This window comes from Paraburkholderia strydomiana (assembly GCF_046030495.1).
GTDB classification, from domain to species: Bacteria; Pseudomonadota; Gammaproteobacteria; order Burkholderiales; family Burkholderiaceae; genus Paraburkholderia; species Paraburkholderia strydomiana_A.
Genome location: NZ_JAQQCJ010000001.1, coordinates 399832 through 456403, shown reverse-complemented (window position 1 = coordinate 456403; position 56572 = coordinate 399832). Strand labels below are relative to the sequence as shown.

The 56572-nt window shown below is 64.7% G+C and carries 53 protein-coding genes (1 of these 53 cut by a window edge); 23 read left to right on the top strand and 30 right to left on the bottom strand.

Annotation, left to right across the window (positions count from 1 at the left end):
• Together PQQ53_RS02095 and PQQ53_RS02090 are read right to left on the bottom strand one after the other, a co-directional pair.
• Positions 1 to 480, bottom strand: the start of a protein-coding gene (locus tag PQQ53_RS02095; protein WP_408139879.1) for a GTP-binding protein. It extends 837 nt beyond the left edge of the window; the window shows 480 of its 1317 coding nt (coding positions 1-480); the start codon lies at positions 478 to 480; its stop codon lies off the left edge, out of view.
• Positions 481 to 833: 353 nt separating this feature from the next.
• The gene (locus PQQ53_RS02090) at positions 834 to 1280 is read right to left on the bottom strand and encodes a lytic transglycosylase domain-containing protein (protein WP_408139878.1); all 447 of its coding nucleotides are present in this window, start codon (positions 1278 to 1280) and stop codon (positions 834 to 836) included.
• A gap of 514 nt (positions 1281 to 1794) precedes the next feature.
• Between PQQ53_RS02090 and gspD the strand changes: the two genes are divergently transcribed.
• The 3 genes from gspD to gspF are packed head-to-tail and all read left to right on the top strand — an operon-like array spanning position 1795 to position 6885.
• Entirely contained in the window at positions 1795 to 4149 is a 2355-nt protein-coding gene (gene gspD / locus PQQ53_RS02085) for a type II secretion system secretin GspD (RefSeq protein ID WP_408323189.1), read from the top strand.
• Positions 4146 to 5663 carry a type II secretion system ATPase GspE gene (gene gspE / locus PQQ53_RS02080; RefSeq protein ID WP_408139874.1) on the top strand — a complete coding sequence of 506 codons (1518 nt, stop codon included), beginning with the start codon at positions 4146 to 4148 and terminating at the stop codon, positions 5661 to 5663. The genes gspD and gspE overlap by 4 nt, the downstream gene beginning before the upstream one ends.
• Before the next feature lie 4 nt (positions 5664 to 5667).
• On the top strand, positions 5668 to 6885 hold the full coding sequence (gene gspF / locus PQQ53_RS02075) for a type II secretion system inner membrane protein GspF (RefSeq protein ID WP_168664858.1): 1218 nt from the start codon (positions 5668 to 5670) through the stop codon (positions 6883 to 6885).
• A gap of 149 nt (positions 6886 to 7034) precedes the next feature.
• On the opposite strand, the gene PQQ53_RS02070 is transcribed toward gspF, so the two are convergent.
• A complete protein-coding gene (locus PQQ53_RS02070) occupies positions 7035 to 7448 on the bottom strand; it encodes a type II secretion system protein N (protein WP_408139871.1) in 414 nt (137 codons plus the stop codon).
• A gap of 158 nt (positions 7449 to 7606) precedes the next feature.
• On the opposite strand from PQQ53_RS02070, the gene gspG reads away from it, so the two are divergent.
• The 8 genes from gspG (at position 7607) to PQQ53_RS02030 (ending at position 13692) form a co-directional block, all read left to right on the top strand.
• The gene (gene gspG / locus PQQ53_RS02065; protein WP_408139869.1) at positions 7607 to 8071 is read left to right on the top strand and encodes a type II secretion system major pseudopilin GspG; all 465 of its coding nucleotides are present in this window, start codon (positions 7607 to 7609) and stop codon (positions 8069 to 8071) included.
• A gap of 127 nt (positions 8072 to 8198) precedes the next feature.
• Complete coding sequence (locus tag PQQ53_RS02060) at positions 8199 to 8750, top strand: GspH/FimT family pseudopilin (RefSeq protein ID WP_408323188.1); 552 nt, start codon at positions 8199 to 8201, stop codon at positions 8748 to 8750.
• A 1-nt stretch (position 8751) separates the two neighbouring features.
• Positions 8752 to 9168: a type II secretion system minor pseudopilin GspI gene (gene gspI / locus PQQ53_RS02055; RefSeq protein WP_408139866.1), complete on the top strand. Its 417-nt coding sequence runs from the start codon at positions 8752 to 8754 to the stop codon at positions 9166 to 9168.
• Positions 9146 to 9823, top strand: coding sequence for a PulJ/GspJ family protein (locus PQQ53_RS02050; RefSeq protein ID WP_408323187.1), 678 nt, complete (start codon positions 9146 to 9148; stop codon positions 9821 to 9823). Before gspI ends, PQQ53_RS02050 begins: the two co-directional genes overlap by 23 nt.
• Position 9824: 1 nt before the next feature.
• The gene (gspK, locus tag PQQ53_RS02045) at positions 9825 to 10952 is read left to right on the top strand and encodes a type II secretion system minor pseudopilin GspK (protein WP_408323186.1); all 1128 of its coding nucleotides are present in this window, start codon (positions 9825 to 9827) and stop codon (positions 10950 to 10952) included.
• Between the two features lie 28 nt (positions 10953 to 10980).
• Positions 10981 to 12390, top strand: coding sequence for a type II secretion system protein GspL (gene gspL / locus PQQ53_RS02040; RefSeq protein WP_408139863.1), 1410 nt, complete (start codon positions 10981 to 10983; stop codon positions 12388 to 12390).
• Complete coding sequence (locus PQQ53_RS02035; protein ID WP_408139861.1) at positions 12387 to 12890, top strand: type II secretion system protein M; 504 nt, start codon at positions 12387 to 12389, stop codon at positions 12888 to 12890. Before gspL ends, PQQ53_RS02035 begins: the two co-directional genes overlap by 4 nt.
• Positions 12891 to 12912: 22 nt before the next feature.
• The gene (locus PQQ53_RS02030; protein ID WP_408139860.1) at positions 12913 to 13692 is read left to right on the top strand and encodes a type II secretion system protein N; all 780 of its coding nucleotides are present in this window, start codon (positions 12913 to 12915) and stop codon (positions 13690 to 13692) included.
• A gap of 136 nt (positions 13693 to 13828) precedes the next feature.
• On the opposite strand, the gene PQQ53_RS02025 is transcribed toward PQQ53_RS02030, so the two are convergent.
• Both PQQ53_RS02025 and PQQ53_RS02020 read right to left on the bottom strand, forming a co-directional pair.
• Positions 13829 to 15400, bottom strand: coding sequence for an efflux transporter outer membrane subunit (locus PQQ53_RS02025; RefSeq protein WP_408323185.1), 1572 nt, complete (start codon positions 15398 to 15400; stop codon positions 13829 to 13831).
• Positions 15401 to 15609: 209 nt separating this feature from the next.
• Positions 15610 to 15981 (bottom strand): hypothetical protein, encoded by a 372-nt coding sequence (locus tag PQQ53_RS02020; RefSeq protein ID WP_408139857.1) that lies wholly within the window; start codon positions 15979 to 15981, stop codon positions 15610 to 15612.
• Positions 15982 to 16223: 242 nt separating this feature from the next.
• Here PQQ53_RS02020 and PQQ53_RS02015 point away from each other — a divergent pair, with 242 nt between their 5' ends.
• Complete coding sequence (locus PQQ53_RS02015; protein ID WP_408139856.1) at positions 16224 to 16766, top strand: MarR family winged helix-turn-helix transcriptional regulator; 543 nt, start codon at positions 16224 to 16226, stop codon at positions 16764 to 16766.
• A gap of 137 nt (positions 16767 to 16903) precedes the next feature.
• Positions 16904 to 18466, top strand: a complete 1563-nt coding sequence (locus PQQ53_RS02010; protein WP_408323184.1) for a DHA2 family efflux MFS transporter permease subunit — start codon at positions 16904 to 16906, stop codon at positions 18464 to 18466.
• Positions 18467 to 18557: 91 nt separating this feature from the next.
• Here the strand turns inward: PQQ53_RS02010 and PQQ53_RS02005 are convergent, their stop codons facing one another.
• The 4 genes from PQQ53_RS02005 to ada form a co-directional block, all read right to left on the bottom strand.
• Positions 18558 to 19067, bottom strand: coding sequence for a hypothetical protein (locus PQQ53_RS02005; protein ID WP_408139853.1), 510 nt, complete (start codon positions 19065 to 19067; stop codon positions 18558 to 18560).
• A 232-nt stretch (positions 19068 to 19299) separates the two neighbouring features.
• Positions 19300 to 20919: a glutamate--cysteine ligase gene (gene gshA / locus PQQ53_RS02000; RefSeq protein WP_408152726.1), complete on the bottom strand. Its 1620-nt coding sequence runs from the start codon at positions 20917 to 20919 to the stop codon at positions 19300 to 19302.
• 253 nt (positions 20920 to 21172) lie between these two features.
• Positions 21173 to 22090 carry a DNA-3-methyladenine glycosylase family protein gene (locus PQQ53_RS01995; RefSeq protein ID WP_408139850.1) on the bottom strand — a complete coding sequence of 306 codons (918 nt, stop codon included), beginning with the start codon at positions 22088 to 22090 and terminating at the stop codon, positions 21173 to 21175.
• Positions 22087 to 23277 carry a bifunctional DNA-binding transcriptional regulator/O6-methylguanine-DNA methyltransferase Ada gene (gene ada, locus PQQ53_RS01990; protein ID WP_408323183.1) on the bottom strand — a complete coding sequence of 397 codons (1191 nt, stop codon included), beginning with the start codon at positions 23275 to 23277 and terminating at the stop codon, positions 22087 to 22089. Before ada ends, PQQ53_RS01995 begins: the two co-directional genes overlap by 4 nt.
• Positions 23278 to 23683: 406 nt before the next feature.
• Here ada and PQQ53_RS01985 point away from each other — a divergent pair, with 406 nt between their 5' ends.
• Positions 23684 to 24109 (top strand): VOC family protein, encoded by a 426-nt coding sequence (locus tag PQQ53_RS01985; RefSeq protein WP_408323182.1) that lies wholly within the window; start codon positions 23684 to 23686, stop codon positions 24107 to 24109.
• Between the two features lie 94 nt (positions 24110 to 24203).
• On the opposite strand, the gene PQQ53_RS01980 is transcribed toward PQQ53_RS01985, so the two are convergent.
• Positions 24204 to 24758, bottom strand: a complete 555-nt coding sequence (locus PQQ53_RS01980) for a YaeQ family protein (protein ID WP_408139846.1) — start codon at positions 24756 to 24758, stop codon at positions 24204 to 24206.
• Positions 24759 to 24898: 140 nt separating this feature from the next.
• Positions 24899 to 25876, bottom strand: coding sequence for a LysR family transcriptional regulator (locus PQQ53_RS01975; protein WP_408139845.1), 978 nt, complete (start codon positions 25874 to 25876; stop codon positions 24899 to 24901).
• Between the two features lie 191 nt (positions 25877 to 26067).
• Here PQQ53_RS01975 and PQQ53_RS01970 point away from each other — a divergent pair, with 191 nt between their 5' ends.
• The 4 genes from PQQ53_RS01970 to araH all read left to right on the top strand — a co-directional run bounded on the left by PQQ53_RS01970 (position 26068) and on the right by araH (position 31460).
• Positions 26068 to 27516 (top strand): aldehyde dehydrogenase family protein, encoded by a 1449-nt coding sequence (locus tag PQQ53_RS01970; protein WP_408323181.1) that lies wholly within the window; start codon positions 26068 to 26070, stop codon positions 27514 to 27516.
• Positions 27517 to 27684: 168 nt separating this feature from the next.
• Positions 27685 to 28689 carry an arabinose ABC transporter substrate-binding protein gene (locus tag PQQ53_RS01965; protein WP_121316137.1) on the top strand — a complete coding sequence of 335 codons (1005 nt, stop codon included), beginning with the start codon at positions 27685 to 27687 and terminating at the stop codon, positions 28687 to 28689.
• 108 nt (positions 28690 to 28797) lie between these two features.
• Complete coding sequence (araG, locus tag PQQ53_RS01960) at positions 28798 to 30381, top strand: L-arabinose ABC transporter ATP-binding protein AraG (RefSeq protein ID WP_408152722.1); 1584 nt, start codon at positions 28798 to 28800, stop codon at positions 30379 to 30381.
• A gap of 74 nt (positions 30382 to 30455) precedes the next feature.
• Positions 30456 to 31460, top strand: a complete 1005-nt coding sequence (gene araH, locus PQQ53_RS01955; RefSeq protein WP_168663879.1) for an L-arabinose ABC transporter permease AraH — start codon at positions 30456 to 30458, stop codon at positions 31458 to 31460.
• Positions 31461 to 31751: 291 nt separating this feature from the next.
• Here the strand turns inward: araH and sap1 are convergent, their stop codons facing one another.
• Both sap1 and speG read right to left on the bottom strand, forming a co-directional pair.
• Complete coding sequence (sap1, locus tag PQQ53_RS01950) at positions 31752 to 32090, bottom strand: surface attachment protein Sap1 (protein WP_408139842.1); 339 nt, start codon at positions 32088 to 32090, stop codon at positions 31752 to 31754.
• 455 nt (positions 32091 to 32545) lie between these two features.
• Complete coding sequence (speG, locus tag PQQ53_RS01945; protein WP_408139840.1) at positions 32546 to 33088, bottom strand: spermidine N1-acetyltransferase; 543 nt, start codon at positions 33086 to 33088, stop codon at positions 32546 to 32548.
• Positions 33089 to 33382: 294 nt separating this feature from the next.
• Between speG and PQQ53_RS01940 the strand changes: the two genes are divergently transcribed.
• Complete coding sequence (locus tag PQQ53_RS01940) at positions 33383 to 33562, top strand: hypothetical protein (protein WP_168663876.1); 180 nt, start codon at positions 33383 to 33385, stop codon at positions 33560 to 33562.
• 394 nt (positions 33563 to 33956) lie between these two features.
• Here PQQ53_RS01940 and PQQ53_RS01935 read toward each other — a convergent pair whose 3' ends face one another.
• Together PQQ53_RS01935 and PQQ53_RS01930 are read right to left on the bottom strand one after the other, a co-directional pair.
• Positions 33957 to 34382, bottom strand: coding sequence for an HIT family protein (locus PQQ53_RS01935; RefSeq protein WP_408152719.1), 426 nt, complete (start codon positions 34380 to 34382; stop codon positions 33957 to 33959).
• A gap of 71 nt (positions 34383 to 34453) precedes the next feature.
• Positions 34454 to 35389 (bottom strand): GlxA family transcriptional regulator, encoded by a 936-nt coding sequence (locus PQQ53_RS01930; RefSeq protein ID WP_408139839.1) that lies wholly within the window; start codon positions 35387 to 35389, stop codon positions 34454 to 34456.
• 177 nt (positions 35390 to 35566) lie between these two features.
• On the opposite strand from PQQ53_RS01930, the gene PQQ53_RS01925 reads away from it, so the two are divergent.
• Positions 35567 to 36388 (top strand): SDR family NAD(P)-dependent oxidoreductase, encoded by an 822-nt coding sequence (locus PQQ53_RS01925; protein WP_408152718.1) that lies wholly within the window; start codon positions 35567 to 35569, stop codon positions 36386 to 36388.
• Positions 36389 to 36481: 93 nt separating this feature from the next.
• Here PQQ53_RS01925 and PQQ53_RS01920 read toward each other — a convergent pair whose 3' ends face one another.
• A complete protein-coding gene (locus PQQ53_RS01920) occupies positions 36482 to 37009 on the bottom strand; it encodes an Lrp/AsnC family transcriptional regulator (RefSeq protein ID WP_408139835.1) in 528 nt (175 codons plus the stop codon).
• Between the two features lie 152 nt (positions 37010 to 37161).
• Here PQQ53_RS01920 and mdeB point away from each other — a divergent pair, with 152 nt between their 5' ends.
• On the top strand, positions 37162 to 39897 hold the full coding sequence (mdeB, locus tag PQQ53_RS01915; RefSeq protein ID WP_408323180.1) for an alpha-ketoglutarate dehydrogenase: 2736 nt from the start codon (positions 37162 to 37164) through the stop codon (positions 39895 to 39897).
• A 9-nt stretch (positions 39898 to 39906) separates the two neighbouring features.
• Here the strand turns inward: mdeB and PQQ53_RS01910 are convergent, their stop codons facing one another.
• Genes PQQ53_RS01910 through PQQ53_RS01880 form a run of 7 tightly spaced genes read right to left on the bottom strand, consistent with a single transcriptional unit; the run spans position 39907 to position 48809 of the window.
• Positions 39907 to 41016 carry a diguanylate cyclase gene (locus PQQ53_RS01910; protein ID WP_408139831.1) on the bottom strand — a complete coding sequence of 370 codons (1110 nt, stop codon included), beginning with the start codon at positions 41014 to 41016 and terminating at the stop codon, positions 39907 to 39909.
• Between the two features lie 56 nt (positions 41017 to 41072).
• Entirely contained in the window at positions 41073 to 42089 is a 1017-nt protein-coding gene (locus PQQ53_RS01905; RefSeq protein ID WP_408139829.1) for a chemotaxis response regulator protein-glutamate methylesterase, read from the bottom strand.
• A gap of 4 nt (positions 42090 to 42093) precedes the next feature.
• Positions 42094 to 44520, bottom strand: a complete 2427-nt coding sequence (locus PQQ53_RS01900) for a hybrid sensor histidine kinase/response regulator (RefSeq protein ID WP_408323179.1) — start codon at positions 44518 to 44520, stop codon at positions 42094 to 42096.
• Positions 44517 to 45212 carry a chemotaxis protein CheW gene (locus tag PQQ53_RS01895; protein ID WP_408139825.1) on the bottom strand — a complete coding sequence of 232 codons (696 nt, stop codon included), beginning with the start codon at positions 45210 to 45212 and terminating at the stop codon, positions 44517 to 44519. The genes PQQ53_RS01900 and PQQ53_RS01895 overlap by 4 nt, the downstream gene beginning before the upstream one ends.
• Entirely contained in the window at positions 45205 to 46668 is a 1464-nt protein-coding gene (locus tag PQQ53_RS01890; protein ID WP_408323178.1) for a CheR family methyltransferase, read from the bottom strand. The genes PQQ53_RS01895 and PQQ53_RS01890 overlap by 8 nt, the downstream gene beginning before the upstream one ends.
• Positions 46665 to 47129 carry a chemotaxis protein CheW gene (locus PQQ53_RS01885; protein WP_408139821.1) on the bottom strand — a complete coding sequence of 155 codons (465 nt, stop codon included), beginning with the start codon at positions 47127 to 47129 and terminating at the stop codon, positions 46665 to 46667. The genes PQQ53_RS01890 and PQQ53_RS01885 overlap by 4 nt, the downstream gene beginning before the upstream one ends.
• 54 nt (positions 47130 to 47183) lie before the next feature.
• Positions 47184 to 48809, bottom strand: coding sequence for a methyl-accepting chemotaxis protein (locus PQQ53_RS01880; RefSeq protein ID WP_408323177.1), 1626 nt, complete (start codon positions 48807 to 48809; stop codon positions 47184 to 47186).
• Positions 48810 to 49108: 299 nt separating this feature from the next.
• Here PQQ53_RS01880 and PQQ53_RS01875 point away from each other — a divergent pair, with 299 nt between their 5' ends.
• A complete protein-coding gene (locus tag PQQ53_RS01875; RefSeq protein ID WP_408139817.1) occupies positions 49109 to 49441 on the top strand; it encodes an ecotin precursor in 333 nt (110 codons plus the stop codon).
• A 94-nt stretch (positions 49442 to 49535) separates the two neighbouring features.
• Here the strand turns inward: PQQ53_RS01875 and PQQ53_RS01870 are convergent, their stop codons facing one another.
• From PQQ53_RS01870 to mnmE, 3 genes are all read right to left on the bottom strand, one after another.
• Positions 49536 to 49721 carry a hypothetical protein gene (locus PQQ53_RS01870; RefSeq protein WP_408152842.1) on the bottom strand — a complete coding sequence of 62 codons (186 nt, stop codon included), beginning with the start codon at positions 49719 to 49721 and terminating at the stop codon, positions 49536 to 49538.
• A 199-nt stretch (positions 49722 to 49920) separates the two neighbouring features.
• Positions 49921 to 51126: a tyrosine-type recombinase/integrase gene (locus tag PQQ53_RS01865; RefSeq protein ID WP_408323176.1), complete on the bottom strand. Its 1206-nt coding sequence runs from the start codon at positions 51124 to 51126 to the stop codon at positions 49921 to 49923.
• A gap of 173 nt (positions 51127 to 51299) precedes the next feature.
• The gene (gene mnmE, locus PQQ53_RS01860; RefSeq protein ID WP_408139811.1) at positions 51300 to 52694 is read right to left on the bottom strand and encodes a tRNA uridine-5-carboxymethylaminomethyl(34) synthesis GTPase MnmE; all 1395 of its coding nucleotides are present in this window, start codon (positions 52692 to 52694) and stop codon (positions 51300 to 51302) included.
• 363 nt (positions 52695 to 53057) lie between these two features.
• Here mnmE and PQQ53_RS01855 point away from each other — a divergent pair, with 363 nt between their 5' ends.
• Positions 53058 to 53462: an XRE family transcriptional regulator gene (locus PQQ53_RS01855; RefSeq protein WP_408139810.1), complete on the top strand. Its 405-nt coding sequence runs from the start codon at positions 53058 to 53060 to the stop codon at positions 53460 to 53462.
• A 162-nt stretch (positions 53463 to 53624) separates the two neighbouring features.
• Here the strand turns inward: PQQ53_RS01855 and yidC are convergent, their stop codons facing one another.
• The 4 genes from yidC to rpmH form a co-directional block, all read right to left on the bottom strand.
• Complete coding sequence (gene yidC / locus PQQ53_RS01850) at positions 53625 to 55283, bottom strand: membrane protein insertase YidC (RefSeq protein WP_408139808.1); 1659 nt, start codon at positions 55281 to 55283, stop codon at positions 53625 to 53627.
• Positions 55284 to 55313: 30 nt separating this feature from the next.
• Positions 55314 to 55544: a membrane protein insertion efficiency factor YidD gene (gene yidD, locus PQQ53_RS01845; RefSeq protein ID WP_007180115.1), complete on the bottom strand. Its 231-nt coding sequence runs from the start codon at positions 55542 to 55544 to the stop codon at positions 55314 to 55316.
• A gap of 115 nt (positions 55545 to 55659) precedes the next feature.
• Positions 55660 to 56139 carry a ribonuclease P protein component gene (locus PQQ53_RS01840; protein WP_408139807.1) on the bottom strand — a complete coding sequence of 160 codons (480 nt, stop codon included), beginning with the start codon at positions 56137 to 56139 and terminating at the stop codon, positions 55660 to 55662.
• 19 nt (positions 56140 to 56158) lie between these two features.
• Entirely contained in the window at positions 56159 to 56293 is a 135-nt protein-coding gene (gene rpmH / locus PQQ53_RS01835; RefSeq protein WP_004198824.1) for a 50S ribosomal protein L34, read from the bottom strand.
• Positions 56294 to 56572: the final 279 nt, after the last annotated feature.

Sequence of the window (56572 nt, the reverse complement as noted above, 5' to 3'; positions counted from 1 at the left end):
GGTCGCGGCGATGCCCCGTTCGGCGAGCGCGTCGGCCGAACCGTAGTCGCGCAGGAAGTTGAAGGCGTCGACCACGGTCACCATCGTGTCGAGCCGTGCGACGTCGGCGAGCGAAGCGCCTTCGTCATCGACGAAGGTGAAGGTTTCGGCGATCGGCATCGGCTCGGCGACGCCGGTCGATTCGATCAGAATCGCATCGAAACGATGTTCGGCGGCAAGACGTTTGATCTCGACGGCCAGATCGTCGCGCAGCGTGCAGCAGATGCAGCCGTTCGACAGTTCGACGAGCCGCTCTTCGACGTGCGACAGCGCTGCGGCGTCGCGCACGAGCGTCGCGTCGATGTTGACGGCGGCCAGGTCGTTGACGATCACGGCCACGCGCAATCCGGCGCGATTCGCGAGAATGTGGTTCAGGAGCGTGGTCTTGCCGGCGCCCAGAAAACCGGAGAGCACGGTGACGGGCAATAGCGGCTGGTTCATCGCAGTACGGAAAAGCAAGAGGATTGGAGGGCGTGCCGGGCCTGGGGCCGCATGACTGCGCGACCGGTCTGACGCTTGGGCTCGACGGCAGCACGAAGCCGCATTGTGCATCAAAACGGGCGGCGTCCGCGTGACTGGCTGGATCGGCGGGGCTTGACCAGCGGGTCTGGAATCAGGCAACAGCACGAACGCCAGGACGACGCGATGTGGAAATGCCGACGCACGCTCACAGGCAGACCGCGAAATGCGTCAACCGGTCAGCCGGGAAGCGGACTCAAAAAAGGGCAAATGAGGGAGGCAATCAACACGCCAACAGCAGGCAGCCCGGACTGGCCGGCCCGAAAAACACACGCTCAACGTGCAGCCGGCATCAAATTCCACTTGCGCAGAATCGCGACGATCTGCTGGGCATATTTGTCGCGCAAAGCCGGTGTTTCGGAGTGGTATGCGCCGACTGCTTGCCACGTGTTGCCGTACTTGTTCATTTGACGGCGCAGATGCCACGCCGCGATATAGACGTTCTTGCAGGGCTCCATCAGCGTGCCTTGGGAGATGCCGTACTGAGCGAGTGTCGGCAGATGGATCGAATTGATCTGCATCACGCCGTAGTCGGTCGAACCGTTGGCGTTCTTGTGTTGCGCGTCAGGCCGGTTGTGCGACTCCTGCCAGGCAATTGCGCGTAGAATCAGCGGGTTAACCTTTTGATACTTCGCCGCTTCATCGAAGCAATCGGCGCGTGCGGACCCTGCTGCTGCTAGCATGGCGAGTCCCGCGGCGATGGTGACGAAGGCATGGTTCATCGGTCAAGACGACTAAGTAAGTCGCAAGCGTAAGGGTTGGTAAGGCGTTTCTTCGGTCATACTCCAGCCGCCGACAGCCGCCAGGGCACGCCGGTCGGGCCTTTGTCGAACACCCGGGAAAACCCGCGTCGGCAAACCCTCAACCGGAGACTCGAACGGCTCGTATCATACCGGCAGTCCCACCCGCGTCAAGTTAGCTAACAGACATAAGCAGACGGAAAACGAAGCTCCGCGCGGCTTCGCCAGACGTCGATTAGCTTTCAATCTGGTAACAGTTGGCGCGGACTTTCAAGGGAATCGCGTATCTCAGGCCTGTTTTGTGACAAATCCGACATGAAAAACTGTTACTGTTCATTTTTTTCGGACGTCGGATGGTCGGAACCCGCAGCGACCTTAGTCCGCGAGACTGACCCACAGACCGGCAGGGCGATGATTTGTCCCCGTGTCCGTACCGCATGACCGTCGGCAGCATCGGCTGCCGGCATCGATATCACAACCCATGAGAAGAAATTGTATGGCTTTGCGTCGCGTTGCAACGGCGCTGCTGGTGGCTGGATTGATCACCGCGCAGACAGCACACGCTCAGGTGACACTCAACTTCGTGAACGCCGATATCGACCAGGTTGCCAAGGCGATCGGCGCCGCAACCGGTAAAACGATTATCGTCGACCCGCGTGTGAAGGGACAGTTGAACCTCGTGTCGGAAAATTCAGTGCCGCAGGACCAGGCGCTCAAAACCCTGCAGTCGGCTTTGCGCATGCAGGGTTTCGCGCTGGTGCAGGACCACGGCGTGCTGAAGGTCGTGCCGGAAGCCGACGCCAAGCTGCAGGGCGTGCCGACCTACGTGGGTAACGCGCCTGTCGCGCGCGGCGACCAGGTGGTCACGCAGGTGTTCGTGCTGAAGAACGAATCGGCCAATAACCTGCTGCCGGTGCTGCGTCCGCTGATCTCGCCGAACAACACCGTGGCTGCTTACCCGGCCAACAATACGATCGTCGTCACCGATTACGCCGACAACGTGCGGCGCATCGCGCAGATCATCGCGGGCGTGGACACCGCGGCGGGCCAGGCGGTCGCCGTCGTGCCGCTGAGGAATGGCAACGCGATCGACATCGCCACGCAGTTGACCAAGATGCTCGACCCCGGCGCGGTCGGCAGCACCGACGCGACCCTGAAGGTCTCGGTCACCGCCGATCCGCGCACCAACTCGCTGATGATCCGCGCGTCGAACGGCGGGCGTCTTGCCGCCGCGAAGGAACTCGCGAAGCAGCTCGACATGCCGACCACGATGCCGGGCAACATGCACGTCGTGCCGCTGCGCAACGCGGACGCGACGCGGCTCGCGAAAACGCTGCGCGGCATGCTCGGCAAGGGCGGCGACAGCGGCTCGTCGAGCGGCTCGGGTGACGCGAATTCGTTCAACCAGGGCGGCGGCGGCGGCGGCTTCTCGGGCGGCAATTCGACGGGCACGTCGGGCACTCCGCCGTTGCCGTCGGGCGGGCTGAACAGCAGCTCGATGTCCTCGCCGCTGACCGGCAGCGGCTCGGGCGGCAACAACGCCTCCGGTTCCAGCGGCCTGCTCGGCGGCGACAAGGACAAGGGCGACGACAACCAGGCCGGCGGCATGATCCAGGCGGACTCCGCCACCAACTCGCTGATCATCACGGCGGCCGAGCCGGTGTACCGCAATCTGCGCGCGGTCATCGACCAGCTTGACGCGCGGCGTCCGCAGGTCTACATCGAGGCGCTGATCGTCGAGTTGAACTCGAACACGAGCGGCAACCTCGGCATTCAGTGGCAGATCGCGAACAACTCGCTGTTCGCCGGCACCAATCTGTCGACCGGTTCGAGCAACAGCATCATCAACCTGACGGCGGCCGCGGCAGCGGCCGGCACCACCGGCGGCCTTGCCACGGCGCTCGGCGGCGGGGCTTTGCAGCAGGGCCTGAACGTCGGCTGGATTCACAACATTTTCGGCGTTCAGGGACTCGGCGCGCTGCTGCAGGCGCTGTCGCAAAACTCCGACGCGAACGTGCTGTCCACGCCTAACCTGATCACGCTCGACAACGAGGAAGCGAAGATCGTCGTCGGGACGAACGTGCCGATTCAGACCGGTTCGTATTCGAACCTCACGAGCGGCGCCACGAGCGCAGCGTTCAATACGTTCGACCGCGTCGACGTGGGTCTGACGCTGCACGTGAAGCCGCAGATCACCGACGGCGGCATTCTGAAGCTGCAGCTGTACACGGAAGACTCGGCGATCGTGAACGGCACGACCAACGCGACGACCAACCCGTCGGGCCCGGAGTTCACCAAGCGCTCGATCCAGTCGACGGTGCTCGCCGACAACGGCGAGATCATCGTGCTGGGCGGTTTGATGCAGGACAACTACCAGGTCAGCAATAGCAAGGTGCCGTTGCTCGGCGACATTCCGTGGCTCGGTCAGCTGTTCCGCTCTGAACAGAAGACGCGCGAGAAGACCAACCTGATGGTGTTCCTGCGCCCGGTGATCATCAACGATCGCGATACGGCGCAGGCCGTGACGTCGAACCGTTACGACTACATCCAGGGCGTGCAGGGTGCATACAGGTCGGACAATAACGTGATGAGGGACAAGGACGATCCGGTGATGCCGCCGATGCCGCTCGGCCCGAGCCAGGGCGTGCCGCCCGCGATGAACCTGTTCGATCTGAACCAGATGCGCCGTCAGCAGGCGGCGCCGCCCCAGCAAGCGCCCCAACAGGGACCCCAACAGGGACCCCAACAGGTGCCGCAGGCCGTACCGCAGTCGAGCCAGCAGCCGGTCACCGCGCCTTATCCGACGACCGGCACGGAGCCGACCACCGCATCACCGGGAGCGCGTCCGTGATTCAGGCGTCCGCTCAAACAGCGCATCGCGCTCAGGGCGGCGACTCCGCCAGCGGCGAGCGCGCCGCGCCCTCGCCGCTCGCGGCGCGCCTCGTGCCGTACGGCTTCGCCCGCAGCGGCCAGATTCTGGTCGCGCATCAGCACGCGGACAGCCTCGAAGTGTGGATCAGCGAACGCACCAGCGAAGCCGCGCTCGCCGAAATCACGCGCAACTTCGGCGTGGTGTCGGTTGTACGTTTGCCTGCCGACGAACTCGCGCAGGCGATCAACCAGGCGTACGCGCGCCAGGACGGCAGCGCCGCGCAGGTGGTCGGTGAAGTGGAAGGCGAAGTCGATCTGTCGCGTTTGATGCAGGACATCCCCGAGGTCGAGGATCTGCTGGAATCCGAAGACGACGCGCCGATCATCCGCATGATCAACGCGCTGCTCACGCAAGCGGCGCGCGAACAGGCGTCGGATATTCACATCGAGCCGTTCGAGAATGCGTCCGTGGTGCGCTTCCGGGTCGACGGCACGCTGCGCGACGTCGTGCGCCCGAAGAAAGCGCTGCACGGCGCGCTGATCTCGCGGATCAAGATCATGGCGCAGCTCGACATCGCGGAGAAACGTTTGCCGCAGGACGGCCGTATCACGTTGCGCGTCGGCGGGCGTCCGGTCGACGTGCGGGTGTCGACGCTGCCGACCGGTCACGGTGAGCGTGCGGTGTTGCGTCTGCTGGAAAAAGACGCGTCGCGCTTGAACCTCGAAGCGCTCGGCATGGCGTCCGACACGCTCGTCAAGTTCGACAAGCTGATCGGCAAGCCGCACGGCATCGTGCTGGTGACCGGCCCGACCGGTTCGGGCAAGACGACCACGCTGTATGCGGCGATGTCGCGGCTCGAAACGGCCACGACCAACATCATGACGGTTGAAGACCCGATCGAATACGACCTCTCCGGGATCGGCCAGACGCAGGTCAACGAGCGGATCGGCATGACCTTTGCGCGCGCGTTGCGCTCGATTCTGCGGCAGGATCCGGACGTCATCATGATCGGTGAAATCCGCGACCTCGAAACCGCGCAGATCGCGGTGCAGGCGTCGCTGACAGGCCACCTCGTGCTGGCGACGCTGCATACGAACGACGCGGCCTCCGCCGTCACGCGTCTCACCGACATGGGCGTCGAGCCATATCTGCTCGCGTCGTCGCTGCTGGGCGTGCTGGCGCAGCGGCTCGTGCGGCGGCTGTGTGCGGTGTGCCGCGAAGAGCGCACCGAGGACGACGGGCGCGTGCGCTGGCATCCGGTGGGCTGCGACAAATGCGGCCAGTCCGGTTATGCGGGACGGCGCGGCGTCTACGAGCTGCTGCTGATTGACGAGTCGATCCGCTCGCTGGTCCATCGCAATGCAGCCGATGCGGAAATTCTCACCGCCGGCCGCGAGCAAGGCATGCGTACCTTGCGTGAGGATGCGGACCGCTGGCTCGAGTCCGGGCTGACGTCGCTGGAAGAAGTGATTCGCGTGACGGGCGGAGCATAAGCGCATGCCGGCATTTCGTTTCGAAGCAATCGACGCGGCGGGCAAGGCGCAAAAAGGCGTGCTCGACGCGGACAGCGCGCGCAGCGCGCGCACCAACCTGCGCTCGCAAGGACTCACGCCGCTTGTCGTCGAGCCCGCCGCATCGCGCATGCGCGGCGAGCGCAATCAACGGCTGTCGCTCGGGCGGCGTTTGTCGCAGCGTGAACAGGCAATCCTTACGCGCCAGCTGGCCAGTCTGCTGATCGCCGGTTTGCCGCTCGACGAAGCGCTCGCGGTGCTCACCGAGCAATCGGAGCGCGACTACATCCGCGAACTGATGGCGTCGATTCGCGCCGAAGTGCTCGGCGGCCATTCGCTCGCCAATGCGCTGACGCAGCATCCGAAAGACTTCCCTGAAATCTACCGGGCGCTCGTCGCTGCCGGCGAACACACCGGCAAGCTCGGCCTGGTGCTCTCACGCCTCGCCGACTACATCGAGCAACGCAACGCGCTCAAGCAGAAGATCGTGCTCGCGTTCACGTACCCGACCATCGTGACGATCATCGCGTTCGGCATCGTCACGTTTCTGTTGAGCTACGTGGTGCCGCAGGTGGTGAACGTGTTCGCCAGCACCAAACAGCAACTGCCCATCCTCACCGTGATGATGATGGCGCTGTCCGGCTTCGTGCGTAGCTGGTGGTGGGCGGTGCTGATCGGCGTGCTGGTGGTGGCGTATCTGGTGCGCTCGGTGCTCAGGCAACCGGGTCCGCGCCTCGCGTTCGACCGCTGGCTGCTGACCGCGCCGCTGCTCGGCAAGCTCGTGCGCGGTTATAACACCGTGCGCTTTGCCAGCACGCTCGGCATTTTGACCGCCGCGGGCGTGCCGATTCTGCGCGCACTGCAAGCCGCCGCCGAAACGCTCAGCAACAACGCGATGCGCGAGAACATCGACGACGCGATCGTGCGCGTGCGCGAAGGCACGTCGTTATCGCGCGCGCTCGGCAATACGAAGACGTTTCCGCCGGTGCTGGTGCACCTGATCCGTTCGGGCGAAGCAACGGGCGACGTGACGACGATGCTCGACCGCGCAGCCGACGGCGAAGCGCGCGAACTGGAGCGCCGCACGATGTTCCTGACGAGCCTGCTGGAGCCGTTGCTGATTCTGGCGATGGGGGGCGTGGTGCTGGTGATCGTGCTGGCGGTGATGCTGCCGATCATCGAGTTGAACAACCTCGTGCAGTGACGCGGGAGGAGACCGGATTGCGCGGCGTGCGCCACGCAATCGGTTGAGGCGGGCTAAAGCGGTTGAAGCTGATTGAAGCGATTAATCCGGCAAAAGCGCACTTCCGAGGCAAAAGCCCGCGCCGCGCGCATTCGCTTCAGCGCCGGTGTTCAGCGCACGTAGATCGTAGGACCGCTGGCGTTGGCGGGCAGGAAGACTTCGGAATGCGCGCCGTTGCGGTCGATGATGATCGAGCGGGGGCGGACTTCGGAAAGTTTGGCGCCTTGCATCAGCGTGCTGCCGAGCGACACCGCATGCGGCGGTTCACCGCCCACGCTGACGATGGCCGCGGCGCCTTCGCGCAAGGCGAGGATGCCGAACAGATGCACGTCCTGATTGACGCTGCGCGTGAGCTGGCCGCCGAACAAGGTGGCGGCCTGCTCGGTCGAGACCTGCGCGTGCGCGGCGGCGGCGGGCAATGGCGCGCCGGACATCGTGGTGAGCGTGATGACCCAGTAGGTCAGCGTCGCGCAGAAAACGGCGAACAGCGCGAGCGACAGAAGGCGGATTTGGATGGCGTTCATGCGCATCATTGTACGGACTATTGTGAAAATTGCGTTGCGTTGGAACCCTTCAACACCATGACATTAAAATGACCGGCCGGGCGTGTTCAATAGCGGCCTGATAGCTGACAAGCGAATCCCGCCCAGTCGAAATTTCACCTGAAAAGAGGTAGTAAGCTATGCAACTGTCGACCACTCGCCGCACTGATATTGCGGGTTCGCGCAGCCGTCGTCAGCGCGGTTTCACGCTGATCGAAATCATGGTCGTGATCGCGATTCTGGGCATTCTCGCCGCGCTGATCGTGCCGAAAATCATGAGCCGTCCAGACGAAGCGCGCCGGGTCGCCGCCAAGCAGGACATCGGCACGGTGATGCAGGCGTTGAAGCTCTATCGTCTCGACAACGGCCGCTATCCGACGCAGGAGCAAGGCCTGCGCTCGCTGACCGAAAAGCCGAGCACCGATCCGGTGCCGAACAACTGGAAGGACGGCGGCTACCTCGAGCGTCTGCCGAACGATCCGTGGGGCAACTCGTATCAGTATCTGAATCCGGGCGTCCACGGTGAGATCGACGTGTTCAGCTACGGCGCGGACGGCAAGGCCGGTGGCGAAGGCAACGATTCCGACGTCGGCTCGTGGCAATAAGCACGCTGCGCAACTTTTGGCTCTCCTGCGCGCGATGCCCGCCCTGCTCTCCGGCGATGCTCGCGCGCTCTATCGATACATCGTCGTTTGATCTTGGGTTGATCGTTTCGTGGCCGGCACTATGCGTATGTCCGCTTGCAAGTCCCCTGTGGACACTCCGTGTACGGTCTCGCCGCCGCGCGCGGCGTGCACCGGCGCGCGCCGTTCGCGCCGCGCCGGCAACCGGCGCCGCGACGCGGGCTTCACGCTGCTCGAAATGATGGTGGTGCTGGTGATCGCGGGCCTCTTGGTGTCGTTGACCGCGCTGACGATGACGCGCAATCCGCGCACCGATCTGAACGAGGAAGCGCAGCGTCTCGCGTTGCTGTTCGAATCGGCCGGCGACGAAGCGCAGGTGCGCGCGCGGCCCATCGCGTGGCAACCGGTCGAGGGCGGCTTCCGTTTCGACCAACGCACCGAAGACGGCTGGCGTCCGCTGCGCGACGATCTGCTCGGGCCCCGTCAGTGGGAAGGCGGCGTGACCGGCGTGACGATCAGCTATCCGGGTTCGGATTCGCAGCCGAGCCGTGTCGTCTTCGGCACTGAAGCGATCGACGTACCGGTGCAGATCACGCTGTTTTCGGCGGCGGGGCGCGCGACGATCGTCGGCACCGGCAATGGCCGCTATGAGGTGCACTGAGATGCGTCGTTGCAGCAGCAGGACCGCTCGGCAGCGTGGCGCGTGCACGCAGCGCGGTTTCACGATGATCGAAGTGCTGGTCGCGCTCGCGATCATCGCGGTGGCGCTATCGGCCTCGTTGCGCGCGGTCGGCAGTCTCGCGAGCGGCGAAGCCGATCTGCACCGCCGCTTGCTGGCCGGCTGGAGCGCGGACAATACGCTCGCGCAGTTGCGCCTGACGCATGGGTGGCCGAACGTCGGCGAAACGAGTTTCGATTGCTCGCAGGGCAATTTGCAATTGATCTGCACCGAGCATGTGACGGCGACGCCGAATCCGGTGTTTCGTCGTGTGGAAGTGATGGTGACGATGCCTGGGCGTTCCGGCAATCTCGCTCAGATGGTGACGGTGGTCGCGAATGAAAACAACCGTTCCCTCTGAGCGCCGCCGCCGATCGGGCGCGCGTGGCTTCACGCTGATCGAATTGCTGGTCGCGATCGCGATCATGGCGGTGATCGCCGTGCTGTCGTGGCGCGGGCTCGACCAGATCATTCGCGGCCGCACCACTATCACGAACGCGATGGAGGAAGAGCGTGTCTTTGCGCAGGTATTCGACCAGATGCGGATCGACGCACGCCAGGCCGCGTCCGACGACGAGTCCGGGCAGGCTGCCATTTCACTGTCCGGCAACACGCTGCAGATCGTGCGGCAGATGAACTTGCCGGGCACGGCGCCGCGTCTGCAGGTGGTGCGCTATCAGGTGTCCAATGGACGCGTGATTCGTTACGCGTCGCCGCCGCTTGCCAATGCCGGCGAATTGCGACGCGCGCTGCGCGGCAGCGAAGGCGAAGGCTGGAGCGCGGTGCCGTTGATGGGCGGCGTCGGTGCGATCTCCGCGCGGCTCTATGTGCCGAAGGTCGGCTGGACCACACAGATGAAAGACGTACAGAGCGCGATCACCGAGGCCGACAACAATCTCAAGGTGCCGCAGCTCGGCAACGCGCCGCTGCCGCGCTCGGTGACGGGGCTCGAAGTGAGCGTCGGCGCGCGCTCGCTGGCGCGGCCTGTGACGCGGGTTTTTCTCGTCGGAGAATGAAATGAAATTCTCTTGCTCATCTCCGCGGCGCTTTCCGTCTTCTTCGCGCCCGGCATCTCGCGCACGACAGCAAGGCGCGGCGATCATCAGCGCGCTGCTGGTCGTCGCGTTATCGGCAATTCTGGTGTCGGGCATGCTGTGGCGCCAGCAGGTGCAGATTCGCCGGATCGAAAACCAGCGGCTGCTTTCGCAGGCGCAATGGGTCGCGCGCGGCGCGTTGGACTGGACGCGTCTGATCCTGCGCTCGGAGGGCGATACGTCGGCCGGCATCACCTATCTGGGTGGACTGTGGGGCGTGCCGATCGCGAAGACGCGCCTGTCCGATTTCCTCGGCCAGATCGGCGAGGTCCGCGCCGAGCAAGGCGCGGCAACCTATCTGTCCGGTTCTATCGAAGACGCGCAGGCGAAATTCAATCTGCGCAATCTGGTGGCGAGCCCCGCGCCCGGCGTGATGCAACTGAGCCTCGAACAGATCGGCGCGTACCAGCGCCTGCTGGTGTCGCTCGGCGTGAACAGCCAGCTCGCGAAAGCCACCGCCGTGCAGGTGCGCAACAGCCTCTCGCAGTCGGCGACCCGCTTCCAGGCCGTCACGTCCACCAGCGGCACGACGACATCCGCGACGCCGACCATTCAGGGCGGCGGCACCGGCGGCAGCTTCACCGACAAACCCGGCATCGAAGACGGCGACGACAACGCGGCGGTCGCGCCGCTGCAAATGACCGGTGTCGATTCGCTGCTCGACATTCCGGGCTACACGCCGGAGATGGTCGCGCGCTTGCGCCCCTTCGTCACGGTGTTGCCGACCGTCACGGCGCTCAACATGAACACGGCGTCGGCCGAAGTGATCGCGGCGGTCGTGCCGGGCATGAGCCAGTCGGCCGCGCAAAGTTTCGTGGCGAGCCGCACGACGGTGTTCTTCCACAACGTCAGCGACGTGCAGCTTGCGTTGCGCGGCGCCGGCGTGCAATCGGTCGCGATCGATCCGGCCGAAATGGACGTCAACTCGAACTACTTTTTGATCCACGGCCGCGTGCAGCACGAACGCGCCGAAGTGGACCGCACGACCCTCGTCTATCGCGACGCGATGACTCACACTACGCGTATCGTGCGGGTACAAGACCAACTATGAATAACGCAATTCCCAGAGAGAGTGGCCTTTGAGCACGCTGATCGTCCTACTGCCGCCGCGTGATCCGGCGGTGCCATCGCAGGAATGGCAATTGCCGGAGCTGCCGTTCGTTCTGCTCGACAAGTCGGGCCGCACCCAGCGCGCCGGCCGCTCGGCGCTCGCGCTGCTGCCGCGCGCGACGTCGACGGTGCTGATGGTCGCCGCGCGCGACCTGCTGATGATGCCCACGACGCTGCCGCCGCTGCGCGGTCCGAAGCTGCGTCAGGCCTTGCCCAACATCGTCGAGGATCAGCTGATCCAGGACCCGCAAACCTGTCACATCGCCGTCGATCCGCAACCGGCCGCGGGCGGCAGGCAGCTGCTCGCGATCATCGACCGCGGCTGGTTCCGCTTTATCTGCGAGGCATTCACGACGGCCGGTCACCGCAGCTTGCGCGCCGTGCCGGTGACGCGCTGCCTGCCACAGGCCGCCGCGGCCGCTACCCTCGCCGAAATCGCGGAACTGGTCAACGCGGGCGAGCCGACGCTGGCGGGCTCGGCCGACGTCGCGACGGCGCTGCCGGGCGTCGCGCCCGTGGTGGCGCCCGATGTCGCCGCCGTGGTGCCGATGGTGGCCGCCGTGCTCGGCGCGGTGGTGCCGACCGCGCCCGCCTTGCTGCTGGAAGGCGTGGTCGAGAGCGGCGTGCCGCGCGTCGAACTGGCGATTGCGCGCGGCGTGCAAGGCGAAGGCATGGCGGTGCCGGCCAATGCGGTGAACACGACGCTCGGCGCGCTTGCCGGCGCGGCGTCCGTCTCGCTGTACATGCTGACCGAAGTGCCGGGGAACGAGCCGGGTCTCGCTGCGAACAGCCCGGCGCGGCTTGCCGCGCATATTCACGGCGCGAGTCCGTTGCCGTTCGAGCAGCTCGCGCGGCGCGCGCTGGAATGCCGCTTCGATCTGTGTCAGTTCGAGTTCGCGTCGCAGCCGTGGCGGCTCGACCGCGCGACGCTGCGGCGTCTGCGCCTGCCGGTGCTGCTGGCGATCGGCGCGCTGGTCATCGCGATTGTCGGCGCGAACGTGCAGTGGCTGATGCTCGCGCGCCAACGCGACGCGATCAGCACGCAGATGACCGAACTGCTGCTCAACACCTTCCCGAAGACGACGGTGGTGCTCGATGCGCCCGACCAGATGTCGCGCCAGTTGCAGCAACTGCGCGTGGCGGCGGGCGAACTGTCGCCGGATGACTTCCTGTCGCTCGCCGACGGCCTCGCGCGCTCGCTTGCGCCGGTGCCGGTCAACGGCATCGCGGCGCTCGACTATCACGACCGGCGGCTCGACGTGACCTTCAAGCCCGAGGTCAAGCTCGACGCCGACTTTGCGAAGCGTCTCGGACACAACGGGCTGAGCGGCGCGATCGACAGCAATACCGGCAAGTGGACCATCAGGAACGGACAATGAAAGCTGAACTCGCTCAAACATGGGCCGGCTTCTGGGACCAGCGCACGGAGCGCGAAAAAGCCATCATCACCTGGGGCGGCGGTGCGCTCGCCGTGGTGGTCGCGTGGTCGGTGCTGTGGGCGCCGGCGCAGGAAGGCCGCGCGCATCTGCGTGAATCGCTGCCGAGCCTGCAGCGCCAACTCGCGCAGATGACTGCGCAGGCGAACGAAGTGCGCGTGCTGTCGGCGGCCGCGCAAGGCGTCGCGCCGACCGGCGCCGCGCTCAAGGATGCGCTCTCCGCGTCGCTCAGCGATCACGGCCTGGCTGCCACGCAGGTGCAGGTGGTCGGCAACGCGGTGCAGATCCAGATGAAGAACGCGTCGTTCCCGGCGTGGACCAGCTGGGTCGACGATGCGCGCAAGCAGTTCAAGGTGCAGATCGCCGAGGCGCATGTCACCGCGTTGAAGGACGACGGCCAAGTGGATCTGACGGCGTCGTTGCAGCCGTCGACCGCGAAATGAGCGCGTCGCTACGGGGTTTCGCATGAGTTACTGGATGCGGCGCGCGCGCGCCGCGCTGCCGTGGGCGGTGGTGGGCGGCCTGGCCTCCGCGGCAGTGATGCTCTCGCTGTTGCCGGCTGCGTGGATCACGCCGCAGTTCGCGCGGCAAACGAGCGGCCACGTCAATCTGGTCGACCCGGCCGGCTCGCTCTGGCACGGCTCGGCCACGCTGATGCTGGCCGCCGGCTCCGACATGAGCGCGGCGACGCTGCTGCCTGGCCGGATCGAATGGAGCACGGCTTTCTGGCCGCTGTTCACCGGCCGGGTGCGCATGGTCATGCGGCATAGCGAGGCGATGCCCGACCCGATCACGGTCGACGCCACGCCGCGCAGTGCAACCGTCACGCCCGGCACGATCGCCGTGCCGGCTTCGCTACTGAGCGGGCTCGGCGCACCCTTCAATACGCTCGATCTGCAGGGCAACGTGCAGCTTTCGTGGTCCGACTGGCGCAGCTTCAACCGGGAAGCGTTCGGTCAGCTGACGGTGACGCTGAACGACGTCAGTTCGCGGGTTTCGCTGGTCAAGCCGCTTGGCTCGTACCGCGTGACTTTCCAGGCGCAGGGCGCATCGTCCACGCTCGATCTGACGACCCTCAAAGGCCCGCTGACGCTCAACGGCAACGGCACGATATCTGCCGCGTCGACTGCGTTTCACGGCACAGCGAGCGCCGCGCCCGAGGCGCGCGAGAACCTCGCGGGCTTGTTGAATTTGCTGGGCCGGCCGAGCGGACCGGATACGGTGGCACTGACGTTTGCACACTGAGGTTCGCGCGCTGACGTGTGCGGCTGGCGCGACGGCGCCGGTTACTTGCCCGGTTGGGTCGGCAGGATAACAAAGAGGCATGGGCGCATTTCGCGGCCATGCCTCTTTTGCTTCGCACCGGCAAGCGGCGCGGCGCTTATCTGCTCTGAACCCGCTGTTGCGGTGTGGCCCCGCTCTGCGCGACGGGCACCGCCGATGCCGCCGGCAACGGCGCGGGCGCGGCCACGTCGCCGGTTTCGCGATTCATCTGCGATGCGTCCCAGCCGCCGCCGAGCGCCTTCACCAGACCCACCGACGACACCATCCGCTGCCCCGCGATGCTCTCGAGCTTCTGCTCGGCCGTGAACGCCGTGGTCTGCGCGGTCAGCACGTTGACGAAGCCGACCGTGCCCGCCTTGTACTCGTTCGTGACGATGGCGAGCGCCTGCCGGGCCGACTCGACCGCTTGCCGCTGCACGACGATTTCCTGTTCGAGAATGCGCAGCGACGCGAGGTTGTCCTCGACGTCCTGGAACGCGGCCAGCACCGTTTGACGGTAGGTGGCGACGTTCGCGTCGTAGGTGGCGCGCGCGGCTTCGGTCTGGGCCTTGCGCAGACCGGCGTCGAACAGCGTGGCCGCGAGTTGCGGTCCGACCGTCCAGAAGCGCGACGGTACGGTCAGCAGCTGCGAGAACACCGAATTCTCGAAGCCGCCGGTGGCCGACACCGTCAGCGACGGGAAGAACGCCGCAATCGCCACGCCGATCTGCTCGTTCGCCGCAGCGGCCTTGCGTTCCGCCGACGCGACGTCCGGACGCCGTTCCAGCAGCGCCGACGGCATCTGCGCGGGCACGGCGGGCGGCGTCGCGGTGAGCGGCATTGGCGGGAGGGTGAAGACCGACGCCGGCACGCCGATCAGCACGGCGATCGCGTGCTCGTCCTGCGCGCGCTGGATGCCGTTGTCGATCGCGGCTGCCTGCGCGGACTGCAGTTGCGTTTGCGCCTGAATCACGTCCGAGCGCGCGGCGACACCCGCGGCGTACTGGTTCTGCGTGAGTTGAAGCGAGCGTTGATAAGCCGCGACGGTGTCGTCGAGCAGCTTCTGGGTGGAGTCGAGCGAGCGCAGCGAGAAATAGGTCTGCGCGAGCGTGGCCTGAGCGGACAGCCTGGCGTTCGCGAGATCGGCGGCCGCGCCCTGCTGACCCGCTTTCTGCGCGTTGACCGAGCGAGTGACCGAACCCCACAGATCGGGCTCCCAGCTTGCGTCGAGTTGCACGTTGAAACTGTTGCCGATGCCCGAGCGGCTCGTCGCGGTGGTCGCGTTGCCGCCGGTTTGGCTGCCGTTGCCGGAGCGCGTCGCGCCCGCCGAGGCACCGATGGTCGGGAAATACGCGGCCCGTGCCTCGCCGACCAGCGCGCGCGCCTGCCGGTAGGTGGCGGCGAATTGGGCGACGGTCTGGTTTGCGGTGTTCAGCTTGTCTTCGAGCGCATTGAGTTGCGGGTCTTCGTAGATGGTCCACCAGTCGCCGCGATCGTGCTGATCGGCGGGTTCGGCGACTTTCCAGCCCGGCGCGGCTTCCTTGAACGACGCGGGGACCTCGGCGGCCGGCCGCTTGTAGTCGGGGCCGACGACGCAAGCGCTCAGCAACGTGGCGAGTGCCGCTGTTACCGCGATGGTCAGGGCGCGAGGCGCAAGCGGCCGCGCGTGCGAGATTCGATCAGACTGCATGCAATGAATTCCTTCTGGACGCCGCAATGCGGCCGATGGCGGCACCGTCGGCCGGGCGAGATCTTGGTCTGCCGGAATGTTAGCGTATGAGCCCGCGTGGACGCGGGAAACTGAAAGGGTAATGCGGGGACGCGCGCAGGTGTGTTACTTAGGGTGTCGCTATGGTTACGTGCTGTTACCGGGCGCGGCCGGTGCTCAGCCCTAGGCCGTTAACCCCGTGATTCCTTCGACGTGGTCTGGCGAGCCAATCGGCCCGCCGCCGCCCGGCATGGCGCATCGCCGCGCGCCTGGCATGCGCCTGCGGGATTGGCCGCGTGGGTCGCGTTGCCTCCCGCTGTCGTGATGCCTTCGGTCAGGACCGGCGCAGCGGCCCTCTTCACCTCTGTCGCCTGGCTGCCCTTCCTGCCCCGCCGATGCTCGACCCAAGCCAGTACCGCGACTCCCACCGACCCGCCCGGCAACACGAACAGCCCGGCGAACAGCGCCAGTTTCCACCAGCGGTGCGGCCCCTTGAAGCTATGCAACGCGGAATCGGTCAGGGAGCGGCTCAAGCCGCCAAGGGTGTTTTTGAGGTACAGCATGGGGGAAATCCTTTTTGCACGGCGTGCTCGCTGCGTGCAGACAATCGGTCAGAACATGGGCTCGGAGGCGAGTAACTCGTTGCCTGTAATAATATTGACTATGCAATTAAATTTCAACATACTTTGCGCCGCGCGCGTGTTTCGTGTTGTTTTTCCGTTGTGAGTAGAACGCATCATGTGAATTGACTTACCTGCTTAGGCAGCTAAACTTTGTTTCTGCTTCCCGATGTTCTGGAAACACCATGATCGACGGTCCCTACAAAACGGACGAGATTCAACTCACGACGAGTCTCGGCTATTACCTGACGAAAGCGCGGAACGTGCTGGTCGAGCGGACGGACCGTGCGGTCAAACCGCTCGGGCTGACCGCGCAGCAAATCGGCGTGATCCTGATGCTGTCATCGCGGCGCGCGAGCACGCCGTTCGAGCTGTCGCGCGCCATGTCGTACGACAGCGGATCAATGACGCGTCTGCTCGATCGCCTTGAAAAGAAAGGCTTTGTGGTGCGCACGCGCAGCGACGCCGATCGCCGCATGGTGAAACTGGAACTGACACCGCAAGGTCACGACGCGGCACGCCAACTGCCCAGTCTCGGCGCGGCAGTGCTGAACGAGCAACTGCGCGGCTTCTCCGCCGATGAGCACGCGACGTTGATCGACCTGCTCGCCCGTTTCATTGCGAACGGTCCCGGCGACGGAAGCGGCGCTGGCTGCGGGTTGGAGCCGCAATCGGAGCCGCAGGGAGAATCACCCGAAGAGATGTCGCCGGACTGCGACGAGCAGTAACCCAACAGGCGCTTTTGAAAGCGCCATTATTTTTAAATATCTGTCTGGGCAGAGGATGTTCCGGCATGTAAGTCTGCCGTTCGACAGGCGCGATAAAGCTGTCGCGACAAGCTTTCCCGGTTGAGGAGGAAAAACCTATGGACGCCACGGCTCCCGCCGCCGCCCGGCCCGCCGCCGAACCCGCCCCGCTCAAGGGCGGGGCGCTCGCCTTGCTGACCGTCGGCCTCGCGCTCGGCACCTTCATGGAGGTGCTCGACACCTCGATTGCCAACGTCGCGGTGCCGACCATATCCGGCAGCCTCGGCATGGCGACCAGTCAGGGCACGTGGGTCATCTCGTCGTATTCGGTGGCGTCAGCGATCGCCGTGCCGTTGACAGGCTGGCTCGCGCGCCGCGTCGGCGAAGTGCGGCTCTTCACGCTTTCCGTGCTGCTTTTTACGATCGCATCGGCGCTGTGCGGCTTCGCGCACAACTTCGAATCGCTGATCGCGTTCCGGCTCGTGCAAGGGCTGGTCTCCGGGCCGATGGTTCCGCTTTCGCAAACCATCCTGATGCGTTCCTACCCCCCGGAGAAGCGCGGGCTTGCGCTCGGCCTCTGGGCGATGACCGTGATTTGCGCGCCGATTTTCGGACCCGTGATGGGCGGCTATATCACCGACAACTTCACGTGGCCGTGGATCTTCTACATCAACGTGCCGATCGGTCTGTTCTCGGCGGTGAGCGCCTATCTGCTGCTGCGCGGACGCGAGACGAAGATCACCCGTCAACGCATCGATGCGGTCGGCCTGGCGTTGCTCGTGATCGGCGTGTCGTGTCTGCAGATGATGCTCGACCTCGGCAAGGATCGTGACTGGTTCAACTCGACGTTCATCGTCGCGCTCGCGGTGATCGCGGTGGTGTCAATCGCGTTCCTGCTGGTGTGGGAGATGACGGAGAAAGAACCCGTCGTCGATCTCTCGCTGTTCAAGGACCGTAACTTCGCGCTCGGCGTGCTGATCATTTCGTTCGGCTTCATGGCCTTCTTCGGCTCGGTGGTGATCTTCCCGCTGTGGCTGCAAACGGTCATGGGCTACACCGCCGGGCTGGCGGGTCTCGCAACCGCACCGGTCGGCCTGCTCGCGCTGTTCCTGTCGCCGCTGATCGGCAAGAACATGCACCGGTTGAACTTACGCATGGTGGCGAGCTTTGCGTTCGTCGTGTTCGCGTTCGTCTCATTCTGGAACTCGACGTTTACGCTCGACGTGCCGTTCAATCACGTGATCTGGCCGCGTCTTGTGCAAGGCATCGGCGTGGCCTGCTTCTTCGTGCCGATGACGACCATCACGCTGTCCAGCGTGCCGGACGAGAGGCTCGCCAGCGCGTCTGGTTTATCGAACTTTTTCCGGACCTTGTCGGGGGCGATCGGCACCGCAATCAGCACGACGTTCTGGGAGAACGACACGATCACCCATCACGCAATGCTGACGGATTCGGTGAATGTGTATTCGGCAAATACCAACGCCTATACCAATGCGCTGGCGGGGATCGGACTTTCGGGCGATGGCGTTACCGCGCAATTGAACCAGGTGGTGACCGCCCAGGCGTACATGATGGCCACCAACGATTTCTTCCGCATTTCCTGCGCGGCGTTTCTCGTCCTGGCGGTACTGGTGTGGATTACCAAGCCGCGCAAAGGCGCGGGTCCTTCGATGGGGCATTGAGCGTTATCGCAATACTTCGCACGCGGACGCGGGCAACGATGCGACACCTTCGCATCGTTGCCCGCGTTTGCTTGCGTTCGTCACGGCATCGCTACTGCGTCACGGCTTCGCCAGTGCTCGACGGAGGAACCGACTGCCCTTGCGTGGCCTCGGGATGCATGGCCGTGGGCGCCGCGGGCTGCGATGGTTTCACCTCGCCTTGCGGCGCATCGGCAGCACCGCCGCGCACGTATTGCTTGAAATCGGCGCCGGCTTCCCAAGGGTTCGGCTTGCAGCCCAACGAGCTGTCGCAATGCGCGGAAAAGCCGATGGTCACCGTGCCGTCGGGGTTCGCCGCGCGGGTAATCTGATACGCCAGCGCGCGCTTGCCACCGTCAGGGCCGGCAGTCTGGATCAGCGAGTCGGTCGCGGATTCGATCTTGTAGGTCGAGTGGCTCGACACCCATGACTGCGCCCGTTGCCACCACAGGTCGCATTCGGCTTTGTTCGAACACGTCAACGGCTTCGTCGCGATCTGCATGACGTCCGGATCGACCTGCCCTTGTGTCGAACAGCCCGCTGCTGTCGCCAAACACAGCGCGGCCAACAGACCTTTGTTCATCACGTCGATACCTCCTGCCTGGGAGCGTGTGTCATATCACTTATATCAGTTTGGACCACGGTGCCCCTGCGGTGTTTCATCTGCGTCAGGGAATCGTCAGAGGGTGCGGAGAATTTGCCGATCCCGTTCGACGGGAGGCCACGCGTCACGTAGACGTTACCTGCGCACAGTAAAGGGCGAGAAAAAAGCGGCCACGTGGGCCGCTTTTTCATCATGTCGCTATGAGCGTTGTTCAGACGCTGAAGCGGTTCAACGTGTACGCGCGATAAGCCGCGACGAATGCGTCGAACGAACCGACTTCTTCGCGCTCGAGTTTGCTCTGCTCGGCCAGCGACTGCGCGGCGAGTTCAGTGAATGCCTGCGCCTGCGCGGCATCGAGCGGACGCGAACGGAAATACTCGGCGTGCGCTTTGCTTTGTTCGAGGCCGAACGCGAGAAAGCTCTGCTGCTTGTCGCGCATGACTTGCAGCACGCGTGCCGACGGCGTCAGCGTCACGTCCGCGAGTTTCGCGCGTTGAACCGCCACGGCGCGCGCGTGCTCGTCGCCGCCCTGCAGCGCGTCGAGCGCGGCGGCGGCCGCGTCGATCTTGCTCATCAGTTCGTTGGCCCAATCCATCATCGCAACCGGGCTGCCGTCGCGCGTCAGTTCGAGGCCGGGCTTGCGCCCTTCCATCGTCACGCGGCCGAAGTTCTGATTGGCTTCGCAATAGGCGTCCGGCGGCAATGGCGCGCTGTCGTCGAGCGCGCAGACGAGCAGGTACGCGTCGAGAAAGCGTGACGTCTCCAGCGAAATTCCGCCTGGCTCGAACGGATCGATATCCATGCAGCGCACTTCGACGTATTGCACGCCGCGCGCGGCCAGCGCATGCAACGGACGTTCGCCCGGATGCGTGACACGCTTCGGACGAATCGTCGAGTAAAACTCGTTTTCGATCTGCAACACGTTGGTGTTGATCTGCACCCACTCGCCGTCGCGCTGCGTGCCGATTGCCTCATAGGCCGGATAGGGCTGGCTCACGGCTTTCGCGAGCGCGTCGAGATAGCCCGGCAGCGTGTCGTAGTCGGCATGCAGGGCAGCTTGCGCGGCGGTGTTCGAATAGCCGAGGTCGCTCATGCGCAGGCTCGTGGCGTACGGGCGGTACAGCGTGTCGGCGTCGAACGTTTCGAGCGAGTGTTTGCGATCGCGGAGAAAACGGCGATCCAGCGCCGGCGACGCGCCGAACAGATACATCAGCAGCCAGTTGGTGCGGCGGAAATTGCGGATCAGCGCGAGATAACGTTCGGACTGGAAATCGACGGCGTTCGCAGTGGATTGCTGGTCGGCATGCAGGAGCCGCCACACTTCTTCGTTCAGCGAATAGTTGTAGTGGATGCCCGCGATGCACTGCATCGTGCGCCCGTAGCGCAGCGCGAGGCCAATGCGGTACACGTACTTCAGCTTGCCGATGTTCGACGTGCCGTAATGGGCGATCGGAATGCCTTCGTCGGTGTCAGGCAGCAGGCTGGGCATCGAGTTGTTCCACAAGATCTCGTCGCCGAGTTCCGCATAGACAAAACGATGCAGCGTGTCGAGCTTCTCGAGCGTGACCGCGACGTCGTGCTCGGCCGGTGTGATCAGTTCGAGCAGCGCTTCGGAATAGTCGGTGGTCAGCGAGGGATGCGTGAGCGCCGAACCCAACGCGCGTGGATGCGGGCTCAAGGCGAGCTTGCCGTCCTGCGTGACGCGCAGGCTTTCCTTTTCGATGCCGCGCAGACCGCGCGTCAGCGCGTCGCGCTGCGGGCCCGAGGTCAGCACGGACAGGCGGTGCAGGAACGCGTCGGTCGCGCGGGGAGGTGTCGTCGTGTTTGGCATTGATGCGAGTCGGGCGTTGTCGGCCGCCATGTGCCGCTCGACTGCTCGCGGGCAGCACTGCGCGGTTGACAACGTTCGGCGGAATTTTCAGTAGCGGGCACTTTAACATCTCGCTACAACGCCTGCTTGAGGCCGCCGTCGCGGGCCTTCAAGGCCGCCCGTCCCGCCCGTTTTCAGCACGAATCCGCCTGCCGGGCGGCTCTCCGCGCTGCCCGTCACACACTTTTCTCCGACCCATAAGCGGCGCGCGACTTCAGCCGCCACGCGCGGCGCCCGCGCGGTCCGCCACCTCGTTCCACAGATGCATGGCCGCATACGCGCGCCACGGACGCCACGCGTCGGTGCGGGTGCGTTGCTGCGTCGGCCGCACGAGCAGCGGGTCGCGTGCGCAAATCGACTGCATCAGCACGAGGTCCCATGCGGGCCACGCGTCGGCGTCGCGCCACGCCCGCATCGCGACGTATTCGACGGTCCATGGGCCGATGCCGGGCAGCGCGAGCAACGCGGCGCGCAGGCTGGTCGCGTCGACGACGTTGCTGTCGAGCGGCACGTCGCCTGTGGCGACCGCATGCGCGAAGCCCTGCAACGCCGCGACGCGCTTGCCCGGCATACCGATCTGCGCGAGATCGACGGCGGCCAGCGCGGCGGGCGTAGGAAAGCGCCATGCGGTGTTCTCATGCGGATGGCCGTCGATGCGCTCGCCGGCGCGCTGCACGAGCCGTCCGATGATCGTGGTCGCCGCTTTCACGCTGACCTGCTGGCCGACGATCGCGCGCACCACGAGCTCGAAGCCCGACCACGCACCCGGCACACGCAGGCCGGGCGCGGCTTCGACGAGCGGTGCGAGCCACGGGTCCGCGGCGAGTTCGGCGCCGATCTTTTTCGGATCGGCGTGCAGATCGAACATCTTCGCGACCGGCGCGGCGAGCGCGTCGGCGTGGCGGCTCACCGGACCTTCTATGCTCGCGACCACGCAGCGTTTGCGCGGATGCAGGCGCACGCTCAGCGTACCGCTGTCGCCGGCCCAATCGATTGCGCGACGATACGTGCCGTCTTCGACCGCCTCGACGCCGGGCGTCGCGCGTCCGCCGAAAAAGCGCAGCAGGCGCGGCCAGTCGAATGGTGGTTTGAACGGCAATTCGAGGGTGGTGACTTCGTCGAGCGTACTCACGCGGCGTGATCCAGTTTGGTGGGGGTGGTGGTGATGGAATCGGCGCCGGTCACGGCCGGCTTTTTGCGTCCAGTTTGGTCGGGCGAAACGTGGCCGGCATGCTGCGCTTCGTTGTCGAGCAGCGCGGCCTTGCGCGGCAGGCCCCAGCGATACCCGGCCAGCGCCCCGCCCTTTTGCACCACGCGATGACAAGGAATGGCGAGCGCCACCGGGTTCGTCGCGCAGGCGGTCGCCACGGCGCGCACCGCGCGTGGCGAGCCGACCGCTTCGGCGATCTGCGAATAGCTGCGCGTTTCGCCGTAGGGGATGCGCCGCAGTGCGTCCCACACACGTTGCCGGAATGCGGTCGCGGCGATGTCCAGCGGCAGATCGAAGTCCTGCCGGGTGCCGCGCAGATAGGCGTCGATCTGCGCGATGAACGGGGCGAGCTGTTGGGCGTCTTCCAACAGGTCGGCGTTGGCGAATTCGCCACGCAGTTCGTCTATCAGCGAGGCGTCGTCGTCGCCGAAACCGATCTTGCAGATGCCTTTGTTCGTGGCTGCGACCAGCACGAAGCCGAGCGAGGTCGGCGCGCAAGCGTAGCGCACGGTCAGCCCCGCGCCCTTGCGGCGATACGCGGACGGCGCCATGCCCAACTCGGCCGGCGCGCTGTCGTACATCCGCGAGGGCGAGCCGAAGCCGGCGTCGAGCGTGGCGCGCGTGACGTCCGAGCCGCTTTGCAGCGCGTCGCGCAACGCGGCGCCGCGCTGCGCGGCCTGATACTGCCGGGGCGATACGCCCACGACGCGCTTGAACAGACGTTGGAGGTGAAACGGGCTGACGTGCACGGCGTCGCTCAGTTGCGCGAGCGTGAGCCGCTGCTGCGGGTCGGCGTCCAGCGCGGCGCACGCGCGATTGACGATCTCCAGTTCGCGCGGCAGGCCGCCGGGCTGGCATCGCTTGCAATCGCGAAAGCCCGCGGCGCGGGCGGCGGCGGCATCGGTGAAGAAAGCGACGTTTTCACGGCGCGGCTGGCGCGAGGCGCACGACGGACGGCAGAACACGCCGGTCGTCTTGACCGCGTAGAAGAATGCGCCGTCGGCACGAGGCTCGCGGCGCGTGACGGCGGCCCAGCGCTCGTCGTCGGATGCCCAGCTCGTGGTGGCCGGGGCGGTGTTGGGGTCGGCAGGATCGGTCGTGCGGTTCATGATGGTCCCGGGGGCTGACGTGGTCGATGCTCACCAATGTAGGCCGTATGCCCATACCCTACGCCCCGGTTCTTGCTCTGTCATTGCGCTTGTTCGTAGGCGGGAACGGCCGCCAGGCGGTCGTTTTGCCACAAAGTGCGACAATTTGGCCCGATATCGGGTTTTCCCTTAAAAAGTTATTGCGTCGCATCAACCCCGTGTGTATATTAATACCTGTCTCCTCCATGTCTCCTCCTGATATGGATTCAGCCCGCTCCACATAGAGCGGGCTTTTTTTCGTCTATACGCTCCCCGCATGGCTTCTGATCCGGCCCTCACGGCTGGATTCATGGTTCCGCTCACGGCGCCGCCCTTTCTCCTACACTGGCTAATCATCCGTTCTGCCAACTAGCCAGAGGCGTCCGACATGAAAATCCACATTCGCGAGATCGATCACGTCGTCATCCGCGCGACGGACGTCGAAACCATGACGCGTTTTTATTGCGACGTGCTCGGCTGCAGCCTGGAAAAAGAACAGCGGGAACTGGGTCTGACGCAATTGCGCGCAGGTCGCTCGCTGATCGACCTGTTGCAGGTCGGCGGCAAGCTCGATCACGCCGAAAATGGCGCACCGGGCACGGGACGGAACATGGATCACGTGTGTTTGCGCGTCGAACCGTTCGACGCCGAGGCGCTCAAGACACATCTAACCGGGCATGGCACGCGGTTGGGCGAACAGGCGTTGCGCTATGGCGCGGACGGCTTTGGCCAGTCGCTGTATCTATTCGACCCGGAGGGCAACATGGTCGAACTCAAGGGGCCGCCGGAAGCGGCGCGGGTGACGTCGCTTTAAGCGTCGGGCTGATGCTGGGATTGAACACCGCTTCGGTGCCCAAGCGAGTCAAACTGCGAGTCAGGCGCCAGCGCGATTCGCGAGCCGTCAGCCCTTACGCGTTGGCCGGCGCCTTCAACACCGTCCACTCGATCTTCACCGCATCGGCTTCGGCACTGCCGAGCCACGCTTCGCCGTCCTGCACCGTGCATTGCAGGCGCATTGTGCGTTCCGCCAGCGTGCCGAGCGCCGCCGCGACGTCTTCGCCGAGGGTCCACACCGTCACGTTGCGCATGCGCTCCACCTTGCTGCGCACACCCTGCCACCAGATGTCCGACGCGCGGCCGCCGTACGCGATCACGATCACTTCGTTCGAGCGGCCGCTCGCCTTGGCGATGCGCCGTTCGTCCGGCTGGCCGACTTCGATCCACGTTTCGATCGCGCCGGTCAGATCCTTCTGCCACAGATCCGGTTCGTCGACATCCGACAAACCTTTGCAGAATTCGAGGCGTTCCTGCGCGAAGAGCGCAAACGCCGCCACGCGGACCATCATCCGCTCGTCGGTTTCCGAGGGGTGGCGGGCGATCGTCAGCGAATGGTCGGCATAGTAGTGCCGGTCCATGTTGGCGATCTGCAGTTCCGCCTTGTAAATCGTCGATTTAAGAGCCATGCCGTTGCTAAACCAGGCGCTCGCTCCACCGGAGCGAACAGAAAAAGAATCGTCGACGGCGCGTTGCCGTTTTCCGTGTTTGTTGTACATCGCAGTTCTCCCGCGCCGATAGCCGGCCGCCATACCAACGGGAGAAGCATTTATCGCGCCACTGCCGGCTCGAAAGCCGTGCCGTAGACCCCGGCGGCGGCTTCCCGCAAGGCTTCCAGCACCACGGCCGCGGCCGGCGACAGCAAATGCGACTGGCGCGTGATGATACCGAATGTATCCATCCTGCACGGTAAATCGATCGGCACGCGCTTCAACACACCGTACTGTTGGTATTGACGCGCCACTTCGTCGGGCAAAACGGCCAACATGTCGCTCTGGAGCAGCAAGCTCGAAATTGCCAGAAAATTGTTGGTATTGACCACGTTTTGCGGCGGATTCAGCCCGATTTGCGAAAATATCAGATCGAAACGATGACGCAGCACGCTGCCCGGCGGGTGCAAAACCCAGCTCGCGTTGACGATTCCCCGCAGCGTCAAACCTGTCTCATTTTCGAGAGGATGGCCGGGCCGGGCCACCACGCAGAGCGGTTCGTCGGCGAGTGGCTCGTAGCGGACTTCGGCCTTGAACTGGTTCTGCCGCTCCAGCACCCGGCCGATCATGATGTCCAGTTCGCCTTCGGCGAGCCGCGGCAGCATCACGTCCGAGGTTTCCACCTCCGCCCAGATTTGCAACTGTGGATAGCGCTCCTTCACGCTGGCAATCGCGCGCGGCACCATCGTCGCGGCGGCGGCCGCAATCACGCCGATGCGCACCTGACCCGCAAGACCGGAGCGCAGCGCCGAGATTTCGTCGTGGGCGTGGCTCAGATTTGACAGCACCATGCGCGCGTGGCGGATCATCACCTCGCCGTACAAGGTCGCGTGCATGCCGTGCGGCGTGCGATCGAACAGGCTGACTTCCAGCATGTCCTCCAGCTCCTTGAGCAGGCGCGAGGCGGCCGGCTGCGTCATGCCGAGCACGTCGGCGGCCCGGCGCACGTTGCCCTCCTCCTCCATCGCCGCGAGCAGCAGCAACTGGCGCGTCTTGAGCCGCGCCCGGACGAACCAGTTCGAATAACTTCGCGTCATCGTTTGTCTCCCAATCTTGTTTTTGGCTGAGCGGCATGAAGCCCTCGTGACGGACGTGTCATCCGGCACTGTCTCAATCATGCCATACCGAAACTGATATCGGGATGGCTTAAAAAGGGATTGGAAAGTTATTGGCCCCGCTCATACCATTCGTGGACTTTCCAAGCCTCCCACGTGACGCCATTCCGTCGATGAACCGCGATTCGATCGTCCCGCTCGTTGCCAGTCCGTTTCGCCATTACATCAATGGCGGATGGGAGACGGGCGCGACCGCAGGCGTGTCGTTCAACCCGTCGGACCTCGACGAACCGGTCGGCGAATACGCGCGGGCGGACGTGCGGCAGACCGATGCGGCGATCGAAGCGGCGCACGCGGCGTTTCGCGACTGGTCGCTGGCGTCGGCGCAGCGTCGCGCGGACGCGCTCGACGCGATCGGCACCGAGATGCTCGCCCGCCGCGACGAACTTGCGCGGCTGCTCGCGCGCGAAATCGGCAAGACCTTGCCTGAGGCGCAAACCGAAGCGACGCGCGCGGGCCAGATTTTCAAGCTGTTCGCCGCCGAGGCGCTGCGTGCGTTTGCGGAGCCGCTGGCATCGGCGCGCGCGGGCGTCGAAATCGACGTGACGCGCGAACCGCTCGGCGTGGTCGGCATCATCACACCGTGGAGTGCGCCGTTGGCGATCGCCGCGGCGAAGATCGGCGCCGCGCTCGCGCACGGCAACTGCGTCGTCTTCAAGCCGGCCGAATCGGCGCCGGCTTGCGCGGCGGCGCTGGCTTCGATCATCAGCCGTGCGGGCCTGCCTGCGGGCGTGTTCAATCTGGTGATGGGCAGCGGCCGCCAGGTCGGCGCGCGGATCGTCGCGCATCCGCTGGTGGCAGCGATCAGCTTCAGCGGCTCGACGGACACCGGCACGCGCGTGCTGCAGGCCGCGGCCGCCCGTCAGGTGCGTGTGCAACTGGAGATGGGCGGCAAGAATCCGTTCGTGGTGCTGGCCGATGCGGATCTCGACGGCGCGGTCGATGCCGCCTTGAGCGGCGCCTATAGCTCGACCGGCCAGCGCAGCACGGCGGCGGCACGGCTGATCGTCGAGCGCGCGGTGTTCGAGCCGTTCGTCGACGCATTGCGCACGAAGCTCGCCAAGCTCTCGGTCGATCACGCGTTGAAGCACGGCACGGACATCGGCCCGGTCGCCAACGCCGCGCAACTGGAGCGCAACCTGGACTACCTGCGCATCGGCAAGCAGGAAGGCGCCCAACTGGTGCGCGGCGGCCAGCAGCTGGAGCGCGCGACGCGCGGCTACTTCTTCGAGCCGGCACTTTTCATCGGCGAGCCGGAACACCGCATCGCGCGCGAGGAAATTTTCGGGCCGCTCGCCGTCGTACTGCGCGCGGACGACTACGACCACGCGCTGCATCTGGCGAACGACACCGCCTACGGTTTGTGCGCCGGCATCTGCACACGCTCGCTCGAACGCGCGCGGCATTTCCGCCGCCACGTCCAGAGCGGCCTCGTCACGATCAATCTGCCGACCACGACCGTCGAGCACTACGCGCCCGGCGGCGGCCGCAAGGCGTCCGCCTACGGCACCACCGACGCAGCGTTCTGGACAGCCGTGAAAACGGCTTACGTGGCGGGCTGATTACGATGAATGGCACGCATTGCCTCGACCACCGTGCCGCTTATCGCGCAGCCGCAGTTCGATGCGCCGCGCATCCCACGCTTCACTCGCGCCCCGGCTGACGCCCCGCGCATGACCCTGCTGCAAATCAACGAAATCAATGCAGCTTTTCAACCTCAGGAGACACGCATGACCAGCAAGCTTCGCCGTTTGACCCTCACCGCGATGGCCGCCGCCGCCCTCGCCGCTCCGTTCGCCATGCAACTTTCCGCGCACGCGGATCAGCCGCTCAAAGTCGGCTTTCTCGTGAAGATGCCGGAACAGGCGTGGTTCATCAACGAACAGAAAGCCGCGACCGCGCTCGGCCAGAAGGACGGCTTCTCGGTCGTCAACATCGGCACGCCGGACGGCGAAAAGGTGCTGGCCGCGATCGACAACCTCGGTGCACAAGGCGCGAAGGGCTTCGTGATCTGCGCACCCGACGTGCGTCTCGGACCGGCGATTCAGGCGCGCGCGAAGCGCTACAACATGAAGTTCGTCACGGTCGACGATCAACTGGTCGACTCCACCGGCAAGCCGCTCGCGAACGTGCCGCACCTCGGCATGTCGGCATTCAAGATCGGCAATCAGGTCGGCACGGCGATTTCCGAGGAAATGAAGCGCCGCGGCTGGAAGCCTGAAGAAGTCGGCGCGCTGCGCATCACGAACTATGAACTGCCGACCGCGAAGCTGCGCACCGACGGCGCGACGCAATCGCTGCTGGCCGGCGGCTTCAAGAAGGAAAACATCTTCGACGCCCCGCAGAAAACGACCGATGACGAAGGCGGCTTCAACGCGTCGTCGCCGGTGCTCGCGCAGCATCCGAACATCAAGAAGTGGGTGATCTTCGCGCTCAACGAGGAAAGCGTGCTGGGCGGCGTGCGCGCGACCGAGCAACTGCATATTCCGGCGGCGGATGTGATCGGCGTCGGCATCAATGGCGCGGGCGAAGCGTTTGCCGAATTCCAGAAGAAGGAACCAACGGGCTTCTACGGCACGATCGCCGTGAGCTCGACCAACCATGGCAAGGACAGCACGGAAAACCTCGTCGAGTGGATCAAGGACGGCAAGCAGCCGCCCGCCGACACGCAGACCACCGGCAAGCTGATGGTGCGCAGCAACTGGCAGGACGTGCGTAAGGAACTGGGCATCTAAGCCCGCTTCGAGTCCGCACGTTCGGCGGGCCGGATCGCGCTCACGCGAGACCGGCCCGCGCAGTCGTCAGCACGGTAGTTGAGTTGTTCATCCGCTTGAGGTTTTCCAATGACGTCCTTACCCACCGAGTCCCCCGCCGGGTCCGCCGACGAAGCAGCCGCGCTGTCGGCGCAAGCGCCCTCGCCCGCCTCTGTCTTCGTCGACGACGCGCAACCGTATCTGCAACTCGACGGCATCACCGTGCGCTTTCCCGGTGTGCTCGCGCTCGACCAGGTGTCGCTCGAAGTGCGGCGCGGTGAAGTGCATGGCCTGATGGGCGAAAACGGCGCCGGCAAATCGACGCTGCTCAAGGTGCTGTCCGGCGTGAATCAGCCGGCGGCGGGCACGCTGTCACTTGGCGGGGCCGTGCAGCAGTTCACCACGACGAAGGCGGCCATCGCGGCGGGCGTCGCGATCATCTATCAGGAACTGCACCTGGTGCCGGAGCTGACCGTCGCGGAAAACCTGATGCTCGGCGCGCTGCCCAATCGCTTCGGCGTACTGGACGAAAAGGCGCTGGTCGCGCGCGCGGTGCGTGAACTGGAACGGCTCGGCGAAAAAATCGATCCGTCGCAGCAGGTGAAGAATCTGTCGATCGGCCAGCGCCAGATGATCGAGATCGGCAAGGCGCTGATGCGCGACGCGCGCGTGATCGCTTTCGACGAACCGACCAGTTCGCTGTCGTCGCGCGAAACCACGCAGCTGTTCCGGATCATCCGTGCGCTCAGGGCCGAAGGCCGCGCGATCATCTACGTCACGCACCGGATGGAGGAAGTGTACGAGCTGTGCGACCGCGTCACGGTGTTTCGCGACGGCCGCCGCATCGACACGTTCGAAGCCGGCGCGGGACTTGATCGCGATCGCCTGATCAGCTGCATGGTGGGCCGCTCGATTGCCGACGTGTACGGCTATCGTTCGCGCGAACTCGGCGACGTGCAACTGCAGGTCCAGGATCTGATGGGACGCGGCTTGCGCGAACCGGCATCGTTCGCGGCGCGCAAAGGCGAGATCGTCGGCTTTTTCGGGCTCGTCGGCGCGGGCCGGTCCGAGTTGATGAAACTGATCTACGGCGCGGTCAAGCCGGCCGCCGGCGAGATCACGCTCAAGGGCAAGCGCGTGCGCTTCGCCACGCCGCGCGACGCGGTGCGCGCGGGCATCGCGCTGTGCCCGGAAGATCGCAAACAGGAAGGCATCGTGTCGATCGCGTCGGTGTCGGACAACCTCAACATCAGTTGCCGCCGCCATTTCAGCCGCTTTCACGTGCTCAACGGCCGCAAGGAAGCGCAGATCGCCAAAGAATTCATCGGCAAGCTCGCGATCAAGACGCGCAACGGCGAGACGCCGATCGGCACGCTGTCCGGCGGCAATCAGCAGAAAGTGATTTTGTCGCGCTGGCTCGCCGAAGAGATCGACGTGTTCCTGATGGACGAACCCACACGCGGCATCGACGTCGGTGCGCGCAGCGAGATTTACGGACTGTTGTACGGGCTCGCCGAAGCGGGCCGCACGGTCATCGTCGTGTCGAGCGATCTCGCCGAAGTGATCGGCGTCGCGGATCGCGTGATCGTGATGAAGGAAGGCTGCATCGTCGGCGATCTGCCGAAGGCGCAGGCCACGCCGGATGCGCTGATCAAGCTCGCGCTGCCGCGCTGAACCGCCCGCTCTAGTTACTCGACCCGAACCCGAACAAGCCACCGAATCGCGCTTATTGAAACGGAACAGACATCATGCAGACACCCTCCACCGACTCCCCGACCCCAGCCGTCGCCTCCGCGGGCCTGAGCGCGCGCGCCGCGCGCACCTGGGACCTGATCAACAAGTCCGGCATCGTGATGGTGTTCATCATCCTGTTCGCGGTGCTGTCGTTCACCGTGCCGGACTTTCTCAGCTCGCGCAATATCCAGGGCTTGCTGCTCTCCGTGACGCTGATCGGCTCGATCTCCGTCACGATGATGTTCGTCCTCGCGCTCGGCGAGGTGGATCTGTCGGTGGCGTCGATCGTCGCGTTTGCCGGTGTGGCGGCGTCCACGGTGATCACCGCGACGCATAGCGTGCTGCTCGGCGTCGCGGTCGGCGTGCTCGCGGGCGGCGCGGTCGGGCTGGTCAATGGCGTGCTGGTCGCGCGCTACAAGATCAACTCGCTGATCGTCACGCTCGCAATGATGGAGGTCGTGCGCGGCCTCGCGTTCATCACGTCCAACGGCGACGCCGTGATGATTTCCGAAGAGCGTTTCTTCGATCTCGGCGGCGGCTCGTTCCTCGGCATCTCGTTTCCGATCTGGAGCAACATCATCGGCTTCGTGCTGTTCGGCTTCCTGCTGAAGAAGACCGTGTTCGGCAAGAACGTGCTGGCCGTCGGCGGCAACAGCGAGGCCGCCGTGCTGGCGGGCTTGCCGGTGACGCGGATCAAGATCACGGTGTTCGTGCTGCAAGGCCTCGTGACGGGCTTCGCGGGCGTGATGCTGGCGTCGCGCATGAGTCTCGGCGACCCGAAAACGTCGGTCGGTCTCGAACTCGGCGTGATTTCGGCATGCGTGCTGGGCGGCGTTTCGCTGACGGGCGGCGTCGCGACGATTTCCGGCGTGCTGGTCGGCGTGCTGATCATGGGTTCCGTGCAGGATGCGATGAGCCTGCTGAACGTGCCGACTTTTTACCAGTACCTGATCCGCGGCGGGATTCTGCTGCTGGCGGTGCTGTTCGATCAGTTCCGCCGCAGCAAGCGCGTGCACTGACGCACGCGGGCGGCTCGACGCCGTCGCGTCGATTTGATGAGAGTTGTTCCTGCGCTTTGCGAGAAGGCGTACTGCCGATGCGGATCGATAATCCGCATCGGCTTTTTTCTGGCTTGCTGAAACGCGTCGCACGTACGTGGACACAAAAAAGCCGGGCATTTCCATGCCCAGCCATTTTTTACTCACAGGTCCGCGCCCTCCGGCTTTTAATAGCCTGAAGTCTTTTCAATGCGCGAGAAACCGCATTCCGCCATTTATTCCAGAATGACGGTTTGCGCTTCGACGTTCAGTTTATTGCTTGATAAACCGATCGTTTGCCCACAAACCTTGCGTATCGCTATTGCCGGAATTCACGAATTCGACATCGTGGCCGACCACGCGTACGACCCGGAAACTCGAGTCCTGCGGTGTCGACACGCACTGATATCCGGAGAAGAACTCCTGCATTTTTTGCTGTTCACCGGCTTGTGCATGCTGGTCGGCGGCGTCGAGTTTATCCTTCGACAGGCAACCATAAGCGTTGGCCTTGAACTGGATGGTTTGCTGCGGCTTGATCACGACGTCTTGCGCCTGAACAGTCGCGGCAGCCAAACCCGCAATGGCGAAAACAACGGCGATGCGCATTTTCATATGTTCCTCCGGTGCGGGTTGAATACTCAGGTTAGCTATGTATTTAACTTTAACGTTGAACCCGCAACTTGCACTTTAGAAGAACGTCAACGAACGACAAGCACATTCTGTGTGCGGTCGCAACAGTGGCGAATTGTCGCACCTGCTGTCGCGGCTGTTTAAACCCCCTACAGGGGTTTAAACAGCCGGCAATGAAACGGATAAATAAAAATCCGGCGGGTCACAGCGCTTTAACAGTCAAGCTTTCACGGCACCCATTCGCGTAAACGCGCAGCGTCAATTAAGCGATTTAATACAATTGAATGCCGTAGTTTGTGCGTTGCACACAAAGTCGTTCGGTCGTCTCATTCAGAAATGCGAAATAACGGTGTGCATGCAGAAGATAAACAGTGCCAGGCAATCAGTCTGCGCGGCCAAGGCGCAAACCGACGCGGCCTGCGGCGCTAGTCACGCCGTCAGTCGGCGTGCTTGCCGGCGTTAAAGAACTCCGACTGGAACATGCACATCCGCAATGCATTGTGATACCGGCCATTGCCGAAAAATTCCTCGATCAGTTCCGCCTCGTGCCGGAAGCCGCATTTTTCGTAGATATGAATCGCGGCGGTGTTCGACTTGTCGACGATCAGATAGATCTTGCGCAGGTTCAGCACTGAAAACGCGTAGTCGATCGCGAGCTGCGTTGCGACCGTGGCGTAGCCGCGTCCTTGAGCGTGCGGCGCGATGATGATCTGGAATTCGCCACGCCGGTGGATGTAGTCCAGCTCGATCAATTCGACGACGCCGATCGTCTGGCCCACGTTGTCCACCGCAACGAAGCGTCGTTCGCGCAGATCGTGCACGTGCTGATCGTAAAGCTGGGTCAGTTCGGAGAAGGTCTCATACGGTTCCTCGAACCAGTAACGCATGATCTTCGCGTTGTTGTTCACTTCATGGACGAAGCGCAGATCGGTGCGTTCAAGCGGGCGCAACGTGAGTTCGCTGCTTCGTTCGATCGTCATTGAATTCCCCTTGGACCCGTTAATTTTCGTGAGTCTGAATGCGCGCGCCCGGCACCGGCTCGGGAGCGCGCTCCGGTTTGTTTGGCTGCGGCGTGTGGCGTTCGTGCAATGTCTTCCCGACACAGCTTTGCGTCTGCAAAAAGCGTGCAAAACGCACACGGAACCGCAAAAGCCGCGCGGGCCGGGGAGGGCGGAAGCGTCGGATCGCCAAATGCTAGCTGCTGCCTGTTTCGGCGCGGCGCGGCACGCACGGTGCTCTACAATGAAATTATGCTCCTGCGATCGGAGGCCACCGTGATCGAGCAATTGATATTGGGCGTATTCCTCGTCGTGCCGCTGCTCATCGTCGCATTTCTTTTTTCGGACGAACTGTGGCAGGAACATCGTCACCTGCATGACATGCGGCCCGTGCATCTGAGACATCGGCGGATCGACTGGCGCCATCCGCTGCGCCGCACGCGGGACCGTCTCTGAAGCGCCGCAGCGCGCGCAACGCGCCCGCTATGCTGGAATGGCGGGCCGTTAAGTTTCGCGCGCCGACTGTCGCCAACGCGCATCCGCATGTCGTTTGCGGCGCGTCTGGGCGTATGTCGGGGTGAAGCGACGCCAACACGTGCCGCCGCGCCATCGTGAATGTGTCAACAGCCCGCCACGTGCGAGTTTTTTGTGCCTGGCGGATTTTCATCCCAACCGGCGCAGCGGAACCGCCAAGAAAAAAAGCCTGCCGTTGCGGGCAGGCTTAAAAAGAGATCCACACTCAATGCCTTGAGGCTACAAGGCAGATAACAGTCTAGTCGCGCCACGCGCGCCGCTTGTTTCAGCCGCCTTTACACTTGTTACGGCGCGTGACGACACCCGTCGCAGGGCCTCAGTCTGCGCGCCAGTGCGCGCGAATGCGTTTGGCAAGCGCCTCGAGCGTGTCCGCATCGGCGACGTCGCGTGCATGCATGTTCAGCGGCTGGCCTTCCCAGCGCGGGATCACGTGAAAATGCACGTGCCGCACCGTCTGTCCCGCGGCGGCGCCGTTGAATTGGCCGATAAACACGCCGTCAGGGTGCAAGGCTGCGCGAACGGCGATCGCGAGCTTTTGCGTCATGCGCATGCCTGCCACCAGCGACGCATCCGACAACTCGAAAATCTCGGCCACCGGCTCTTTCGGCACGACCAGCAGATGGCCGTCGGCTTGCGGCATCAAGTCCATGAACGCCAGCGCGGCATTGTTTTCGGCCACTTTGATGCAGGGCAGTTCACCACGCAGAATTCTTGCGAACGGATTGCTGTCGTCATAGTTCATCGCGCTTCCTTTCCTGGTTGCAAGTTCGGATCGATGTGAGGCACGGCTGCCGACATTGTCCACTACATCCGTTACAGCGCACGCGCGGCACGCCTGATCGCCTGCGGCGGCTGGCCGTACGTGCGCAGAAACGCGCGGCGCATCCGCTCGGTGTCAATAAAGCCCGTGTCGGCCGCAACAGCCTCCATCGAATGGCGGCCTGCTTCGAGCATCGCGCGCGCGGCCTCGACGCGCAACGCCTCGATGGCCTTGGCCGGCGACTGCCGGGTTTCGTCGCGAAACGCCCGGCTGAACTGGCGCGGACTCAGATGCGCAATGTCGGCCAGCTGTTCGACCGTCAATGGCTCGTGCAGATGGCTTTTCGCATACGAGAGCGCGTTCTGGATGCGGTCGGATTTCGGCTCGAGCTCCAGCATGGCCGAAAATTGTGACTGCCCGCCGGTGCGCCGGTGATACACCACGAGTTTTTTCGCGATCGCGCGCGACACGTCCACGCCGAGATCGTTTTCGACCAGCGCGAGACACAGGTCGATGCATGCCGTCATGCCCGCCGAAGTCCACACCGATCCGTCGACGATAAAAATGCGGTCGTCGTCGACCCGCGTCGCGGGAAAGCGTTCTTGCAGGGTGCGCGCGTGAACCCAGTGGGTAGTGGCGTGGCGGCCATCGAGAATACCGGCCTCGGCCAGCGCGAAGGCGCCGGTGCAGATGCTGGCGGTGCGCCGCGACGCGACGAGCGCGCGGTTCAGAAACGCCAGCATGCCCGGCGACGACGGCGCGATCTGCATCGCACCGGTGACGATCACGGTGTCGTAGGCGGGGTCGCCGAAGGCTCGCGTGGCGACCTCGACGCCTGACGAGCTGCGCACCATCCCGCCGTGCTCGGAGACGGTCTCCACCTCGTATTCGGGCTGGCCGGCTTCCAGATTCGCCAGTTCAAATATGGCGACCGCAACCATATCGAGGATCTGGAAGCCGGGAAAAACCACCACGCCGATATGCTTCATAGCGATGTCCTGAAACGAGGGAAATACGACATTTGAGACAGAAGACTACGCGCCTAGACTTGTCTCGTCAACAGCGTCATGCCGGCCGAAAGCGGGCGGCGGCGCAGGTTCACAGCTTGTCTCATTCAACGGATAGGGCAGCGGCGCGACGCGCCAGGCCCGCAAGGAGCGCTTCAAATGGCAACGCAAGCAAGCAAAGGCAGCAAAGGGACGGCACTGGTGACGGGCGCGTCGTCGGGCATCGGCGCGGTGTATGCGGATCGCCTTGCGCGGCGCGGCTACGACCTGATCCTCGTCGCACGCGACGGTCAACGGCTGCAGGGCCTGGCCGCGCGTCTGACGCAGGAGACCGGGCGCCATGTGGACGCCGTCAGCGCCGATCTGACCGTGAAGGCCGACATGCGCCGCATCGAGGAGCGGCTGCGCGCGGACCGCGCGATCACGATGCTGGTCAACAACGCGGGGGTCGGCGCGTCGGCCCCGTTGATTGACTCGGACATCGACGAACTCGAAAAGATGATCGACCTGAACGTGACCGCGCTCACGCGCCTGACCGCGGCGGTGGTGCCCGGCTTCGTCGAGCGGGGCAACGGCGTGGTGATCAATATCTCGTCGATCGTGGCCTTGGCGCCGGAGCTTCTGAACGGCACGTACAGCGGCACCAAGGCCTACGTGCTGAACCTGACGCAATCGCTGCATCACGAAGTGGGCGCCAAGGGCGTGCAGTTGCAGGCCGTGTTGCCGGGCGCCACCAGCACGGCATTCTGGGACCACGCAGGGCTGGCCATCGAAAATCTGCCCGCGCAGATCGTGATGACCGCCGAGGACATGGTCGACGCCGCGCTCGCCGGTCTCGACCAAGGCGAACTGGTGACGATCCCGGCGCTGCCGGACGCGGCCGATTGGGATCGGTTGAACAGCGCACGCCAGCAGCTGCAGCCGAATCTATCGCACAAGGTGCCGGCGGAACGTTATACGCGCGCCAAGGCTGCCGCCTGACGGCGACCAGCAAGTTGGCGAGGGGCGGGCGACACGGCCAGCCGGAGCCCGCGGCCCAACGACGGATACGGACTGACGAACGGCCAGCGCGCCTTACCGCCAGTCCGTCGCCACATCGTCGGGATCGGCCAGCGTCAAGCCCGACGACGGCAACGGCAGCGCCGTCTTGTACCGCACCTGTTTGAGCGCAAAGCTCGAGCGGATATTGGAGATGCCCGGAATCTTCGTCAGATGATCGACGATGAAGCGCTCGAGTGTCTGCATATCCGGCATCACCACGCGCAGCAGATAATCGGCGTCGCCGGTCATCAGATAGCACTCCATCACCTCGGGCCGCTCCGAGATCGCCTGCTCGAAGCGCAGCAGCGCGTCTTCCACCTGTTTTTCCAGACTCACCTGAATGAACACGTTGATGCGCAGCCCGAGCGGCTCCGGGTTCAGCAACGTGACCTGTTGCTTGAACAGACCCAGCTTTTCGAGCGCCCGCACGCGATTGAAGCAGGGCGTCGGCGACAGATTCACCGAGCGGGCCAGGTCCGCATTGGTGATGCGCGCATTCTGCTGCAACTGGCTCAGGATGCCGATGTCGATACGGTCGAGCCGTCTGGGTGGTGTGGTCATAGATGAAATATTCCGTGACAGGGGCGAAAACCGGAATAAATAGCCTATCCCAGCGCGGGATCACAAGCAAATGAGATGCTCATTTTGCGGGCACGTAGTTACCATGGACTCACTCGATCCTGAGCCTGACGCGGCGATGCGGGAGTGATGCCATGACGGATTTGTCCAGCGGTAGCGAGCAGTTGCAGTCGATGAACGTGGAGCGTGTCGACACCGACCCGCAGGAAACCGCCGAATGGCTCGACGCGCTCGACGCGGTCGTCACGCATGTCGGCCGCGAGCGGGCGCAGTTTCTGTTCGACCGGCTCGCGAGCCACGCGCTGTCGCTGGGTGTCGAATCGGCGCGCACCAGCGTCACGCCGTACCGGAACACGATCCCGGTCGACCAGCAGCCGCGCTATCCCGGCAACCTCGAACTCGAAGAACGGCTCGCCGGCGCGCTGCGCTGGAACGCGCTCGCGATGGTGGTGCGCGCGAACCAGGCGTATGGCGAACTGGGCGGACATATCGCGAGTTATGCCTCGGCGGCGGATCTGTTCGAAGTCGGCTTCAACCATTTCTTCCGCGCCTGCGCGCCGGACGGCGAGCCGGGCACCGGCGACCTCGTCTACTTCCAGCCGCATTCGTCGCCGGGCGTGTATGCGCGGGCTTACCTCGAAGGTTTCCTGTCCGAGGAGCACCTGCGGCACTACCGCCGCGAGATCGCCGGGCCGGGCTTGTGCTCCTATCCGCATCCGTGGCTGATGCCGGACTTCTGGCAGTTCCCGACCGGCTCGATGGGCATCGGCCCGATCAACGCGATCTACCAGGCGCGCTTCATGCGCTACCTGGCCAATCGCGGCCTCGTGCAAACGGCAGGCCGCAAGGTGTGGGGCTTTTTCGGCGACGGCGAAATGGACGAGCCCGAATCGACCGGCGCGCTGTCGCTCGCCGCACGCGAGGGGCTCGACAACCTGGTGTTCGTGATCAACTGCAATCTGCAGCGGCTGGACGGCCCGGTGCGCAGCAACGGCCGCATCATCGACGAACTGGAAGCGCATTTCGCCGGCGCGGGCTGGAATGTGATCAAGGTGGTGTGGGGCTCGGACTGGGACGCGCTGTTCTCACGCGATCGCAGCGGCGCGTTGCTGCGCGCATTCGCGCACACCGTGGACGGCCAGTTCCAGACCTTCTCGGCGAACGACGGCGCGTACAACCGCGAGCGCTTTTTCGGCCAGAATCCGGAGCTTGCCGCGCTCGCCGCGCAATTGAGCGACGACGACATCGACCGCCTGCGCCGCGGCGGCCACGACGTGCGCAAGCTGCACGCGGCTTACGCGAAAGCGCTGGCGCATCGCGGCCAGCCGACGGTGATCCTCGCGAAGACGATGAAGGGCTTCGGCATGGGCGCCTCGGGCCAGGGCCGCATGACCACGCATCAGCAGAAGAAGCTCGGCTCCGACGACCTCAAGGCGTTTCGCGACCGTTTCCGCCTGCCGCTTAGCAATGAGGACGTCGAGCAACTGAAGTTTTACAAACCAGCGGAAGACAGCCCGGAAATGCAGTACCTGCATGCTCGCCGGGCGGCTCTCGGAGGCTATCTGCCCAGAAGGCGGCGAGCTGCATCGGCGGGGCTGATCGTCCCGCCGGTGTCCTCCTGGGGGCAATTCGCGCTGGATTCGAACGGCCGCGAGATGTCCACGACGATGGCGCTCGTGCGCATGCTGACCGCGCTGCTGAAAGACGCGCAGGTGGGGCCGCGCGTGGTGCCGATCGTCGCCGACGAAGCGCGCACCTTCGGCATGGCGAACATGTTCCGCCAGGTCGGCATCTATTCGCCGCTCGGGCAGTTGTACGAGCCGGAAGACCTCGGCTCGATGCTGTATTACCGCGAGGACACGCAAGGGCAGATTCTCGAGGAAGGTATTTCGGAAGCGGGCGCGGTGTCGTCATGGATCGCGGCGGCGACGTCGTACAGCGTGCACGATCTGCCGATGCTGCCGTTCTACATCTACTACTCGATGTTCGGTTTCCAGCGCATCGGCGACCTGATCTGGGCGGCCGCGGATCAGCGCGCGCGAGGCTTTCTGATCGGCGCGACGTCGGGCAAGACGACGCTCGGCGGCGAGGGCTTGCAGCATCAGGACGGTTCTAGCCACCTCGCGGCATCGACGATTCCGAATTGCCGCGCGTACGATCCCGCGTTCGCTTACGAGCTTGCCGCGATCGTCGACGAAGGCATGCGCGAGATGGTCGAAGCGCAACGCGACGTGTTCTATTACGTCACCGTGATGAATGAAAACTACGCGCAGCCTTCGGTGCCGGGCGGCGATCCGGCCGCGACGCGCGAAGGGATTCTGAAGGGTATCTATCCGCTGGCCGCCGCTCAGGCTCAGCAGGCGCAGCAATCAGCACGGGCGCAGGTGCAGTTGCTCGGCGCGGGTGCGATTCTCGGCGAGGTGATCGCCGCGCAGCAGATGTTGAAGGACGACTGGGAGATCGACGCCGCCGTGTGGAGCGTGACGAGCTTCAGCGAATTGCAGCGCGATGGCATGGCGGCGGAACGGCTCGCGCGTCTGGGCGACACGCCGTACGCGCCCTATGTCACGCAGGCGCTCGCGGCATCGCAAGGCCCGGTTATCGCGGCGACGGACTATGTGCGCGCGGTGCCCGAACTGATTCGCGCGTACGTGCCGCGCCGCTATGTGACGCTCGGCACCGACGGCTTTGGCCGCAGCGACACGCGCCAGGCGTTGCGCGAATTCTTCGAAGTGGATCGCAAGGCTGTCGTGTTGGCCGCGCTGCAGGCACTCGCGGACGATGGCGCAATCGAGGCGCGCGTGCTGGAGGCTGCGCGCAGCAAATATCGTGGTGATGCGCCGGCCGGCGCGGCGCCGTGGCTGTGCTGAGAAGGCCAATCATCCATTCGCCGCCACCTGATTTTTCCCATCCCGCTTGGCACGATACAGGCCGACGTCGGCGGCTTCGATCAGCGTCGTCACCGGCTCGGTGACCGACGGCACGAGCGTCGCCGCGCCGATGCTGATCGTCACGACGCCGCTTGCCGAACCCGCATGCGCGATCGCCAGCGCCTCGATCGCGAGGCGAATTTTTTCGGCGAGCAGACGCAAGCCGCCGGCCGACGTGCCCGGCACCACCACCGCGAACTCTTCGCCGCCAAAGCGCGCCGCGAGATCGGGTGAGCGCCCGAGACACGACTCGACGGTTTGCGCGACGCGCTTGAGCACTTCGTCGCCAGCGACGTGTCCATAGGTGTCGTTGTAGGCCTTGAAGTTATCCACATCGATCATCAGGAAGCCGAGGCCGGTCTTGTCACGCGTACCACGGCGCCATTCCGCGGCCAGATACTGATCGAGGTAGCGGCGGTTCGACAAACCCGTCAGCCCGTCCGAATGCGTGAGCCGCTGCAATTCGAGGTTGGTCGCGAGCAGCTGCTGTTGCGATTGACGCAGCGCCCGGTAAGCCTCGTCGCGTTGCAGCAGATTCAGATACGAGCGCGAGTGATAGCGGATGCGCGCGATCAGCTCGATACGGTCCGGCAGCTTCACCAGATAGTCGTTCGCACCGGCGGCAAAGGCCGCGCTTTTCACGAGCGGCTCTTCCTTGGTCGAGAGCACGATGATCGGAATGTCGCGCGTCGCCGGATTCTGCCGGTATTGCCGTACCAGCGTGAGACCGTCGGTGCCCGGCATCACGAGATCCTGAAGGATCACGGTCGCGCGCGTTTCCTCGGCGCACTGCACCGCGTCTTCGGGCGACGCGCAGTAGTGGAAGTCGACGCTCGCTTCGTCGGCCAGCGCCTGGCGAATCGCCTCGGCGATGATCGCCTGGTCGTCGACCAGCAGCACCATGATCGGGCACTCCGCTGCGGGCGGATTGCTGAGGATGCGCGCCAACGCGTCGTCGATGGCGAGGTTGGGCGCGTCCTCCGCGAGCGCCTGCGTGTTCGCGTCGGGTTCTGCGAGGCCTCGCGCGGCGGCGTTCTGATGCGGTTCGGGAGTGTCCATGATGTTCAGCCAGAATGAATGTCAGTGAATCGGGCTCGTCGGTGGGCAGGGGCGTTCTATCGTGCGCTCGCCGCGGCGGCGAGCGCGGCGGCAATCCGGGGCAGCGGCAGGATCGCGACAGCGGCGCCGAGCGCGGCGGCCGCTTTCGGCATGCCGTACACGGCGCTGGTCGCTTCGTCCTGCGCGATCGTGTGATAGCCCTTCGTGCGCATCGCCTTGAGACCGATCGCGCCGTCGCGACCCATGCCGGTCAGCAGCACGCCGATCGCGCGCGCCGGCCAGCGCGCCACCACGCTGTGAAAAAACACGTCGACGGAAGGGCGATACGGCGTTTCCTCCGGCACGCGCGTGTAGCCGAGCACGTCGGGCAGTTTGAGATGCAGATGATCGTCGGTGCCGGCGAGCAGTGCGAGGCCCGCCTGCGGCCGGTCGCCTTCGCGGGCGATCCGCACCGGCAACGCCGAGTGCTGGTTCAGCCAGTCCGCCATGCCGGCGGCGAACGCCGCATCGACGTGCTGCACGATCACGACCGCCGCGTTGAAATCCTTCGGCAGCCCGGCGAGCAGCGTGGCGAGCGCGGCCGGTCCGCCCGCCGACGCGCCGATCGCCACCAGCGGCGTATCGCGGTTCGTCACGCGTGCGATGCCCGCCGCAGCCGCCGCGCCGGGCGCATGGCGCTCCTTCACGAGCGCGCCGATGCGATCGATCTTCGCGATCAGCGTGGCGATGCTCCGGTGCGCGTCGGGCCCGCTCAGCGACGGCGTATCGACGGCGTCGAGCGCGCCCGCGCCCATCGCTTCGTAGACGCGCCACGCGTTCGCACCCACATCGACGGTGACGATCAGGATCGCGCACGGCGCGCGCGCCATGATGCGGCGCGTGGCCTCGATCCCGTCGACGTTCGGCATCACCAGATCCATGAGCACAATGTCGGGCCGTTGCGCGGCGCAGAAATCGACCGCCTGCTGGCCGTCCTGCGCGACCCACAGCACGTCGTAGTCGTGACGGGCGGCGAGCGCGCGCCGCAGCGCCTCGACGGCGAGCGGCATGTCGTTGACGATTCCGATCTTCATCCGTTTACCCGTAGGCCTCGCCGATCAAATCACGCACCGCGTCGAGCAGTACTTCGTCATGAAAACTGCCTTTCGCCAGATAGTAATCCGCGCCCGCGTCGAGACCCGCGCGGCGATCCTCTTCGCGATCCTTGTACGACACGATCATCACCGGCAGCGCCTGGAGTTGCGGATCGCGTTTGATCAGCGTGACGAGTTCGATTCCGTCCATGCGCGGCATGTCGATGTCGGTGATGACGAGATCGAAGCGTTCGCCGCGCACCGCATTCCAGCCGTCCATCCCGTCGACCGCGATCGTCACGTCGTAACCGCGCGTGGCCAGCAGCTTGCGTTCGAGTTCGCGCACGGTGAGCGAATCGTCGACCACCAGCACACGCCGGACGACGCGCTGCGCCGTCGAAGCGCCGCCATGCTGCGCGTGTCGCAGATCGCCGTCCGCCACGAGCCGCTCGACCGAACGCAACCAGTCGTCGACGTCGGCGATCAGCACGGGGTCGCCATTTTCCATCAGCGCGCCGGCCGTGATGTTGCGAATCTTGCCCAGACGCGGATCGAGCGGCTGCACGACCAGCATCCGCTCGCCGAGAAAACGGTCGACCACCACGCCGTAGGTTTGCGGCCCGTCGCCGATCACCATCATGCAGACAGCGCCGTCTTCATTGGCGGGCGGCGCGGTGTCGAGAATCTGGTGCGCGGTAACGACGCCGATGCGCCGCCCGGAGAACGCGATGTGCTGATGGCCTTCGAGCAGTTCGATGTCCGCGCGGCTCACGTGGAGCGTGCGGTTCACGTGCGCGAGCGGCACCGCGTACGGCTCGCCCGCGACTTCGATCAGCAGGCTGCGGATCACCGACAGCGTGAGCGGCAGTTGCAATTGCACGCGCGTGCCGAGGCCCGGCTCCTGGGTGATGCGCACCGTGCCGCGCACGCGTTTGACGACGTCGTGCACCGCGTCGAGTCCGACGCCGCGGCCCGATACTTCGGTTACCTGATCGCGCAGCGAGAAGCCGGGCAGGAACAGAAATTCCAGCAGCTCGGCTTCCGACAGACGCGCGGCCGTGTCCTCGCTCGCCAGCTTCTTGCGCACGATTGACGCACGCAGCGCGGCGAGGTCGATACCCGCGCCGTCGTCGGACACGGTGATCAGCAACGCGCCGGCCGTGTGACGCGCGTCGAGTGTAAGCGTGCCTTCTTCCGCTTTGCCGCGCGCGAGCCGCACGGCGGGTGCTTCGATGCCGTGGTCGAGCGCGTTACGCAGCATGTGGCCGAGCGGCGCTTCGAGCAGATCGAGAATGTCGCGGTCCACCTGGGTCGATTCGCCGACCAGTTGCCAGCGCACTTTCTTGCCGAGCGAGCGCGCGACATCGCGCACCATGCGCGCGAGTCCGCCGGTGCCGTCGCCGAACGGGCGCATCCGGCATTGCAGCGCGGCGTCGTAAAGCTGTTGCGACAGGTGCGTCGAGCGGCGATCGAAGCTTTCCAGATCGGCGAGACGTTCGGCCAGCAGATGCTGCGATTCGGCGGTGAGGCGTCGCAGTTCTTCGAGCGCCGCGTGCGCGCGCGGATCGAGTTTCAGATCGGCGAGCGTTTCGTGCAGCTGATCGAGTGCGCGGGTGCTGTCGCGCTGCACGCGCTTGACTCGCAGCATCGATTGCGCGAAGGGTTTCAGCCAGCGCGATTCGACCAGCGATTCGCCCGACAGCGACAGTAGCCGGTCGAGGTTGTCGGCGCGCACGCGCAGCATGCGGCCGGGGTCGTTAGTGGTGCTGCTTGCGCTGCTTGCGCTGCTTGCGCCGGCCGGTGCGGCAGGTGTATCGGTCGCAGTGCTCGCGGGTGTGGCGGGCACGACCGGGGCCGTGGCTTGCGCGCGCAGCGCGTCGGCCAGCAGGTTGAACGTGGCATCGTCATCGGCGTCGGCATTGGCGGACGTATCGGCCCGGGCCCCTGGCGGTTCAATGACCGCGCGAGGCGCGGGCGCGGAAACCGCTGACCCTGCGGCAACCGATGGCACCCCCTCGCGCCGCAGCGGAGCCCTATGCGGCGCCACCCTCGCCATCCGCGCCTGCAACGCAGCCACACATGCGCCGACCGCATCGCGCGCCGATTCGTCTTCATCATTGCCGATGCGCGCGACGATATCGACGCCACGCAGCAACTCGTCGATCCACGCGGCGTCGAGCAGCGCACGGCCTTCCTGCGCGGCGACGAAGCAATCCTCCATCGCATGCGCGAGTTCGACGCCGACTTGCACGCCGACGATGCGCGCCGCACCTTTCAACGAATGCGCGGCGCGCATGCAAGCTTCGAGTGCGGCGGCGTCGTTGGGTGCGCGGTCGAGCACGAGCAGGCCGTCGTTGAGCACGCGCGCCTGGGTCCGCGCTTCCTCGCGGAAGAGATCGATCAACGACGGGCGGCGCGGGTCGTCGGTCATCCGAGGCTCCGGTTCAGCGTGTCGAATAACGCGTCGGCGTCGAGCAGGCCCACGCTCATGCCGCGCCACGGCGCGACCGCGCGCGTATGCGCGGCGGCCGCTTGCGACAGCGTCGCGGGCGGCGGACAGAAAGTGGACGGCGCGAGCCAATGCACGCCGTCGACCTGATCGACGGGAAACACCGCGTGCTCTTCGGCGCGCGAGACCACCAGCAGGCGCGGCAGATCGTGGCGCGACGGCTGGCCGTCACGCGTAGCGATAGCGGTGGTGGTGTCGGCTTCGAAACCGAGCAGATGCGTCAGCGCCAGGCACACCAGCAATTCGCCCTGCACATTGACCACGCCGAGCACCGCGCGATGTTGCCGGTGCGGCAACGTGTGAATTGGCCGCGTCTGCACGATGCGCTTGAAGATCGGCGTGGGCAGCGCGAGCCATTCGCCGCCGATTCGGAACACGAGGAACGATTCGTTCGTCCCCCGCGCGTCGTGCCGCGGTTGTGCGGCCGTGCGGATGTCATGGCGTGACAGATCCACGCGTGGAATCGGCTGATCGAGCAGTTTGGCGGCGGCTGCTTCGAACACGGGACAATTCAGGCAGCGCACGTAGTCGGCCAGCCGCTCGCACGACGAATCGCCGCGCACGCCGATACGGTTCCAGCAATCGTCGAAGCCCACCCTGCGATCGTCAGTCACGTGGTGCTCCCTGTGCGCGCGCCGCGCGTTCCATCAGGCGGCGCGCGCCGTCACGATCGCCTTCGAGTTCGAGCAGCGCCGCCAGATGCGCCAGCGCTTCCGCGTGCTGCGGCTCGAGATAGAGCGCCTTGCGATACTGGCCGCGCGCGAGGTGAGTGTCGCCGTTGGCGTCGGCCAGCACGCCGAGCAGATAGAACGCGTCGGCGTGCGGCGCGTGCTGCTCCAGGTACGTGTTGATCGCGGCGGCGGCTTCCGTCAGACGCCCGGCGTCGGCGAGTGCGTGCGCGGCCTGGAGTGTGTCGCGTGCGGCGATGGTCGGCGCATTCAGCGGCGATGCGTTGGTCTGCGGCGATGGCGAGTTATGCGCGGGCACGGCGGGAATCGGCGGCGTGCCACGATGCCGCGCGATGCCGTTGTTGAACAAACCGGACGGCGCCGCACCCTCGAGCGAGGCGCTTCGCGTCACCTCATCGAGCGCTGCGCGCGCGACCGGATCGGGCCACGCAAAAGGCTCGGCAGCGAATGCCAGCGCAGGCGCGAGCGCCGGCACCGGCGAATGCGTCATCGCGAGCGCGGCGGCGCCGGCGAGCGGCGCGGTATGCCAGCCGTTCCACGGCGCGTCGGCGGGCGCGGGGCGCCGGAACGCGAACGCCAACGGAATCCTCGCGGACTGCATGCCGTGACGCATCAGCAGCCCGGTTTCCGCCGGACCGACGAACAGCGTGCCGTTCTCGGCCAGCACGCTATTGAGCGCGTGCAACGCAGTCTGCTGCGTTTCACGGTCGAAGTAGATCAGCACGTTGCGGCAGAACACGAAGTCGTAGACGCCGAGCGCCGCCGCGTCGAGCTGCATCAGGTTGGCGCGCGAGAAGCGCACCGTGTCGACGATGCGCGGCGCGAGGCGCCAGCCGTCTTCGGTGCGGGTGAAATGCGCGTCGCGAAACCCAAACGCGTTGCCGCGAAACGAGTTGCGGCCGTAGAGCGCGCGCTGCGCGAGCGCGAGCGAACGTTCGCTGATATCCATTGCGTCGACGCGAAAGCGCGCGGCGTCCATGCCCGCGTCGAGCAGGCTCATCGCGATCGTGTACGGCTCTTCTCCGCTCGAGCAGGGCAGGCTCAGGATGCGCAGCGGCAGTCCCGCCGCGCGCTCGTGAAGACGCTCGTGCGCAAGCCGCACGAGCGCGTTGAACGCGTCGGCGTCGCGATAGAACCAGGTCTCCGGCACCACCACGGTTTCGATCAGCGCCTGCACCATCGCCGGCGATGCTTGTGCCGCGTCCCAGTAGTCGGCGAGCGTGGCCCCGGCAGGACCCTCCGCGCGCCATGCGGCGGCGCGCTGGTCGACCGCGCGCTCGATGGCGTGATGACCGAGCGAGGCGGCATCGAGCCCCATGGTTCGATGCAGCAGTTCGGCGAAGCGTCGATAGAGCGGCGCGTTGTCGTAGTGCGCGTTCATGCGTGCGCCTCGGGAAACAGCAGCGCCTTGACGTCGTCGGGCAGCAGATGTTCGATGCGCACCCACTGCACGAAGCCGCCCGCGTCGCTCGCGACCGGGCCGAGATAGCGCGCGTGCGGCACGTCGATGCCGGTCTCGTGGAACGCTTCGGCATCCAGACGAAGCGTGCGGGTCGCGCCTTCGAGCAGCAGCGCGAGCAGCCGCACGGCGCCCGCCTGCGGATAGCGCACCAGCACGACGCGCGTCGACATCAGCTGCGCGGCCGGACGGCCGAGCGCCAGTGCAGGCAGATCGATCACCGGCAGCGGCGCGCCTTCGTGATCGAGCACGCCCGCCACCCACGACGGCGCGCCGGGAATCGCCTTCGGCGGCGACTGCGGCGCGAGCGGCATCAAACGCTCCACCTGCGTCGCGTCGATCACATAGCGTTCGCTATCGAGCGTGAAGAGGATGAAGAGCATCGGCGTGTGAGCGGTGATGAAGCGGGCGCTGGCGGGTTCGCCTTGCGGCGCGCGTCAGGCCACCACCTTGAAGCGCGACACGCCGGTGCGCAGACTGTTGGCGACGTGCGTCAGATCGTCGATCGCCTGAGTCGACTGGCGCAGCGATTCCGCCGTCTGCTGCGCGGCCTCCGACAACTGCGTCAGCGCCTGGGTGATCTGCTCGGCGCCGGTCGCCTGGGTCTGCATCCCGTCGTTGACCATCGAGAAGCGCGGCGCGAGCTGCTGCACCTGCTGGATGATCTGCGTGAGATGGCCGCCGACGTTCTGCACGTCGAGCATGCCGCGTCGCACTTCCTCGGAGAACTTGTCCATGCCCATCACACCCGCGGCCACCGCCGACTGGATCTCCTTGACCATCTGTTCGATGTCGTAGGTCGCGACGGCGGTCTGGTCGGCGAGGCGGCGGATCTCGGTCGCCACGACGGCGAAGCCGCGGCCATATTCGCCCGCTTTTTCCGCTTCGATCGCCGCGTTCAGCGAGAGCAGGTTGGTCTGGTCCGCGACCTTCGTGATGGTGGCGACCACCTGGTTGATGTTGCCGGCCTTCTCATTGAGGATCGCGAGCTTCGCGTTGACCGAGCCGGCCGCTTCCATCACGAGGCGCATGGTCTCTTCCATGCGCGCGAGGCCGGCGTGCCCGGTGCCCGCGAGCGCCGCCGACTGGCCCGCGACCTCCGACACTTCGTTCATGGTGTGCAGCAGGTCGCGCGAGGTCGCGAAGATTTCACGCGAAGTCGCGCCGATCTCGGTCGTGGTGGCGGCGGTTTCGTTCGCGGTGGCTTGCTGTTCGCGCGAGGTCGCGGCGATTTCCGTCACCGACGTGGTGACCTGCATCGCCGATTTCTGCGCCTGGCCGACCAGCGCGGTGAGTTCGTCGGTCATCCGGTTGAAGCCGGCTTCGAGCGCGCCGATCTCGTCCGCGCGATTCAGATGCAGACGTTGCGTCAGGTCGCCCGTGCGCATCACGTCGACCACCTGCAGCACCTTGGCCATCGGCGTGGTCACCGCGCGCAGCAGCCAGTAACCGGCCAGCACGGCGGCAATCGCGGCGAGCAGCAGCATCACGAGCAACACGATGCGGGTGGTCTCGACCGAGTTGCGGATGCTGTCCGTGGCCTGGTCGGAGTAGCTCTTGTTGTCTTCAACCAGCTTGCGCACCGACAACCGGCCGGTTTCCCAGATCGGCGTGAGCTGCGTGTTGAAGATGCGTGCGGCGTTGTCCTTCGAAGCAGGCAGGTTGTTGAGCAACGCTGTCTGGATCGGCAGGTACTGCGCGTGCTGCTGGCGGAAATGGTTGAACAGGTCCCGGTCGGTCTGGCGGGCGATGGTCGAGCTGTAGTCGTCGATCAGCTTCTGGAGCGTCTGCTGGGTTTCCTGCAAACGCGTGGCGTCGCGCTTGACTGCGTCGGGGTCCGCGTCGACGTAGATCAGACGCTGCGTCACCGAGTAGTTCTCGAACCAGGCCGCGCGCATCGCGGTCGCGTAGTAGAGGCCGGGCATCGAGTCCTGCTGCTGACCCTTCGCGTCGCGGTCGATCGCGCCAAGCTGCTGGAAAGTGACGATTGCCATTGCCAGCATCACGATCAGCACGATCCCGAAGCTGCACAGAATCCGTTGACGGATGGTCCATTGTTTCACGCGCACGCCCCTTACTTTTTGGCTTTGTCCCGATCCCGGCTGGCTGATGCCGGTCTGTCCCAGGATCGACGGATCAGAAAGCTTTGCGGGTCGTCGGATTGGTGGATTTGTCCGACGGCTTAAGCGGCGGATTCTACATTGATCGGGAGATTGTTTCGCAATTGACAATTGGCGGGGCAGACGGCGGTCGACGCTCGCGCGAGGGCGGTTGTAACGTAATGTTTCGTTACCACTTGCAGCATCTATTTCTATGCACTCCCTTCACAATCCTTTCCATGCCTGAATGGCGGGAGCTGAAAATGAAAAAGATCGCAGTGGCGTTGGTGATGGTGGGAAGTCTGAGCGTGGCCGGGCAAGCTTCGGCTCACGGTCATGGCGGTGGCGACGTGGTGGGTGCGCTGATTGGCGGCGCCGTCCTCGGCGCGGTGGTGAGTTCCGTGCTGACGCCCGCGCCAGTGGTGGCTTACCAGCAGCCTGTCTATGCGCAGCCGGCTTATCAACCCGCTCCGGTCTATGCGGGGCCGCCGCCGGGGTACTGCTATGACCCGTACCAGCGCGGCTATGTCGCCTGCGCAGCGCCGCCGCCGGCGCAGTACGGATACGGGCAACCTCAACCGCAACCGGGCTGGTAATCGTCCGAGAGCCGCGCAGTCCATCCGCGCCGCAGAAAAAAGGCCGTCGCTCGATGCGACGGCCTTTGCATTTGATGCACCGCTCAGCGTTTGCTCAATGTTTCTGATGCAGCCATTCAGCGTAGTGCGTATCGAGCCAGCGCTCGAGCCTCGGCGGCTTCGTATTGCGGTGGTAGAGGGACGCCGCCCAGATGGCAAGGCCGATCACGATCATGACGGCAGGCCCCAGCAAATAAGCGATCAACGATTCAGGCATCGGAACCTCCGTATCGGCTTGCATCGATGCTTCAGTTTAGGCGATGGGAATCAGGGAAAGAAGGACAGTGTGAAGCGATTAGGCGCCGTGCTTTACGCCGGACAAAAGCTCACCTTTGAAACCTCGCGTCGAAATTTATTTTTCATTCAGATCATTGAGTTGCCTATGGCGATGATCGAGTTGTGTACCTAAAAATGACGGACGCAAAGGGTGAAAACGTTCCTCAGACCGTACGGCTTGCAGCATGCCGCGCGGTTTCAAGCTGTTGATCGACGAAGTTCGCCCAGCCTTGAAGGATTCGACGCTGCTGCTCCGCTTTGCCGTCTTGCGATAGACCCTCTGAAGCAAGCGCGGATACGGCGTCGAGCGTGTCCTCTCTCTGCGCGAGTTCGCGCACATGCGTCGACGCTGTGCGCCGGAAGTCATGCAGCACGAAATGTTCAACCTCGAGGCCGAGCGCTTTGACCGCCTGATTCAATGTGCTCTTCGCGATGGGCCGATCGTCGCCCCGGACGCTCGGGAATACGAACTGTCGGCTGGCCTTGGCGCGGTGAAGCTCGCGCAGCATCGAGACAGCCTGATGCGGCAGATAGACGACGCGGTCCCGGCCCATGTTCAGACGCGCGGCGGGAATCGTCCATAGCGCGTTGTCCAAATCGAATTCGGCCCACGTCGAGTCCACCAGATCCGATTTGCGCACCATCGTCAGCACCAGCAGATGCAGCGCCAGCTTCAGGGGACGGCGAATGCTCGACGCGTCGATCGCGCGCAGCATGCCGCCGATTTCTACGCCGGAGAGCACGCGCGTGCGGCTCTCGAAGGTGGCGATGGAGCGCGCCGGAACGACCTCGGCCGGGTTGCCGGTCGCGAGCTGGCGGGCCATCAGGTAGGCATAGAGGCGCTTGACCACGTTACGCGTGTGGAGCGCCATTTTCGGCGAGCCCCGGCTTTTGATCCGCTCGCAGATTTCGACGATGTCGCCCGCGGTGACCGCGTTGATCGGCTTGCCGCCGATCGCGGGCAATACGTCCTTGTCGAGCGCGCGCCGGGTGGTGCGGCGATATTCGGCCGATTTGCCGGCCATGGCGGTGGCGAGGTAGAGGTCGGCGGCTTCGCGCAGCACGTCCGCCTTGCTTTCGGCGCCGCGATCGCGCCGGGCGGTGGCGACCGGCGAGATACCTTGGGCGACCATCTCCGCGTATTTCTGCGCCTTGGCCCGCGCGACGCGCAGCGAGATCATCCGGTAGTCGCCGATGGTCGCGAGCGGCTGGCGTTTGCCGTTCAGCGTGTAGCGAAAGCGCCAGACCTTGGTGCCGGTGGTCATGACTTCGATCACAAGACCATTGCCGTCGGCAACGCAATAACGGGTAGCGCGCGGTTTGAGCGCGCGAATCTGGGATTCGGCGAGGGGGACGGCGAGGCGGGGCATGCTCGGATCGTTGATGCAAGGACAGCGGCGATTTTAGCGCTTGTGCTGGCTGTGTACCAAAGATTCGTGGGTTTTTGTGTCAACAGGGTTGAGATAGGCGACTTTCGCTGCGTGGCCTGAAAGGCGTGCAAACGCCTACCAGTCTAGGAATCCTGCAAATCTCAGTGCCACTGCTACTTGCCGATACAAAATCTACTGAAAATCACGCCCAGGAGATCGTCCGAACTGAACTCACCGGTAATCGAGTTCAACTGATCCTGTGCGAGCCGCAATTCCTCGGCGAACAGATCCAACGCCTGTGAGTTCTGATCCGCGTGCGCGGCCGCCGTCGCCAGATGTTCCTCGGCGGCCCGCAACGCAATCAGATGCCGCTCGCGCGCGAGGTACACGCTTTCCGCGCCGGCCTGCCAGCCGGCAATCCGCAGCAACTCGCCCCGCAACAGCGCGACGCCGTCACCCTGTTTCGCCGACAAGCGCACCTCGCTGAGATCGAGATCCGCGTCGAGCGCCTGGGCCGCCGGCGCGAGACCTGTCAGGTCGGTCTTGTTCAGCACACGCACTACCGGCACACCGCCGGGAAAGCGCCCGGCGATTGCTTCGTCCTCGGCAGTCATGCCGGTGCGCGCGTCGAGCAGATGCAGCACCACGTCCGCGCGCTCGATTTCGCTCCAGGTGCGCGCAATGCCGATCTTCTCCACTTCGTCTTCGGTATCGCGCAGGCCGGCGGTGTCGATCACGTGCAGCGGAATGCCTTCGATCTGGATGGTTTGCGCGACCTTGTCGCGGGTCGTGCCCGCGATCGGCGTGACGATGGCCAGCTCGGCGCCAGCCAGCGCGTTCAGCAGCGACGATTTACCGACGTTCGGCTGGCCCGCGAGGACCACGGACAAACCTTCGCGCAGCAACGCGCCCTGGCGCGCTTCGCTCAGCACGTGCGCGAGGCGTTCGCGAATGCGCGCCAGCTTGCCGCGCGCATCGGCGGCTTCGAGGAAGTCGATTTCTTCTTCCGGAAAGTCGAGCGTCGCTTCGACCAGCATGCGCAGCGTGATCACCTCTTCGACCAGCGCGTGGATGTCGCGCGAAAACGCGCCGTCGAGCGAGCGGCCGGCCGAACGCGCGGCGGCTTCGGTGCTCGCCTCGATCAGATCGGCGACGGCTTCAGCTTGCGCCAGATCGAGCTTGTCGTTCAGGAACGCGCGGCGGGTGAATTCGCCCGGTTCGGCAAGGCGCAGGCCGAAGGCGCGGCCGGCGTCGATACAGCGCTGCAATACGAGTTGCAACACGACGGGGCCGCCATGGCCCTGCAGTTCGAGTACGTGTTCGCCGGTGTACGAATGCGGCGCGGGAAAATACAGCGCGATACCCCGATCGAGCGCTTTACCGCTGTCGTCCAGAAACGGCACGTAGCTGGCGTGGCGTGGCGCGAGCGCCTGGCCGGTGAGCGCCTGCATCAGCGGCTGGGCCACCGTCTCTCCCGCGCGGCCAAACGAAATCCGCACGACACCGATGCCTCCCCGGCCGGGCGCGGTAGCAATGGCGACGATGGGATCGGAATCGGTGGTGAGCATGGGTGCGTGGAAAAAAGCGGAGAGAAGAGCGGGACGGCGCCAGTCGAACAGCGCGAGGCATTGTAACGCGGGCGCGGGTGACGACTGCGCGGCGGGCCGCGAATACGCCTGTCCCCGATTCTGGAGGCAACTTGGATTTATCTCAAATAAGCTAGGATTATTCCTACACTATCTGAGAAAAAGTGAAGTTAAATAAGACAAGAAGCGGCGTTAAAGCCCGCTGAGTAAAGAAAAATTGAAAAAAATAAAATTGCCGAAACGCTTTGTCCGGCGCGCCTCGTAAGCTAAAACTATCTCAAATACGCTAATAACAAGCCTGTCTAGTTGTCAACTCGGAGGATCCTGAATTGCACAATCTGGCCCATGCCAACCGACAAAGAAAAAGCTGCCTTCGCCAAGAGGCTGAAGGATCTGCTAGAGCCGCTCAAGATTCGCGGCGGGACTAAACTCGCCGAGCAATTCAATCTTCGCTATCACGGCGAGCGTCCCGTTACGCCGCAAACCGCGCACAAGTGGTTGACGGGTACGACGATCCCCAAGGCGGACAAGCTGCGCACGCTAGCCGAATGGTTGAACGTCAAGGAGCATTGGCTTCACTACGGACCGCCGCCCGGGTCGAGCAGCCGACCCATGGCGCGTGGCGAGAAATATCCGCCGACGCCGGAAACGATCGAACTCGCTTCGAAGATCGCGTCACTGATGCCGAAAGACCGCAACCTGGTCGAGGAAATGATCGAGCGCTTTTACGGCGAAGACACCGAGGAGTAATGGAAGAGCCGAGGCGACGTCCGAGATTCGTGCGCCCATGAAAAAAGCCGCCCGGTTTGCACCGGGCGGCTTTTTTTGTCGCTGCCTGGTCAGTCAGCGTCGGCCTGCCTCAGCCTGACGCGAGGCGGCGGGCTTTGCCGCCGCCGCCTTTCGGACAGTGCGTCAGGCAGGCTTCACCGACGACTTGCCCATCATGCGCGTGATGTAGTACTGCTGTGCGATCGACAGGACGTTATTGACGACGTAGTAGAGCACCAGACCGGCCGGGAAGAAGAAGAACATGACCGAGAACGCAATCGGCATGAACATCATCATCTTGGCCTGAACCGGGTCCGGCGGCGTCGGGTTCAGCTTGGTCTGCAGGAACATCGAGACGGCCATCAGCACCGGCAGGATGAAGAACGGGTCCTGCTGCGACAGATCGTGAATCCACAGAATCCACGGCGCGCCGCGCATTTCCACCGACGACAGCAGCACCCAGTACAGCGAGATGAACACCGGAATCTGAATCACGACCGGTAGACAGCCGCCGAACGGATTGACCTTCTCGGTCTTGTACAGCTCCATCAGCGCGGCGTTCATCTTTTGCGGATCGCCCTTGAAGCGTTCGCGCAAGGCCTGCATGCGCGGCGTGATCGCCTTCATGCGCGCCATCGACTTGTAGCTGGCGGCCGAAAGCGGGAAGAACACCGCCTTGATCAGCACCGTGAGCAGCACGATCGACCAGCCCCAGTTGCCGACGTAGCTGTGGATCTTCTCGAGCAGCCAGAACAGCGGCTTCGCGATGATCGTGACCCAGCCGTAGTCCTTCACCAGTTCCAGACCCGGCGCGATGCCTTCGAGCATGCGCTCTTCTTCCGGACCCGCGAACAGGCGCGCCGACACGTTGACCGTCTGGCCCGGCGCGATGGTCGGCAGCGGCTGCTTGACGCCCACGCGATACAGCGACGGATCGATCTTCTCGACGTAGATGTCGCGCTTCGCGCCCTGCTGCGGAATCCACGCCGACGCGAAGTAATGCTGGACCATCGCGATCCAGCCGTTGTCGGCCGAGTTCGCGTAATCCTGCTTGTTCTTGTCGATGTCGCCGAACGTCATCTTCTGGAAGTGATGCTGGTCGGTGTAGACAGCCGGTCCGATGAACGTGTGCGAGAAGCGCGGCGTTTCCACCGGCTGATCGTCACGCACCAGTTCCATATAGACCGACGGCGTCACCGGCGTGCTGCCGACGTTCTGGATCTTCGTTTCGACACCGATCACGTAGCTGCCGCGCGTGAACGTGTAGGTCTTGATGACCTTCACGCCACCCTTCTCCGGCGACTCGAAGCTCAGGCTGAACGTTTTCTCGTCACCCTTCAGTTCGGTCTGCTGATTCGGCATCAGCGTGAAGACGTCGTTGTGATTCGGGAAATCGCCGCCGAGCAGACCCGTGCGGGCCAGATACGTGTGATTGTTCGTGCGGTCGAACAGCGTGATCACCAGATCCGGCGTCTTGCCGTCGCCCTGCTTGACGAGCGAGAGCCGCGACAACGTGCCGCCGCGCGTGTCGATCTCACCGCTATAGACGTCGGTGGAGAACTTCACGAGTTGCGATTGCGTCGCCGCCGGCGCGTTGCCGGGCGCGGCTGCGTTGGTGGCCGGCAGATCGGCCGGCTGGGTTCCCGGCGTCGTGGTTCCCGGTGCGGCGCTACCGACGGTCTTGGTCGGCGTGGCGCTCGGGAAGAACATCGACGGGCGTCCGTGGTCGCGTTGCCAGTTGTCGAACAGCATGACAGCTGACATGAAAAAGATGACCCATAGGACGGTGCGTTTGATATCCATGCGTTGTCTCAGTGTCGATGGAACGGCGCGTCAGCGCTTTTCAGAAGTGGGAGGCGGGACGAGATCGATGCCGCCCGCGGAAAACGGGTGGCAGCGGCAAATACGCCTGGCGGCGAGATAAGTCCCGCGCGCGGCGCCATGATACTGGATTGCTTCGCGCGCGTAATCAGAACAGGAAGGGTAAAAACGGCACCGGTTGCCGAGCATTGGGCTCACGGCAACCTTGTAAAAACGCAATAAAGCGATGAGTACCGTTTGCATGGCTGATGCGGCCGGACGGCGCCGCGCAACGTGGAGTACCGGGTGACGCCCGCCCGGCAGGGCGGCCAAAGCGGCTTGAACTGCCGAACCTTCAATACGGGCGGTCACTTGAGCGTCATTCCGTCTTGGGCGCTTCCGCGGGCGGCGCCTCGCGACGGACAATTTCGCGCGCTGCCTTGTCGAGCAGCGCCTCGATTTCGCTGCGGCACAGCGCCTTCAACGGCGGCGACGAGGCGCTCGGCAAAGCCTTCTTGTCGAAGCGCGTGTGCAAACGCAGCAGCACATCCCAACCGCCAAATTCCGCGCGACGCAGCCGGAAGGCTTCTCGCGCAATTCGACGTACCAGATTACGCGTGGCCGCGCGCGGCGCATACTTTTTGCCGATCACGAGGCCCAAGCGCGCGTCGTTGCCGGTAGGCCGGCCGTACACCACGAAGTGCGCGGTGCGGCGCCACGGGCGCAAACGAAAAACGGATGAAAATTCATCCGTTTTCAGTAGCCTTGCGGCTTTGGGAAAGGCGGCGTGCGCTCGCAACGGAACCGAGCCCGGTTGCTGCGCCCCAGCCGCTCCCGCTTCGCCGCGGGCTTCGGTCACAGCGCGCAATCCGCTCGCCTTAGATGGCGAGGCGCTTGCGGCCCTTCGCGCGACGTGCGTTGATGACCTTGCGGCCGCCAGCGGTCTTCATGCGAACGCGAAAGCCGTGGGTGCGCTTGCGACGGGTAACGGAAGGTTGGTAAGTACGTTTCATGTTGCTCTCACTTGATCGAAAAAAAACCGCGCGAGCATCGCTGAAAGCGCAATGGCCGGAGGTTTACTGAAATTGGTTTTCGCGGAACCCGCTATTTAAACCGCTTTTCCGTTGGCCGTCAATAGTTTAGCCAGGTTCGGCCGCGGACCGGGCCTCCTTCGCCAGATGATCCGTCCCTGTGGATAACTCCCTTTTGGGTCCGTTTTGGCGTTAGAATCTCGCCTTACTTCCCAAAAATCCTGCACGCCGCTCCGGCTCGCTTGCCCCGCAAACCCTTGT

Coding starts and splice junctions, on each gene's coding strand:
- PQQ53_RS02025 (WP_408323185.1), bottom strand. CDS start 15,400: ATGCAGTCTGATCGAATCTCGCACGCGCGGCCGCTTGCGCCTCGCGCC.
- PQQ53_RS01875 (WP_408139817.1), top strand. CDS start 49,109: ATGAAAAAGATCGCAGTGGCGTTGGTGATGGTGGGAAGTCTGAGCGTG.
- PQQ53_RS02005 (WP_408139853.1), bottom strand. CDS start 19,067: ATGAACAAAGGTCTGTTGGCCGCGCTGTGTTTGGCGACAGCAGCGGGC.
- PQQ53_RS02015 (WP_408139856.1), top strand. CDS start 16,224: ATGATCGACGGTCCCTACAAAACGGACGAGATTCAACTCACGACGAGT.
- PQQ53_RS01900 (WP_408323179.1), bottom strand. CDS start 44,520: ATGACCGACGACCCGCGCCGCCCGTCGTTGATCGATCTCTTCCGCGAG.
- PQQ53_RS01980 (WP_408139846.1), bottom strand. CDS start 24,758: ATGGCTCTTAAATCGACGATTTACAAGGCGGAACTGCAGATCGCCAAC.
- PQQ53_RS01965 (WP_121316137.1), top strand. CDS start 27,685: ATGACCAGCAAGCTTCGCCGTTTGACCCTCACCGCGATGGCCGCCGCC.
- gspF (WP_168664858.1), top strand. CDS start 5,668: ATGCCGGCATTTCGTTTCGAAGCAATCGACGCGGCGGGCAAGGCGCAA.
- PQQ53_RS01920 (WP_408139835.1), bottom strand. CDS start 37,009: ATGACCACACCACCCAGACGGCTCGACCGTATCGACATCGGCATCCTG.
- gspD (WP_408323189.1), top strand. CDS start 1,795: ATGGCTTTGCGTCGCGTTGCAACGGCGCTGCTGGTGGCTGGATTGATC.
- PQQ53_RS01885 (WP_408139821.1), bottom strand. CDS start 47,129: ATGCTCTTCATCCTCTTCACGCTCGATAGCGAACGCTATGTGATCGAC.
- rpmH (WP_004198824.1), bottom strand. CDS start 56,293: ATGAAACGTACTTACCAACCTTCCGTTACCCGTCGCAAGCGCACCCAC.
- PQQ53_RS02050 (WP_408323187.1), top strand. CDS start 9,146: ATGAAAACAACCGTTCCCTCTGAGCGCCGCCGCCGATCGGGCGCGCGT.
- PQQ53_RS02090 (WP_408139878.1), bottom strand. CDS start 1,280: ATGAACCATGCCTTCGTCACCATCGCCGCGGGACTCGCCATGCTAGCA.
- gspK (WP_408323186.1), top strand. CDS start 9,825: ATGAAATTCTCTTGCTCATCTCCGCGGCGCTTTCCGTCTTCTTCGCGC.
- PQQ53_RS02035 (WP_408139861.1), top strand. CDS start 12,387: ATGAAAGCTGAACTCGCTCAAACATGGGCCGGCTTCTGGGACCAGCGC.
- PQQ53_RS01925 (WP_408152718.1), top strand. CDS start 35,567: ATGGCAACGCAAGCAAGCAAAGGCAGCAAAGGGACGGCACTGGTGACG.
- gspG (WP_408139869.1), top strand. CDS start 7,607: ATGCAACTGTCGACCACTCGCCGCACTGATATTGCGGGTTCGCGCAGC.
- PQQ53_RS01905 (WP_408139829.1), bottom strand. CDS start 42,089: ATGAAGATCGGAATCGTCAACGACATGCCGCTCGCCGTCGAGGCGCTG.
- gspI (WP_408139866.1), top strand. CDS start 8,752: ATGCGTCGTTGCAGCAGCAGGACCGCTCGGCAGCGTGGCGCGTGCACG.
- araH (WP_168663879.1), top strand. CDS start 30,456: ATGCAGACACCCTCCACCGACTCCCCGACCCCAGCCGTCGCCTCCGCG.
- PQQ53_RS02010 (WP_408323184.1), top strand. CDS start 16,904: ATGGACGCCACGGCTCCCGCCGCCGCCCGGCCCGCCGCCGAACCCGCC.
- PQQ53_RS02060 (WP_408323188.1), top strand. CDS start 8,199: ATGTCCGCTTGCAAGTCCCCTGTGGACACTCCGTGTACGGTCTCGCCG.
- speG (WP_408139840.1), bottom strand. CDS start 33,088: ATGACGATCGAACGAAGCAGCGAACTCACGTTGCGCCCGCTTGAACGC.
- PQQ53_RS01975 (WP_408139845.1), bottom strand. CDS start 25,876: ATGACGCGAAGTTATTCGAACTGGTTCGTCCGGGCGCGGCTCAAGACG.
- PQQ53_RS01930 (WP_408139839.1), bottom strand. CDS start 35,389: ATGAAGCATATCGGCGTGGTGGTTTTTCCCGGCTTCCAGATCCTCGAT.
- yidC (WP_408139808.1), bottom strand. CDS start 55,283: ATGGATATCAAACGCACCGTCCTATGGGTCATCTTTTTCATGTCAGCT.
- PQQ53_RS01865 (WP_408323176.1), bottom strand. CDS start 51,126: ATGCCCCGCCTCGCCGTCCCCCTCGCCGAATCCCAGATTCGCGCGCTC.
- sap1 (WP_408139842.1), bottom strand. CDS start 32,090: ATGAAAATGCGCATCGCCGTTGTTTTCGCCATTGCGGGTTTGGCTGCC.
- PQQ53_RS01870 (WP_408152842.1), bottom strand. CDS start 49,721: ATGCAAGCCGATACGGAGGTTCCGATGCCTGAATCGTTGATCGCTTAT.
- mnmE (WP_408139811.1), bottom strand. CDS start 52,694: ATGCTCACCACCGATTCCGATCCCATCGTCGCCATTGCTACCGCGCCC.
- PQQ53_RS01855 (WP_408139810.1), top strand. CDS start 53,058: ATGCCAACCGACAAAGAAAAAGCTGCCTTCGCCAAGAGGCTGAAGGAT.
- PQQ53_RS01910 (WP_408139831.1), bottom strand. CDS start 41,016: ATGGACACTCCCGAACCGCATCAGAACGCCGCCGCGCGAGGCCTCGCA.
- araG (WP_408152722.1), top strand. CDS start 28,798: ATGACGTCCTTACCCACCGAGTCCCCCGCCGGGTCCGCCGACGAAGCA.
- ada (WP_408323183.1), bottom strand. CDS start 23,277: ATGAACCGCACGACCGATCCTGCCGACCCCAACACCGCCCCGGCCACC.
- PQQ53_RS01985 (WP_408323182.1), top strand. CDS start 23,684: ATGAAAATCCACATTCGCGAGATCGATCACGTCGTCATCCGCGCGACG.
- PQQ53_RS01890 (WP_408323178.1), bottom strand. CDS start 46,668: ATGAACGCGCACTACGACAACGCGCCGCTCTATCGACGCTTCGCCGAA.
- PQQ53_RS02020 (WP_408139857.1), bottom strand. CDS start 15,981: ATGCTGTACCTCAAAAACACCCTTGGCGGCTTGAGCCGCTCCCTGACC.
- PQQ53_RS01935 (WP_408152719.1), bottom strand. CDS start 34,382: ATGAACTATGACGACAGCAATCCGTTCGCAAGAATTCTGCGTGGTGAA.
- yidD (WP_007180115.1), bottom strand. CDS start 55,544: ATGCAAACGGTACTCATCGCTTTATTGCGTTTTTACAAGGTTGCCGTG.
- PQQ53_RS01970 (WP_408323181.1), top strand. CDS start 26,068: ATGAACCGCGATTCGATCGTCCCGCTCGTTGCCAGTCCGTTTCGCCAT.
- PQQ53_RS02070 (WP_408139871.1), bottom strand. CDS start 7,448: ATGAACGCCATCCAAATCCGCCTTCTGTCGCTCGCGCTGTTCGCCGTT.
- gshA (WP_408152726.1), bottom strand. CDS start 20,919: ATGCCAAACACGACGACACCTCCCCGCGCGACCGACGCGTTCCTGCAC.
- PQQ53_RS02030 (WP_408139860.1), top strand. CDS start 12,913: ATGAGTTACTGGATGCGGCGCGCGCGCGCCGCGCTGCCGTGGGCGGTG.
- mdeB (WP_408323180.1), top strand. CDS start 37,162: ATGACGGATTTGTCCAGCGGTAGCGAGCAGTTGCAGTCGATGAACGTG.